The sequence below is a fragment of the Curtobacterium sp. MWU13-2055 genome (genome assembly GCF_023242305.1).
In the GTDB taxonomy this organism is placed as follows: Bacteria; Actinomycetota; Actinomycetes; order Actinomycetales; family Microbacteriaceae; genus Curtobacterium.
In genome coordinates, this window is sequence record NZ_JALLIO010000009.1 from 1 (window position 1) to 56,852 (window position 56,852).

53 protein-coding genes (1 of these 53 running past the window's edge) are annotated in these 56,852 nt (G+C 70.2%); 21 read left to right on the forward strand and 32 right to left on the reverse strand.

What is annotated here, in order from left to right:
* Positions 1–344 precede the first annotated feature (344 nt).
* Complete coding sequence (locus M4960_RS16040; protein WP_248704801.1) at positions 345–1,256, forward strand: phosphotransferase family protein; 912 nt, start codon at positions 345–347, stop codon at positions 1,254–1,256.
* Between the two features lie 35 nt (positions 1,257–1,291).
* On the opposite strand, the gene M4960_RS16045 is transcribed toward M4960_RS16040, so the two are convergent.
* Complete coding sequence (locus tag M4960_RS16045; RefSeq protein ID WP_248704802.1) at positions 1,292–1,891, reverse strand: hypothetical protein; 600 nt, start codon at positions 1,889–1,891, stop codon at positions 1,292–1,294.
* Between the two features lie 123 nt (positions 1,892–2,014).
* Between M4960_RS16045 and M4960_RS16050 the strand changes: the two genes are divergently transcribed.
* The 3 genes from M4960_RS16050 (at position 2,015) to M4960_RS16060 (ending at position 3,858) form a co-directional block, all read left to right on the forward strand.
* On the forward strand, positions 2,015–2,416 hold the full coding sequence (locus tag M4960_RS16050; protein ID WP_248704803.1) for an NUDIX domain-containing protein: 402 nt from the start codon (positions 2,015–2,017) through the stop codon (positions 2,414–2,416).
* 109 nt (positions 2,417–2,525) lie between these two features.
* Entirely contained in the window at positions 2,526–3,062 is a 537-nt protein-coding gene (locus tag M4960_RS16055; protein WP_123937190.1) for a VOC family protein, read from the forward strand.
* Positions 3,055–3,858, forward strand: a complete 804-nt coding sequence (locus M4960_RS16060; protein WP_185094124.1) for a MerR family transcriptional regulator — start codon at positions 3,055–3,057, stop codon at positions 3,856–3,858. The genes M4960_RS16055 and M4960_RS16060 overlap by 8 nt, the downstream gene beginning before the upstream one ends.
* A 100-nt stretch (positions 3,859–3,958) precedes the next feature.
* Here M4960_RS16060 and M4960_RS16065 read toward each other — a convergent pair whose 3' ends face one another.
* Entirely contained in the window at positions 3,959–4,615 is a 657-nt protein-coding gene (locus M4960_RS16065; protein ID WP_123294478.1) for a hypothetical protein, read from the reverse strand.
* Positions 4,612–6,351: a CocE/NonD family hydrolase gene (locus M4960_RS16070; protein ID WP_159573584.1), complete on the reverse strand. Its 1,740-nt coding sequence runs from the start codon at positions 6,349–6,351 to the stop codon at positions 4,612–4,614. The genes M4960_RS16065 and M4960_RS16070 overlap by 4 nt, the downstream gene beginning before the upstream one ends.
* A gap of 116 nt (positions 6,352–6,467) precedes the next feature.
* Here M4960_RS16070 and M4960_RS16075 point away from each other — a divergent pair, with 116 nt between their 5' ends.
* Entirely contained in the window at positions 6,468–7,106 is a 639-nt protein-coding gene (locus M4960_RS16075) for a TetR family transcriptional regulator (RefSeq protein WP_123294477.1), read from the forward strand.
* Here the strand turns inward: M4960_RS16075 and M4960_RS16080 are convergent.
* The gene (locus M4960_RS16080) at positions 7,072–8,010 is read right to left on the reverse strand and encodes an amidohydrolase family protein (RefSeq protein WP_248704804.1); all 939 of its coding nucleotides are present in this window, start codon (positions 8,008–8,010) and stop codon (positions 7,072–7,074) included. The two genes, M4960_RS16075 and M4960_RS16080, sit on opposite strands and share 35 nt — an antisense overlap.
* A 48-nt stretch (positions 8,011–8,058) precedes the next feature.
* Between M4960_RS16080 and M4960_RS16085 the strand changes: the two genes are divergently transcribed.
* Together M4960_RS16085 and M4960_RS16090 are read left to right on the forward strand one after the other, a co-directional pair.
* A complete protein-coding gene (locus M4960_RS16085) occupies positions 8,059–9,150 on the forward strand; it encodes an amidohydrolase family protein (RefSeq protein ID WP_248704805.1) in 1,092 nt (363 codons plus the stop codon).
* Positions 9,147–9,743: a TetR-like C-terminal domain-containing protein gene (locus M4960_RS16090; RefSeq protein ID WP_123294474.1), complete on the forward strand. Its 597-nt coding sequence runs from the start codon at positions 9,147–9,149 to the stop codon at positions 9,741–9,743. The genes M4960_RS16085 and M4960_RS16090 overlap by 4 nt, the downstream gene beginning before the upstream one ends.
* 59 nt (positions 9,744–9,802) lie before the next feature.
* Here the strand turns inward: M4960_RS16090 and M4960_RS16095 are convergent, their stop codons facing one another.
* Complete coding sequence (locus M4960_RS16095; RefSeq protein ID WP_248704806.1) at positions 9,803–10,930, reverse strand: LacI family DNA-binding transcriptional regulator; 1,128 nt, start codon at positions 10,928–10,930, stop codon at positions 9,803–9,805.
* A 118-nt stretch (positions 10,931–11,048) separates the two neighbouring features.
* Between M4960_RS16095 and M4960_RS16100 the strand changes: the two genes are divergently transcribed.
* The 4 genes from M4960_RS16100 to M4960_RS16115 all read left to right on the forward strand — a co-directional run bounded on the left by M4960_RS16100 (position 11,049) and on the right by M4960_RS16115 (position 15,363).
* Positions 11,049–12,380: an MFS transporter gene (locus M4960_RS16100; protein WP_248704807.1), complete on the forward strand. Its 1,332-nt coding sequence runs from the start codon at positions 11,049–11,051 to the stop codon at positions 12,378–12,380.
* A 9-nt stretch (positions 12,381–12,389) separates the two neighbouring features.
* A complete protein-coding gene (gene nucS, locus M4960_RS16105; RefSeq protein WP_111083752.1) occupies positions 12,390–13,085 on the forward strand; it encodes an endonuclease NucS in 696 nt (231 codons plus the stop codon).
* A 257-nt stretch (positions 13,086–13,342) separates the two neighbouring features.
* Entirely contained in the window at positions 13,343–13,999 is a 657-nt protein-coding gene (locus M4960_RS16110) for an HAD hydrolase-like protein (protein WP_133938039.1), read from the forward strand.
* Complete coding sequence (locus M4960_RS16115) at positions 13,996–15,363, forward strand: MFS transporter (protein WP_308222023.1); 1,368 nt, start codon at positions 13,996–13,998, stop codon at positions 15,361–15,363. Before M4960_RS16110 ends, M4960_RS16115 begins: the two co-directional genes overlap by 4 nt.
* 116 nt (positions 15,364–15,479) lie before the next feature.
* On the opposite strand, the gene M4960_RS16120 is transcribed toward M4960_RS16115, so the two are convergent.
* Positions 15,480–16,313: an SDR family oxidoreductase gene (locus M4960_RS16120; RefSeq protein WP_248704808.1), complete on the reverse strand. Its 834-nt coding sequence runs from the start codon at positions 16,311–16,313 to the stop codon at positions 15,480–15,482.
* A gap of 37 nt (positions 16,314–16,350) precedes the next feature.
* The gene (locus M4960_RS16125; RefSeq protein ID WP_248704809.1) at positions 16,351–16,989 is read right to left on the reverse strand and encodes a nucleoside/nucleotide kinase family protein; all 639 of its coding nucleotides are present in this window, start codon (positions 16,987–16,989) and stop codon (positions 16,351–16,353) included.
* Positions 16,990–17,043: 54 nt separating this feature from the next.
* On the opposite strand from M4960_RS16125, the gene M4960_RS16130 reads away from it, so the two are divergent.
* Both M4960_RS16130 and M4960_RS16135 read left to right on the forward strand, forming a co-directional pair.
* On the forward strand, positions 17,044–17,412 hold the full coding sequence (locus M4960_RS16130; protein ID WP_248704810.1) for a VOC family protein: 369 nt from the start codon (positions 17,044–17,046) through the stop codon (positions 17,410–17,412).
* 76 nt (positions 17,413–17,488) lie between these two features.
* A complete protein-coding gene (locus M4960_RS16135) occupies positions 17,489–17,677 on the forward strand; it encodes a hypothetical protein (RefSeq protein WP_123937181.1) in 189 nt (62 codons plus the stop codon).
* 69 nt (positions 17,678–17,746) lie between these two features.
* Here M4960_RS16135 and M4960_RS16140 read toward each other — a convergent pair whose 3' ends face one another.
* The 5 genes from M4960_RS16140 to M4960_RS16160 form a co-directional block, all read right to left on the reverse strand.
* Entirely contained in the window at positions 17,747–18,187 is a 441-nt protein-coding gene (locus M4960_RS16140; RefSeq protein ID WP_123294468.1) for an NUDIX hydrolase, read from the reverse strand.
* 78 nt (positions 18,188–18,265) lie between these two features.
* Entirely contained in the window at positions 18,266–18,856 is a 591-nt protein-coding gene (locus tag M4960_RS16145) for a TetR/AcrR family transcriptional regulator (protein WP_248704811.1), read from the reverse strand.
* Positions 18,857–18,936: 80 nt separating this feature from the next.
* Complete coding sequence (locus tag M4960_RS16150; protein ID WP_248704812.1) at positions 18,937–20,259, reverse strand: carboxylesterase family protein; 1,323 nt, start codon at positions 20,257–20,259, stop codon at positions 18,937–18,939.
* A 10-nt stretch (positions 20,260–20,269) separates the two neighbouring features.
* A complete protein-coding gene (locus M4960_RS16155) occupies positions 20,270–21,502 on the reverse strand; it encodes an MFS transporter (RefSeq protein ID WP_248704813.1) in 1,233 nt (410 codons plus the stop codon).
* Between the two features lie 4 nt (positions 21,503–21,506).
* Positions 21,507–22,805 carry an MFS transporter gene (locus M4960_RS16160; RefSeq protein WP_123294465.1) on the reverse strand — a complete coding sequence of 433 codons (1,299 nt, stop codon included), beginning with the start codon at positions 22,803–22,805 and terminating at the stop codon, positions 21,507–21,509.
* 255 nt (positions 22,806–23,060) lie between these two features.
* Between M4960_RS16160 and M4960_RS16165 the strand changes: the two genes are divergently transcribed.
* Positions 23,061–23,861: a sugar phosphate isomerase/epimerase gene (locus tag M4960_RS16165; protein ID WP_173169103.1), complete on the forward strand. Its 801-nt coding sequence runs from the start codon at positions 23,061–23,063 to the stop codon at positions 23,859–23,861.
* Entirely contained in the window at positions 23,837–24,973 is a 1,137-nt protein-coding gene (locus M4960_RS16170) for a Gfo/Idh/MocA family protein (protein ID WP_248704814.1), read from the forward strand. The genes M4960_RS16165 and M4960_RS16170 overlap by 25 nt, the downstream gene beginning before the upstream one ends.
* A 133-nt stretch (positions 24,974–25,106) precedes the next feature.
* Here M4960_RS16170 and M4960_RS16175 read toward each other — a convergent pair whose 3' ends face one another.
* The 6 genes from M4960_RS16175 to M4960_RS16200 form a co-directional block, all read right to left on the reverse strand.
* Entirely contained in the window at positions 25,107–25,721 is a 615-nt protein-coding gene (locus tag M4960_RS16175) for a TetR/AcrR family transcriptional regulator (protein WP_131844991.1), read from the reverse strand.
* Positions 25,722–25,872: 151 nt separating this feature from the next.
* Positions 25,873–26,409, reverse strand: a complete 537-nt coding sequence (locus tag M4960_RS16180) for a MarR family winged helix-turn-helix transcriptional regulator (protein WP_123292878.1) — start codon at positions 26,407–26,409, stop codon at positions 25,873–25,875.
* Between the two features lie 18 nt (positions 26,410–26,427).
* Positions 26,428–26,610 (reverse strand): hypothetical protein, encoded by a 183-nt coding sequence (locus M4960_RS16185; RefSeq protein WP_123292879.1) that lies wholly within the window; start codon positions 26,608–26,610, stop codon positions 26,428–26,430.
* 563 nt (positions 26,611–27,173) lie between these two features.
* Positions 27,174–27,773, reverse strand: coding sequence for a hypothetical protein (locus M4960_RS16190; protein WP_248704815.1), 600 nt, complete (start codon positions 27,771–27,773; stop codon positions 27,174–27,176).
* A 1-nt stretch (position 27,774) separates the two neighbouring features.
* On the reverse strand, positions 27,775–29,808 hold the full coding sequence (locus M4960_RS16195) for a primary-amine oxidase (protein ID WP_248704816.1): 2,034 nt from the start codon (positions 29,806–29,808) through the stop codon (positions 27,775–27,777).
* Positions 29,809–29,888: 80 nt separating this feature from the next.
* Complete coding sequence (locus tag M4960_RS16200; RefSeq protein WP_123292882.1) at positions 29,889–31,382, reverse strand: APC family permease; 1,494 nt, start codon at positions 31,380–31,382, stop codon at positions 29,889–29,891.
* A gap of 220 nt (positions 31,383–31,602) precedes the next feature.
* Here M4960_RS16200 and M4960_RS16205 point away from each other — a divergent pair, with 220 nt between their 5' ends.
* A complete protein-coding gene (locus tag M4960_RS16205; protein WP_248704817.1) occupies positions 31,603–33,120 on the forward strand; it encodes an APC family permease in 1,518 nt (505 codons plus the stop codon).
* Positions 33,117–33,767, forward strand: coding sequence for a helix-turn-helix domain-containing protein (locus M4960_RS16210; protein ID WP_235035995.1), 651 nt, complete (start codon positions 33,117–33,119; stop codon positions 33,765–33,767). Before M4960_RS16205 ends, M4960_RS16210 begins: the two co-directional genes overlap by 4 nt.
* 13 nt (positions 33,768–33,780) lie before the next feature.
* On the opposite strand, the gene M4960_RS16215 is transcribed toward M4960_RS16210, so the two are convergent.
* Positions 33,781–34,623 (reverse strand): hypothetical protein, encoded by an 843-nt coding sequence (locus M4960_RS16215; protein ID WP_248704818.1) that lies wholly within the window; start codon positions 34,621–34,623, stop codon positions 33,781–33,783.
* Positions 34,620–35,372: a helix-turn-helix transcriptional regulator gene (locus M4960_RS16220; protein ID WP_248704819.1), complete on the reverse strand. Its 753-nt coding sequence runs from the start codon at positions 35,370–35,372 to the stop codon at positions 34,620–34,622. Before M4960_RS16220 ends, M4960_RS16215 begins: the two co-directional genes overlap by 4 nt.
* A gap of 108 nt (positions 35,373–35,480) precedes the next feature.
* Here M4960_RS16220 and M4960_RS16225 point away from each other — a divergent pair, with 108 nt between their 5' ends.
* The 3 genes from M4960_RS16225 (at position 35,481) to M4960_RS16235 (ending at position 38,299) form a co-directional block, all read left to right on the forward strand.
* Positions 35,481–36,167: an SDR family NAD(P)-dependent oxidoreductase gene (locus tag M4960_RS16225; RefSeq protein ID WP_248704820.1), complete on the forward strand. Its 687-nt coding sequence runs from the start codon at positions 35,481–35,483 to the stop codon at positions 36,165–36,167.
* Between the two features lie 249 nt (positions 36,168–36,416).
* Positions 36,417–37,628, forward strand: a complete 1,212-nt coding sequence (locus M4960_RS19825) for a sensor histidine kinase (protein ID WP_123937167.1) — start codon at positions 36,417–36,419, stop codon at positions 37,626–37,628.
* Positions 37,625–38,299 (forward strand): response regulator transcription factor, encoded by a 675-nt coding sequence (locus M4960_RS16235; RefSeq protein WP_248704821.1) that lies wholly within the window; start codon positions 37,625–37,627, stop codon positions 38,297–38,299. Before M4960_RS19825 ends, M4960_RS16235 begins: the two co-directional genes overlap by 4 nt.
* Here M4960_RS16235 and M4960_RS16240 read toward each other — a convergent pair.
* The 10 genes from M4960_RS16240 to M4960_RS19830 form a co-directional block, all read right to left on the reverse strand.
* Complete coding sequence (locus M4960_RS16240; protein WP_248704822.1) at positions 38,296–39,060, reverse strand: triose-phosphate isomerase family protein; 765 nt, start codon at positions 39,058–39,060, stop codon at positions 38,296–38,298. The genes M4960_RS16235 and M4960_RS16240 overlap by 4 nt on opposite strands.
* Complete coding sequence (locus M4960_RS16245) at positions 39,057–40,763, reverse strand: dihydroxyacetone kinase family protein (RefSeq protein WP_248704823.1); 1,707 nt, start codon at positions 40,761–40,763, stop codon at positions 39,057–39,059. The genes M4960_RS16240 and M4960_RS16245 overlap by 4 nt, the downstream gene beginning before the upstream one ends.
* Positions 40,760–42,151, reverse strand: coding sequence for an MFS transporter (locus tag M4960_RS16250; protein WP_123339283.1), 1,392 nt, complete (start codon positions 42,149–42,151; stop codon positions 40,760–40,762). Before M4960_RS16250 ends, M4960_RS16245 begins: the two co-directional genes overlap by 4 nt.
* A 147-nt stretch (positions 42,152–42,298) precedes the next feature.
* Positions 42,299–43,060 carry an SDR family NAD(P)-dependent oxidoreductase gene (locus M4960_RS16255; RefSeq protein WP_248704824.1) on the reverse strand — a complete coding sequence of 254 codons (762 nt, stop codon included), beginning with the start codon at positions 43,058–43,060 and terminating at the stop codon, positions 42,299–42,301.
* Positions 43,061–43,071: 11 nt separating this feature from the next.
* Positions 43,072–44,025: a 3-hydroxyacyl-CoA dehydrogenase family protein gene (locus M4960_RS16260; protein ID WP_131878002.1), complete on the reverse strand. Its 954-nt coding sequence runs from the start codon at positions 44,023–44,025 to the stop codon at positions 43,072–43,074.
* Entirely contained in the window at positions 44,022–45,044 is a 1,023-nt protein-coding gene (locus tag M4960_RS16265) for a sugar phosphate isomerase/epimerase (RefSeq protein WP_123292893.1), read from the reverse strand. Before M4960_RS16265 ends, M4960_RS16260 begins: the two co-directional genes overlap by 4 nt.
* A gap of 91 nt (positions 45,045–45,135) precedes the next feature.
* Positions 45,136–45,852, reverse strand: a complete 717-nt coding sequence (locus M4960_RS16270; protein ID WP_111083725.1) for a GntR family transcriptional regulator — start codon at positions 45,850–45,852, stop codon at positions 45,136–45,138.
* Positions 45,853–46,400: 548 nt separating this feature from the next.
* Positions 46,401–46,925, reverse strand: coding sequence for a hypothetical protein (locus M4960_RS16275; protein ID WP_146249658.1), 525 nt, complete (start codon positions 46,923–46,925; stop codon positions 46,401–46,403).
* Positions 46,926–47,178: 253 nt separating this feature from the next.
* Positions 47,179–51,624, reverse strand: a complete 4,446-nt coding sequence (locus tag M4960_RS16280; RefSeq protein WP_248704825.1) for an RHS repeat-associated core domain-containing protein — start codon at positions 51,622–51,624, stop codon at positions 47,179–47,181.
* A gap of 215 nt (positions 51,625–51,839) precedes the next feature.
* Positions 51,840–52,817, reverse strand: coding sequence for a matrixin family metalloprotease (locus M4960_RS19830; protein ID WP_248704826.1), 978 nt, complete (start codon positions 52,815–52,817; stop codon positions 51,840–51,842).
* Between the two features lie 131 nt (positions 52,818–52,948).
* On the opposite strand from M4960_RS19830, the gene M4960_RS16290 reads away from it, so the two are divergent.
* On the forward strand, positions 52,949–53,803 hold the full coding sequence (locus M4960_RS16290; protein WP_248704827.1) for an aminoglycoside phosphotransferase family protein: 855 nt from the start codon (positions 52,949–52,951) through the stop codon (positions 53,801–53,803).
* A gap of 21 nt (positions 53,804–53,824) precedes the next feature.
* Here M4960_RS16290 and M4960_RS16295 read toward each other — a convergent pair whose 3' ends face one another.
* Complete coding sequence (locus M4960_RS16295) at positions 53,825–54,742, reverse strand: GNAT family N-acetyltransferase (RefSeq protein WP_248704828.1); 918 nt, start codon at positions 54,740–54,742, stop codon at positions 53,825–53,827.
* Positions 54,743–54,918: 176 nt separating this feature from the next.
* A protein-coding gene (locus M4960_RS16300) for a prolyl oligopeptidase family serine peptidase (RefSeq protein ID WP_248704829.1) crosses the window boundary here: on the reverse strand, positions 54,919–56,852 show its 3' portion. It continues 16 nt past the right edge of the window; 1,934 of the gene's 1,950 nt are visible here — the last part of the coding sequence; its start codon lies off the right edge, out of view — the gene reads right to left on this strand; it ends in the stop codon at positions 54,919–54,921.

Consider the following 56,852-nt stretch of genomic DNA (forward strand, 5'->3'; position numbering starts at 1 on the left):
TGTTTCCGAGGAGGGGAAGCAGGCGACGTCCGACGTGCCGCCAGTTACCTCGGCAATCGAGTTCGTTCACGGAGCGCGTGACCTGTGGCCCGCTCGTTCCAACGCACCCGCTCGCTCCCGTAGACACACTCGTGCTCTCCAGAGTGACCAAGGATCAGGTCACATCTCCACCTATCGAAGGTGCTCGGGCAGATCGTCGACATCGTGCAGCAGCATAGACACCACCACCGGCGCCCTCGTCTCACTGAACGATCCCCTATTGGGAGGTGCTTTGGGAAGGGCCCTCACCCTGCAAGACGGTGCCGTCGGTTGCTCGGAGTCGCATGAGGGTTCATCCTCGGGGAATGACCGGTCAGCGTTGTGGCGTTCTGGGCGGCGTTGAGCGAGAACGCGCCGAACGAGTCTTGGACACGATCAACGCTGACGAGCGGTGGCTTTGGGTCATCGCGGGTCGGCCGGATGGCGGCGAGCAGGGTGGAGCCTGGTACGTCGAAGGGGTCGATGGCCGGACCGCGGTGCTCAAGATCTCTGATCCGAGCTGGGCGGAGCAGATGCTCTTAGCTGAGGAGGCCGTTGGGATGGTTCGACGCGCTGGGTACCCGACGCCTGCTTGGATTCGGTGCGGACGGACCGCTGACGGCATCGGGTACCAATTACAGGAGCGGGTGCCCGGCGCTCGGCTCACATCGGTTGACGTCGGTGGCGCGAGGGCGTTGATCTCCACGATCGACTTGCAGGCTGGGCTCAACCCCGCGCCTGGACGCAACTGGAACGACTTCGTCGTCGACCAGCTCACGCGGGACATGGGCAATCTTTGTTCCGCGTCAGCAACCGCGGGTGCCAGCGGTATGGCTCTGGTCGAAATGTGTCGACGGCTCGCGGACGATGTGGACGCTCGTGACTGGCCCTGTTCCGACATGGTCCATGGAGATTTCCGGCCGGCAAACGTTCTGCTGATGAACGGCGAGGTCACGGGCGTGGTCGACGTCGAGGCAATTGGGAGCGGCACCCGCGCGTTCGATTTCGCCACGCTGCTCAGCTACGGGCCGATCGACGGGGACGCCGTTGAGCTGATCGTCAACGCTGGTTCGCTCGCAGGCGGCGAGCAAGCACTACGCGCTTGCGTTGCGCTGGTCTTTCTCGACCTCGTCCGTTTCGCAGCGGCACGGCCAGATGCAACCCCGGAGACCACGGCATTCGAAGGGGCACGCCTCGTCGAGCGAGCAGCCATGGTGGAGGCGCTGACGAATCGGTGACGCTCGGAAGTCCAGCCCCGTTCGTGAAGCGCAGATCAGGTACTTGCGCTGCCGAGGGCGCGCACTTCTGCATGGACACGTTGTGCCAGACCTGTCTGAGCTGAGTCGGCGGCGACCGCGGCGTCGATGAGGACGGACAACCGGTCCGTCAACGCCCCGCCAGGGTCAGTGGCCTGCACGCGCTCCAGCCCTCGCTGGACCAGCCCGTCGATGTCACCGCGCTCTCGATATGACGCTCTCACGGCAGCGACCGCGTTCATCAAGGCGCTCTCTGCCCGAGACCATCCCCGATCCCAGGGCGCGCGCCCGCCGTGGAACAAACCGACCACGTCGAGGTCCACCCGCTGGAACAGAGACCAGTTTCTGAACCGTACGAACACCAGACGACGATCCGGATCGAGTTCGGGGTCGAGCCGAAGTGACTCGACCTGCCCCGCCGCTTTGAGTGCGTGCGGCAGAACTCTGAGCGCGTCGTCGCCGTCGCTCACCCACCACGAAAGGTCGATGTCGCTCCAGGCGTCCGCTGTCCCCTCAGCGAGGGAACCTCTGAGGCTCGCGACCGATCCGGGCTGAGCTGCTTGGAGCCCGCGGCGAAGTTGCACGACGCGGTTGGCGCGCTCGACATCGCAGTCCATGCCGTCATCCTCACGTATCGCCGCCGAGAAAGCTGGAAGCCGCTCCAGTAGAGAATCGTCGATTGAGGCACCTTGATGCCGGGCTGTGGCACATGGCCAGGCGTTTCGTGGTGAGCTAGCTGGATGCGCATCAGGTCAGCGGCCGTCGTCGTCCGAGACGAGAGCCTGCTCGTCATCGATCGGCTGAAGAACGGTCGTCACTACTGTGTGCTCCCTGGCGGCGGGGTCGAGGAAGGCGAGAGCCTCCGCGAAGCGTGTCAGCGCGAGTTGCGTGAGGAGACGGGCCTTGATGCGAGCATCGGCGACCTGCTCGACGTACCAGTGGATAGCGCCGTTCCCACGGCTTACTTCGTGGCGCGAGTAAGTCCTGGTCCGTTGCAACTCGGGGGTCCAGAGATCGACCGTGCCTCGGAACTGAACCAGTACGAGCCGAGGTGGGTGGAACTGGGCCTGCTCGCGCACATCCCGTTGGTGCCGGAAGTGGCGAGGGAAGCGGTCAAGCTGGTCCTCGAAGCGCGCCGCTGAAGGATCGTTCTCCGGACGCGGGCCGCCAACTCGGTGAACCGGGCCAACAGGTTGGTCCCAGAGTTCCCCGATTTGACCCTCACGCCGCGTGAGGGCAGAACGTGGACCCATGAGCAGCTACTACAACGCCTTTGAGATGAGCCCGGTCCCCGCCCCCGGCCCTGACGTGGTCGCGCCTGAGCCGTTCCACGGGATCTACGGGATGCCGTCGTTCGTGACGATCCCGACAACCGACCTGGCCGCTTCCGTCGACTTCTGGACCCGCGGCCTGGGCTTCTTCGACCTGTTCAGCGTGCCGGGCCAGCTCGTGCACCTGCGCCGGTGGGCCTTTCAGGACGTCCTGCTGGTCCCAACCGCGTCCGCTCCGGATCAGGCGCCGGCGGTGAGCTTCAGCTTCGCGTGCGTCCTGAACCAGATCGACGCCCTCGTCACCGCGTGCCGAGCCCACGACGCGGGCGTGGTGAGCGAGCCGCGGGACACGCCCTGGGGCACCCGCGATGTCGAGGTGATCACGCCGGAGAAGGTGCGAGTCGTCTTCACTGCCGCGAAACCCTTCGAGCCGACCAGCCAGACCGCCAAGAACCTCGAAGCGATCGGCATCACCGCACCTGACGCCGACGGCGAGAAGAATGGAGCGCATGCCTGATGACAGCGACGCCGTGGACCTGACTGTTGGTCAGGCCGCGGCGCGCCTGGGCGTGACGGTCCGGACGTTGCATCACTGGGACGAGATCGCCCTTGCGAGGCCGTCGTCACGGTCAGCTGCCGGGTACCGGCTCTATGCCGAAGACGACCTCGAGCGGCTGCGGCGCATCGTCGTCTACCGCGAGCTGGGGCTCGACCTGGAAGCCATTCGGAACGTTCTCGACGATCCGAGTGCGGCTGTTGTCATTGCGCTGCGCGCCCAGCAGTCCCAGCTTGCGGCGCGGATCGAGCATCTCAGCGCGCTGGGCGATGACCTGGCCCGGATGGCCGACGCCCACGAGCACGGGCTGCTCATGACCAATGAGGAGCAGACCGCGACGTTCGGGCCTGGATGGAATCCGCAGTGGCCGGCTGAGGCGCGGCAACTCTACGGCGATACGCCGGAGTGGCGGCACTACGCCGAACGCTCCGCCTCACGCACCGTGGACGACTGGCAGGCCGTCGCCGATGCGTCTGCGGCGCTTGATCAGGCCCTTGCCGACGCCATGGATGCTGGTGTCGAACCCGGCAGCCCGGCCGCGGACGCTCTCGTTGAACAGCACCGCGAGGTGTTCTCCGCCTACTTCCCGATCACCCGGCAGATGCAGGTCGTCCTCGGCCGCATGTACGAAGCCGATCCGGGGTACGCCGCACACTACGACGGCATCCGAGCCGGGCTCGCCTCATGGTTGCGTCGCATCATCGACGCCGGCGCACGCGCCCGCGGCATCGACCCCGACACCGCCACCTGGCAGTAGGACTCGCAGCTCACGGTCGCGCGCGGAGCGGCCGACGTCGACGTGGGAGCGAACGCTGCCCTGAGCCAACGTCTCGTGCGGATCGCCGGCCTTCGAGTGGTCACCGCTCGTTGGCGGCTCGGCGGATCCAGGTGCGGAACTCGACGGCGAAGTGCTCGAGGTGCTGCTCGATCACCGCCGGGGCGCAGGTCGCCGGCAAGGTGACGGACAGACGTGCGGTGAAGCCGTCCTGCTCCTCGTCGAAGGAGTTCGCGATCGAGCCGATCACCGTCCCGTCCGCCAACAGCATGTGCGACCGGCGACCGGCAGTCGCTTCTGCGGCGGGCAGCTCCTGCTCGACGACGGCACTGTCGTCCCAGGGGCGCATGAAGAACGAGCAGACGTACTCGTCGAGGGTCTCGACGATGTTCACGTTGCGCCCCGGCTCGGCGTGGATCCCGTAGTGCTCCGGGTGTCCGGCGAGCATGACGTCCTCGCGGGCGAACGCGGCGCCGAGCCACGCACCGAACTGCGCGGCACTGATGCCCCGTGCACGGAGCGTGGTCGTGCCGGTTGCCTGCTCGCCGCCGGAGCGTCCGAGGTGGGCGCGGAGGAACGCGTCACCCGCAGCGATCTCGTCCTCGAGCAGCTCGAGCAGCTGGACCCGGCCGAGCTTCCGTTTCAGGAGCGCGAGCGCCCGGCGGGCGGAGAACAGCTCGAACCCGTCGATGGTCGAGTCGGTGTCCTCGCCGGCCAGGCGGACGGTCGCGCCGGTCACCGTGCGGCCCGGACGGGGAGCTGGAGGTACGAGGCCTGGTCGCCGCCGGTGTGCACGACGTGCCGCCCGGTGTTCGCGCCGACGTACTCGCGGATCGCCGGCATGAGCGTGCCGAGCAGGTTGCGGGAGCTCACGATGAACCGCAGCTGCTCGCCCGCGTGGAAGCGCAGTCCGACCGGGAACAGGTCGATCTCGATCTCGGCGACCTGCCCGGCAGCGAGCTTCTCGACGCGGTCGAACGAGTGCGCGGGGACGTCGTCGGTCGACAGCGCCTCGTCGAGGTGCCGGGCGGACACGCGGAGGCGTCCGTCGGAGCCCTTGTAACGCAGGATCGTCGCGCCGTGGTCGGTGAGGTCGTGCGCCATCGCCGACTGGTTCGGCACGGTGAACGCCTGCAGCGGCGTTCCCCAGCGGTCGAGCTTCTGGACGAGGACGAACAGGTCCATGTCGTCGGCGCCCCGGGCCTCGACGAACAGGTGCGCCTTCGGGTACCCGACCAGGACGGTCTCCTCGTCGAAGCGGGTCAGGAACGAGACGGCGTCCGGGTTCGCGTCGACGGCGTAGGACGCTTCCGCAGGTGCCTCGGGCGCGGCCGTGGTCAGCGTTCGCGTCCGGGCGTCGAGGTGGTACTTCGTCGAGATGGCGTCCTGCGGCGGGAACGACTCAGCCGGCACGGCGACCTCGTCTCCGCCCTGCAGGTCGAGGACCGAGTACCGGACGGTCGGAGTGGTCTCCCACCCGTTGTCGGCGCCCTTGAGGAAGTGGTCGAAGAACCGGCGGAGGTCCTCGACGTTCGCCGGGTCGTAGTAGTCCGGCCACTCCTGGGTGTTGTGGATCCGGAGCCACTTCTCGTCGCTGGCGATCCGACGCCAGGCGCGGAAGGTCCCGGCGGTGTGCAGGGTGTTCGAGTAGCTCGCGACGACGTACGCCGGGACCTCGATCTGCGAGAAGTCAGGGATCTTCTGCTCCCACAGGTCGGTCATCAGCGGGTAGGCGTCGACCTCGGCGAGGATGTCCTCCTTCTGGCCCTTCCCGAAGAAGCTGCCGTCCTGCAGCTGCTGCGCGAACCCGGTGTCGGGCATGCCGCCGCGCATCACGAGGTCGCGGTAGACGTCGCTGACGCCCTCCCACGGGTTGATCGCGACGAGGTGCGGGGGCTGCTCGGCGGCGGTGAACCACTGCGACACGGCGAGGTAGCTCGTGCCGCTCATGCCGACCTTGCCGTCGCACCACTCTTGCTCGGCCAGCCACTCGATGACGTCGTACGCGTCGCGGCCCTCCTGCCGGTCCCAGAGCACGCTGTCGCCCTCGGAGTCGACCACGCCGCGGATGTCGACGTTGCAGATCGCGTAGCCGTGCTCGACCCAGTACGCGGGGTCCGGTGCCTCGAACTTCTCGAGTCCGGACACCGTGCTGTTCGGCAGCCCGACGAGCCCGAACACCCCCATCACGCTGAGCGACGTGCCCTGCGCCTTGCCGTACGGGCTCCATGCCACGATCACCGGCACCGGCTCGGTACCGACCGGGCGGAACACGTCGACGTGGATGGTCGTGCCGTCGCGCAGCTGCATCGCGACGTCCTTGTCGAACACCGTGTCGACGGGCAGCGGCTTGAACTGCGGCGCGATCCGGAACCCGGTCTCGAGGGTTCGGGTGCCGGGCTCGAAGGGGGTGAGCACACCCGTGCGCGGCGCGGGCAGCGGGGTGGAGGGGACGGTCATCCTCTGGTCGGTCATCGTGTTCTCCTTCGTGCGGGAGTCCTCCGTGGGCTCGTCGTCGAGGCGAGCGTACGTCCGATCCGGCAAGAACTCAACGCGTGTTGAGAAACCCGTCAGCGGAGTAGATTGCGGGCATGGACGGAACGACGGAAGCAGCGACGACCTCCCGCGTGGGTCGCCGTCCCGGGGCGGCCAGCACCCGCACGACGGTCCTCGCGGCGGCGAGTGCGCGGTTCGCCAGCGACGGTTTCGCCGGCACGACGATCCGGGCCGTGGCGGCGGACGCCGGCGTCGACCCTTCGCAGGTGATGCAGTTCTTCGGGTCGAAGGCTGACCTGTTCGCAGCGGTGATGGCCGTTTCCCCGTCCGCGCTCCGGCGCTTCGACACGGCCTTCGAGGGTCCGGACGAGCATCTCGGCGAGCGTGTCGTCCGGGCGTTCCTACAGGCCTGGGAAGGCGCCCCGGAGGAGTCGGAACCGCTGATGGCGATGCTCCGAGGTGCGATGGTCAACGAGGACGCGACGGCGCAGCTGCGGGACTTCATCCAGGCCCGCCTCGTACACGGAGCCTCCGGCGCCGATCACGAGGACCGTGCGCTCCGGGCCGGGCTCGCCGCGGCCATGCTCGTCGGGATCATCACGAGCCGGCAGGTCTTCGGGGTCCCTGCCGTGCTCGCAGCCGACCACGACACCGTCGTCGCGATCGCCGGACCCGCGATCCAGAGCGTCCTCGCCGGAGTCAGTCGAGCAGACGCCGAGCGTTCCGGGTCGTGAGTTCCCGCCAACTCGTCGCGTCGCGCGGTGGCTCGGCATCGTCGAGCGCGGCGATCTGCGCGTCCACGCCCTGCGTCGGCGTCCAGCACGAGTCGCTGCCGTAGAGCAGCCGATCCGTCCCGGCGACCTCGGCGAGGACTGGCACGTCGAGTGGGAACGGCGTGCCTGCCGTGTCGAACCAGAGCCGCCGCATCGCGTCCTTCCAAGGCATCGTGCCGGCGGCGGCGCCGAACAACTGCTGGAACAGGGCGATCCGGTCGGAGAGGACCGGCAGGGTCGCACCCGAGTGCGGCACGATGACGCGCAGGTCCGGGTACCGGTCCAGGACGCCGGCGAACACCAGGTCGACGATGCTCCTGGTGCTGTCGAACATGAACTCCAGCATCGGGCGAGGACGCCCGAGGGCGGTGTGCTCCCACCCGACGGGCGAGGTCGGGTGCACGAAGACGGCCGCGCCGCGGGCGTCGAGCTCGGCCCAGAGCGGCTCCAACGCGGGATCTCCCAGGTACTGGCCGTGCGCGTTGGACTCGAGGACGACGCCGACCGCACCCGGTCCCTGCAACGTGCGCCGGGCCTCCAGGACCGCACTGTCGACATCCGGCACCGGGAGGGACGCGAAGTACGAGAACCGGTCCGGGTGCGCGGCCGCGATCGCGGCGGCTTCGTCGTTGAGTGTCCGCGCGAGCTCCGCGGCTCGGTCGTCGTCCCCGAAGTGCACTCCGGGCGACGAGATGGACAGGACCGCTCGGGCGATCCCGCGGCGGTCCATGTCACCGAGCTGGCCGGCGAGCGACCAGCTCGGCCAGGCGGGCATGCCGTCCGGCTGTTCGTACCCGGCTGCTCGGGCCGCTGCGACGTAGTCCGCGGTGACGAAGTGTGCGTGGACGTCGATCAGTTCGGACATCGATGGCTCCTCGTTGCGTGTAGTGAACGATTCTGTATCGTAGACCGCATGACCACGACCATTCGCAACGTCCGCACCAGCTCCGGCGGGGTGACCACAACCGAGGCTGTCGACGTCGAGTTCGACGAACACATCACCACGGTCCGTCCCGCGGGGACCGTCGCTCCAGCGGGCGGTCCGGTCGTCGACGGAACGGGGCAGTTCCTCGTCCCGGGCCTGATCGACACGCACGTCCACCTGGGCTCCCCGGCGGCGCTGTCGTCCGCAGTCCGAGCCGGCGTCACGACGATGGTCGACCTCGGGACACACCCGGACTCCCTCGTCGACGAGCAGCGACGAGCACCGGGGGCACCGGGGCTCCTCAGCGCGGGCTCGGCCGCCTCGGCGCCGGGCAGCACCCAGATCGCTCGGATGGGCTTCCCGGACGCGAGCGGCGTGAGCAGCGCAGCCGATGCCGAGCGGTACCTGGACTGGCGGGCCGCGAACGGGTCGGACCTGGTGAAGATCATCATCGAGGACCCCGACGCCACCGACGTCCCCGCGCTCGACGTCGCAACGATCACGGCCCTGGTCGACGGCGCACGCCGCCGGGGGCTCCGGACCGTGGCCCACGTCGTGACCGCCGCGTCGTTCGTCCGCGGGCTCGACGCCGGGGTCGACATCCTCACGCACGCGCCGCTCGACCGGCCGCTGCCGGACGCGACCGTCCGGCGGATGGCGGACCAGGGCACCATCGCGTCACCGACCCTCGTGATGATGCGCGCGATGGCCCGCGCGCGACTCGGGGACCGTGCCGACGCCGCGTTCGAGAACGCCGTCGAGAGTGTGCGCCGGATGCACACCGCCGGTGTGCCAGTCGTCGCCGGCACGGACGCGAACGAGACCCCGTTCGCGCCGGTTCGCCACGGCGAGGCCCTCCACGAGGAGATGCTCCTCTTGCGGGACACCGGGATGACGAACGGCGCGGTACTGACCGCTGCCATGGACGGGGCAGCGGCGGCATTCGGTCTGCACGACCGCGGGCGCGTGGAAGTGGGGCTGCGTGCGGACCTCCTGCTCACGACCGGCGATCCCCTCGTCGACCCAGCCGTCCTCGCTCAGCCGGGCGCTGTGTGGGTCGGTGGGACACTCATCTCGTGAACGCTCCCGTCCGGCGGCGCGGTGCTGACCTCGAGCACGCGATCTTCGCCGCCACACTCGAACAGCTGGCTGACCACGGCATGGCGGGCCTCACCTTCGAGAACGTCGCCGCGGCAGCCGGTGCGGGCAAGGCCTCGCTCTACCGGCGCTGGACCGATCCGGAGCAGCTCGTCCTCGCTGCCCTCGCCTGGACCGAAGACACCGCGGAGCGGAGCGATCACCCCGGGGGGACCCGACTCCAGCCGGTCGGTGACCTCCGCGACGAACTCATCGCGTTCCTGTCCGATCTCGCGGACGGGCTCACCACCCCCGTCGGACGGGTCCTCGCACCACTTCTCCTGGAGCGAGAGCGACGACCCGAGATGTGGCAGCGCATCGTCGCACTGCTCATCGAGCCGCGCCAACGCCTCGTGACCGAAGCATTCGGACGCGCCGCGGCCCGTGGCGAGATCCCCTCGAGCGCTGTCAGCCCATCACGCGTCAGCGCTGGCGCCGCACTCGTGCTCGCCCGTCACCTCACCACTGGTCCGCTGTCCCGCGACGACATCGTCGAGGTCGTCGATGACGTCGTGCTTCCCGCCCTGTCGCGGTGATCCTCGCGAAGTCGCGCTGACCGACTCGTAGGGGTCTGGCGGAATGCGGACGGGTGGGATCAGCGCACAGCCGGCGGCGGCCCCGTCGTGTCCCCCACCCGCAACTCCGAGACGAACGACGCCGGCTGCGGCTCCGCCCCCTCGAGCATCGCCAGCGCAGCACGAGCGGCAGCTTGGCCCTTCTGCACGAAGGGCTGCACCAGGGTGGTCAGGTGCCGGATCGGGGTCCGGTGCAACAGGCTGTCGTCCACCGTGATGCCGTCGAACCCGACGACGCTGACGTCCTCGGGCACCCGCAGCCCGGCGTCGAGGGCAGCCGAGATCACCCCGACGGCGATCAGGTCACTCTGCGCAATGACCGCGGTCGGCCGTGGCCCGTCCGCAGCGAACAGCTCGACACCAGCCAGACGTCCTTCTTCCACCGAGCTGCCAGCAGTTTCGATCGCCACGGCGGAGGGGTAGACCTCGCGCACGCCCCGGAGCCGTTCGAGCGTGGTGAACGCGATGCCCGAGGCGAAGCGGTCATCGTCGATCGGCCCCCGCCGACGAGCAGCGTCGAGCGGCAGCGTCACCACCGTGACGTCGGCGTGCCCGAGGTCCTGCAGGTACGCAGCAGCACGGCGCGAGGCATCCCGGTTGTCGAGCTGGACGGGCACGGCACCCTCGATCTCGTCCGCCTCGATCGCGACGACGGGGATCTGTCGACGCCGCAGCACCGCCACGGCGGGGTCGATCCGGACGTTGCACCCGACGAGCACCACGGCGTCCATCGGGGCATCGACGAGTGGGCCGGCCCCCTGTTCGTCATCGAGCGGACTCCGGACCAGCAAGAGCGAAGCGCCCGCAGCCCCGGCGACCTCGGCGATGCCGTCGAGCGTCAGGACATTGACGGGGTCCCGGAAGGCATCGCTCAAGCGTTCGTCCATCACGACGCCGATGACGCCGGAACGGCCTCGGCGGAGCGAACGCGCACGGGGGTCGGGGCCGCCGTAGCCGAGCTCGGCAGCGGCGGCGAGGACTCGGGCCTTGGCGTCCTCGGACACCGGGCCGCTGCCGCTGAACGCGAGCGAGGCCGTCGACGGCGCGACACCGGCGGCACGGGCGACCGCGGCCAGCGTCGGGCGCGACGGACGGGTGCCGCCGCCGCGGGAAGGCGACGCGCCGAGTGCTGTTGCCGGTTCGTCCATCGCCGGTTAGCGTAGCGGGAACAAGCGGTCGAATCGATTCGATAGCGGCCGACCCAGAACAAAACGCGCAGCGCGACCCGCACCACGACCACCAGCAACGAAGCACGATGGGACCACCATGACGACGCCGTCCACCCGCACCGTTCCGACCACCAGGGCCTGGATCATCGCGGTGTTCGTGGTGTTCACCCTGTCCGGGCTCGACATCGCGACGTGGCTCGGCCGGATCCCGAGCGTCCGCGACTCCCTCGGCGCGAGCACGTTCGAGATGGGCCTGCTCGTCCTGGGCATGGCCGTCGGTTCGATCGGTGGCCTGACCTTCGCCGGCCACATCGTCGCCAAGCTCGGCGCGCGGCGCGGGATCCAGATCGCCGCCGCCTGCCTGGCGCTCGGCATGGTCTTCGCTGGCATCGCGGTCACGCTCGGCTGGGGCTTCGCCGCCATCTGGATCGCCCTGATCGCCTTCGGGTTCGGCAACGGCCTGTGCGACGTGTCGATGAACGTCTCCGGCGCCGCTGCCGAGAAGGCCGGCGGGCGCACGATCATGCCGCTGTTCCACGCAGCGTTCTCCCTCGGCACACTGGCCGGCGCCGGGCTCGGTGCCCTGGCCGAGCGGCTCGAGATCCCGGTCTCCGTGCACTTCATCGTGCTGGTCGTCATCACGAGCGCCGTGATGCTCGTCGCCGTCACGAAGTTCCAGGACGAGCACCGCTTCGCCGAGCAGGTCTCCACCGACACCAGCCCGGTGGCGACGCCACTCACCCGCATGCAGGTCTGGGCGCAGCCCTCCACGATCCTCATCGGTGTGATCGTGCTCGGCATGGCCTTGGCCGAGGGCTCCGCGAACGACTGGCTGCCGCTCGCGATGATCGACGGCCACGGGCTCGACAACGCCGCCGGCGCCGGCGTGCTCACGGTGTTCCTCGCCGCGATGACCGTCGGTCGCGTCGCCGGCAGCCCCCTCATCGACAAGTTCGGGCGCGTCCCGATCCTGCGGATCAGCGCCGCCGTCGCGGTGGTCGGCCTCGGCATGCTCATCTTCATCGACAACGTGCCGCTCGCGATCGTGGGCGTCGTGCTCTGGGGCCTCGGTGCCAGCCTCGGCTTCCCGATGGGCATGTCGGCCGCCGCCGACGACCCCCGCACGGCCGCCGCCAAGGTCAGCGCCGTCGCGACCATCGGGTACGTGGCGTTCCTGGCCGGTCCTCCGCTCATCGGGTTCCTCGGCGAGCACGTCGGACTGCTCGGTGCGCTCCTGGTCGTCTTCGTGTTCATCATCGCGGCGGGACTCGCGTCGGGTGCCGCCCGTGAGACCGGCGCCGCCGCCCGGCCGACCCGCGGGGGCGGCGACGGACACGGCGGGGGCGAGCCGCGCCTCCCGGCCGGCAGCGCCGGCAACGCCGACAACGCGACGAGCGCGCCGTCCGGGTCGGGACGCGACGCCCGTTAGGCTTCCCGGGTGCGTCTCGTCATCGCCCGGTGCTCCGTCGACTACGCGGGCCGGCTCTCCGCCCACCTGCCGCTCGCGACCCGTCTGCTCATGCTCAAGGCGGACGGCTCACTGCTCGTGCACTCCGACGGTGGCAGCTACAAGCCGCTGAACTGGATGAGCCCGCCGTGCTCGATCGAGATGAGCGAGCCGGACGAGGAGCAGACCGTCGGTGGCATCACCGAGGTCTGGACGGTGACGCAGAAGAAGACCCAGGACCGCCTGATCGTGTCCATCCACGAGGTCATCGCGGACCAGACCCACGACCTCGGCGTCGACCCGGGGCTGGTGAAGGACGGGGTCGAGGCGCACCTGCAGCAGCTCCTCGCGGAGCAGATCGAACTGCTCGGCGACGGCCACACGCTGGTCCGCCGCGAGTACATGACCGCCATCGGGCCGGTCGACATCCTGGCGCGTGACGACGCCGGGGCGAGCGTCGCGGTCGAGATGAAGCGCAACGCCAACATCGACGCGGTCGAGCAGCTCACGCGCTACCTCGAGCTCATGAACCGCGATCCGCACCTGCGTCCGGTGCAGGGCGTGCTGGCGGCGCAGACGGTGGCGCCGCAGGCGCGCACCCTCGCCGAGGACCGCGGCATCCGCGTCCTCGTGCTCGACTACGACGCGATGCGCGGCATCGAGGGCGGGCACACCCGCCTGTTCTGAGTGCGGAGCGGCGCGTGCGTGTTGGTGCGGCGTCGCGTTGGTGGGTTGGTGCGTTGCCCGCCGGAACCAGGTTCCGGACACGGAACCGCGGAATCGCGTGGTGCTGTGTCCGGAACCTGGTTCCGACCGACGGCCCGACCGCCCGCGCCCGCCCGCCCGACCGCCGCCGCCCGACCGGGAGGCCCGGCGCACGTCCGCCCCGTCGCGCGCGGCACCAGGGTGGTCCCGTCGACCGCCGCCGGTAGGGTGGGCAGGACATGACCAGCCCGTTCTCCGCCATCCTGTTCGACCTCGACGGCACCATCAGCGACTCCGCGCCGGGCATCCTCGAGAGCCTGACGCACACCTTCCGCACCGTGGGCGTCCCGGTGCCCGACCACGACACCCTGATGTCGTTCGTCGGCCCGCCGATCATGGACACGTTCCGGGTCGCGATGGGCATGGACGAGGCGCAGGCGGAGCACACCCTCGCCGTGTACCGCGAGCACTACTTCTCGCACGGCGCCCTCGACTCGACGATGTTCCCCGGCATCGACGTCGTGCTCCGGACGCTGCACGACGCGGGGCTGCCGATCTCGACCGCGACGAGCAAGCCCGAGACGCCGGCGACGTACATCCTCGAGCACTACGGGCTCACCGGGGACATCGACATCATCACGGGTGCCAGCGACGACGAGGTCCGGTCGAGCAAGGCCGACGTCGTCGAGGAAGCCCTGCGCCGCCTCGACGCCCGCGGGTTCGACGTCAGCCGCCCGGTGCTCATCGGCGACCGGGTGCACGACGTCGAGGGCGCCACGGTGCACGGCGTCCCGGTGGTCTTCGCCGAGTGGGGGTACGGCTCCCCCGCCGAGGCCGAGGGCACCATCGCCACGGCCGCCACCCCGCTGGACCTGCTCCCGATCCTGCTGCCGTGACGGACGGGACCGACGCGACCGGCGGGACCGACGCGACCGACGCGACCGGCGGGACCGACGCGACGAGCGGGCGCGGCCGGACCGACGCGACGCGGCAGGGGCTGCGTGCCGCCGCGTGGGTACTGCCCGCCGCCATCGTCCTCATCGCACTGAACTTCCGCGGGCCGATCGTCGCGACGGCCCCGGTCATCGGCGACGTCCGGCTCGACCTCGGCCTGACGTCCACGATCGCCGGGCTGCTGACGACGATCCCCGTGCTCTGCTTCGCCCTGGCGACGCCGTTCGCCAGCTGGGTCATCGCGAAGGCCGACCCCGAGCGTGCGGTGTCCCTGTCGCTCGTCATCGTGCTCGCCGGCACCGTGGTGCGCTCGATGCCGTCGTCCGCCGCACTGCTCATCGGCACCGCGGTGATCGGCATCGGCATCACGATCGGCAACGTGGTGATTCCCGTCGTCATCCGGCGGGACACCTCGCCGGAGCGTGTCGGCCTGGTCACCGGCGTCTACACGTCGGCGCTCAACGTCGGGTCGATGATCACCTCACTCGCGACCGCTCCCCTGGCGGCGCTGTGGGGTTGGCCCGTCGCGATCGCCGTGTGGGCGGTCTTCGCGGTCATCGCCGGGTTCGCCTGGACGTACGCAGTGGGTGCCCGGGCCGCGTGGCGCCGCCCCGTGCGCTCCGACGACGACGAGCCCCTGCCGATCACCGGTCCGATCGACCAGGTGCTCGACACCGGGGCGATCCGGACGATCCGCGCCGACCGGGCCGCGGCGGCCGCTGCTGCCACCGCCGCCGAGCCGGTCCGTCCCGCACGACGACTCATCACGTGGGGGCTCACGCTGGCCTTCGGTGGCCAGGCGTTCTCGTACTACGCCCTGACCGCCTGGATCCCGACCCTGCTGCACGACGAGATCGGGTTCTCGAAGGCGTCGTCCGGGGCGAGCTCGTCGGTGTTCCAGATCCTGGCCGTGGTCGGTGCGCTCGGGGTCCCGCTGCTCGCGGCGAAGTGGCGGCCGCGGGCGATCATCGCGCTCGTCGCGTTCCTGTGGCTGGCGATGCCCCTCGGGCTGCTGTTCGCCCCGCAGCTCTGGTTGCTGTGGTCGGTGCTCGGCGGCGCGGCCCAGGGCGGCGGCATCACCGTGATCTTCATCGTGATCGTGCGGATCGTGTCGAGCGACGCCGATGCCCGTCGGATGTCCGCGTTCGTGCAGGGCGGCGGGTACCTGATCGGCTCGGCCGGGCCGCTCGTCGCCGGGGCGCTGCACGGTGCGACCGGGGACTGGACGGCACCGCTGCTCGTCGTGCTCGTGTCGGTGCTGACGCTCGGGGTCGTCGGCACGATCGCCGCGCGCCGCGTGTCCTGAGCGGCGCTGCTTGTTCGCCCGCTGCGCTGCGCTTCGTGAGCAGAAATGGTCGGGTCGCCGCACCTGACCCGACCATTTCTGCTCACGAAGTCTCGCCCGCGCCCCGCCCGCGCCCACTACCGCGCGGCGAGCACCTCGCGCAGCGACATCGGGCGCCGGCCCGTGATCCGCTCGACGTCGCCGGACACGTGCGCGAGAGCTCCCTCGGCGATCGCCGTGTAGGTGCTCACCCACGCATCGGCCTGCCACGGCTCGGGGTTCCACTGCGCACGAGACGCGTACGCCTCGTCCAGCGTCTCCGGGTGGTACGTCACCGTGCGGCCACGCACCTCGGTCACCACCGCGGCGGCTTCGGCGAGCGTGAACGCCGCCGGCCCGGTCAGCTCGTACGAGCGGTCCACGTGCGCACCCGGGTCCTGCAGCACGGTGGTCGCGACCCGTGCGACGTCCGCACGGGCGACCGCCGCCATGGCGCCGTCGCCTGCTGGCCCGCGGATCACGCCGTCCTCGCCGACCAGGTCCTCGACGAAGTCCAGGTAGAAGCTGTCCCGCAGGAACGTGTACGCCGTGTCGGTCGCGCGGATCGCCTGCTCGGTCGCCCAGTGGTCGCGCCCGAGGGTGAAGGTCGCGTCCTCGGCCGCGCCGAGGAACGACGTGTAGACGACGTGCCGCACACCGGCTTCGGCAGCTGCTGCGACGAAGGTGCGGTGCTGGTCGAGCCGGTCCTCGGCCTCGGCCGCTGACACCATCAGGAGCACGTCGACCCCCTCGAGCGCCGCCCGGCTGGCGTCGGCGTCGGCGAACGTCGCGACCGCGACCTCGGCGCCGGGCAGCTCCGGCGCGCGCGCTGCGTCGCGCACGATCATCCGGAACGGCACGCCGTCCGCGGCGAGCGCGCGTGCGACGGCGCCCCCGATGTTGCCGGTCGCTCCGGTGATGGCGATGGTCATGGTCGCTCCTTCGATCGGTGTCGCGTCGGTCTGCTGGTCACGTCCGCACCGTCCTGGAGGCACGGATCACCGTGGGCGCGACCCTCGCCGCGTTCACGCCGTCGACCTCCACCGCCCATGCGCGCGCGGCGTCGTGGTCGCGTCCGTGACGCATGTGCCGACCGACCAGGCGGTCGACGCGAACCCCGTCGTCGACGGCGCAGAACCAGGTCTCGGTGAACAGGTCCCCGAGCGCTGCCCACGGTTCGGCATCGTCGAGCAGGTAGTTCCCCTCGGAGACCACGAGCCGGGCGGTCGGCGGGACGGCGATGCTGCCGGCGACGGGCTCGTCGATGCGGCGGTCGAAGTCCGGCGCCCACACGGTGGTGTCGGCAGCGACGAGTCGTCGGACCAGGGCGACGTAGCCGTCGGCGTCGAACGTGTCGACGGCGCCCTTGCGGTCGTGCCGGCCGAGGGCGTCGAGCGCCGCGTTCGACAGGTGGAAGCCGTCCATCGGCACCTGCACCGCCGTGCCGGCCCCGAGTCGCTCGTCGACGGCGGCGACCACGCGGCGGGCCAGCGTCGACTTGCCGGCACCGGGAGCACCCGCGATGCCGAGCACTGCCCGGGGCCCCGCCGAGGCCAGCTCGACCGCGCGCTCGACGGCGTCGGCGACGCTGCTGTCCGGGTGGCTCACGGTCCCATCCTGGCAGAGCGCGCCGACACCGGACCGGGGTGGTTCACTGGCCGCATGGTCGATGCGACGAAGGCGTTCAGCGGGTTCTCGGTACGGGACGTCCCGGAGGCGAAGGCGTTCTACCAGGACGTCCTGGGGGTCGAGGTCACCGAGGACCACGGCATGCTCTTCCTGCAGCTCGGCGACGGCCACGGTGTCCTCGTGTACCCGAAGGGCCCTGCGCACGAGCCCGCGGCCTTCACGGTGCTGAACTTCCCCGTGCCGGACGTCGACGCCGCGGTGGACGAGCTCACCGCGAAGGGCATCACGTTCCTGCAGTACGAGGGGATGACCGACGAGAAGGGCGTGAACCGCAAGGGCGGGCCGCTCATCGCCTGGTTCACCGACCCGTCGGGCAACGTCCTGAGCGTCGTCGCCGAGTGAACATGTTGTATTCAGAAAGCTCGCGCCGGCCCCACTGACCGCCCTACCGTCGTCCCACACCGACGAGAGGACGGCCATGACCGCTGTAGTGGGACGACACTGGACCCGCGAGGAACTCCTCATCGAACGCGCGCGGGTCCGGGCGCAGTGGGACCTCGATGAACGAGAGTTCGCGCCGACCGAGCAGTGGCGCGATCTCTTCACCGACGAGTACCTGGCTCAGGACTGGCTCGACAGCATCTCCTTCCTGCTGGGCGAGCGATGACCGAGTCAGCCACGCCGGTACCCACTGACGTCCCGGCACAGTTCGCGATGCTGGCCGCCGGCTGAGGGGTCAGCGGGTGAGCGCGCCCGCCCACGCCAGCGCGACGGGTACGAGCAGCCCGTGCCGGTGGTGCGGGAGCTCGGCGATGGGCAGCCAGCGCGACTCGTCGGTCGACCCGTCGATCTCGTCGCGCAGTGTGCCGCCGACGACCGTCGCGCGGAACACGACCTGCACGGCCTTCATCGGGCGACCGTTGGCGTGGATCCGGCGCTCCGCGGGGACGACGTGGTGCCGGACGCCGAGCAGGGCGCCGACCTCGGACTCGTACCCGGTCTCCTCGCGGACCTCGCGCACGACGGCCTGCTCGACGGTCTCGTCGAACTCGACGCCACCGCCCGGCAACGTCCAGGTGCCGGCTTCGGGGAAGCGCAGCTTCGCCAGGAGCACCCGGTCACCGTCCGTGATCACGCCGTACGCGGCGAGCCGGGTGTCGTAGTCGGTGTACTCCATGGGCCGACCATGCCAGGTGGGCGAGCCGACGCATGCAAGCCGCGCCGTGCCTCCCGTCCGTGCTCCCGCTCGGAGTCCTCAGGCGTCGACGCGCGCTGCTGCCCAACCGACGCGCATCCGGGCGACAGCGCGGTCGAAGCCGCTCAGCGGCTCGGCGTCGTCGCGGACCATCGCCTGCAGCTGCAGCCCCTCGAACAGTGCCATGAGCTGCTCGGCGGCGTGCCGGGGTGAGGCGCCGCGTGGCTCTCGTGCAGCGACGACGTCACGGACCAGGGCGAGGGTGAGGTCCTCGAACGCCCGGGTGTACTGGGTGCGGAACCACCCGGCTGCGGGGTGGCCGGGGTTCGACGCGGCGCTGAGCACGGCGATCCGGAGCCGGACGAGGGCCGGGTCCGTGACGCCGGCCTCGAGCCGGGCACGCAGGTACGCGACGGCACCGTCCCGTTCGGCGACGGGCCACAGCGCGAGCCGGCTGCCGTTGTTCCACCGGTCGATGACCGCGACGACGAGGAGTTCCCACATCGGGAACGCTCGGCTGACCTCGGCGACCGGCACCTCGGCGCGCTCGGCGACCTCGTCCGGTCCGACCCGGTGGAAGTCCGTCGCGCGGTACGCCTCGATCGCACCGGACACGATGCGTGCACGGAGATCGGCGTCGGGCGTGGGCATGCAGACGATTGTCCGGTCCCGGGGGCGACCACGCGACCGCCAGTTCAGGGGGCGCGAAGACGGCCAGTGCCAGTCGAACGTCAGTGCCGGTCGAAGGTCAGCGTCTCGTCGTCCGGGGCGGTGACGGCGCCGGTCCGGGCGAACTCGGCCCAGATCGCACGGAAGGCCCGGCCGCGCCGCTCGACCTCGGGCCAGTCGCGCTCGGGGACGAAGCGGGTGCCGGCCCAGGCCTCGCGGCCGCCGAGCAACAGCGGCAGGTCGCTCATGTGGACGGCGCCGGTCGGCGCGGTCGTCACGCCACGGAGGAGCCGGTAGGACGTCGCCCGCCCGCAGGCTCGACGGTGCCGCGCGGTGAAGCGTCGGACGTCGCGGCCGTAGATGACGTCGGAGAGCGGACGGACCACCCACCAGCGGAGCGCCGGGCGCAGGATCCGTGACCGAGCGACCCGCGACAGACCGCGGACCAACGGCACGTACATGCCGGTCTCGTCCGTCGCGGAACCGATCAGGACGTCGACGTCGGGAGCGACTCGGCTCCAGGCGTCGTCGAGGTCGCGTTCGGCGGGCAACGGGGCGAACCCGTACTGGGTGCCGAACGGCATCCCGCCCGCGAGTCCGTACGGCGCGGCCGCCCGGGTGCCGAGGGCCTGCCGTTCGAGCAGGTCGTCGAGCGGGGTGTCGGCGTGCACGGCACCGACGGCTCGGATCATCGCGCGGTTCATCCGGGAACGACCGCGCGACAGCCCGAGCGGTGCGCTCTGGATGATCGCCCGGCGGAACAGCCCGGCCGCGCCGTCGCTGATCATCAGGTGGGCTGCTGCGTCGCCGCCGGCCGACTGCCCGAACACCGTGACGAGGTCAGGGTCGCCACCGAACGCGGCGATGTTCGCCTGCACCCAGCGGAGCGACTCGAGCAGGTCGAGCAGTCCGAGGTTCGCCGGGATCGACGTCCCGTCGCCCAGGAACCCGAGGACCCCGAGCCGGAAGGTCACCGACACCACGATCACGCGCTGCTCGGTCACGAGGTCGCGGGCGTCGTAGATCGGCAGGTCGCCGCCGCCGATGACGTACGAGCCGCCGTGGATCCAGACCATCACGGGCAGGCGCTCGTCGGGCGTCACGTCGGCGGGCAGCGTGATCGACAGGCGCTGGCAGTGCTCGTCGACGGTGATGTCCTCGACCTCGCCGAGCAGCTGGTCGACGAACTGCGCGTGCGGCTGCGGCGCCACGGGGGACCGCGTCGACGCGTGCAGTTCGCTCGCGAAGGGCGGCATCGGCTCCGGCGGCGCGAACCGGTCGGCCCGCGCGTACGGGATCCCGAGCACGCGGACGACGTCGCCGTCCACCGTCCCGACGATCCGGCCGGCCGGGGTGTCGAACGGGGCAGGCGTCGCGTCGAGCATGGGCTCCACGCTACCGAGGGTCGCTGACCCGCTCGTGGGTCGGTTCGGCGACCGGACGCAGTGACCCGGATGCGGCGAAGGCGGCCACGAAGAGCACGGCGATCAACCAGAGCGCGCTGAGCGCGCCGACCTGCTCGGCGATCGCGCCGATGACGGGCGGGCCGGCGAAGTTCGCGAAGTACCCGATCGACGCGACGACGCTGACCCGGGCAGCCGGGTTCGGGCCGCTCTGCGCCGCTGCCGACATGCCGAGCGGGAACCCCATCGAGACGCCGACCGCCCAGAGGACCACGCCGATGAGCGTGAGCCACCAGGTCGTGCCGACGATGAACAGGACGGCGCCGAGGATGCCGAGCGCGGTCGTCCAGCGGACCGTCCGGACCCGTCCGAGCCGGTCGACCACGGGGCCGGCGAAGACGCGCGTCGCGGCCTCGGAGACGGCGAACACGGTGAAGAAGAGTGCGCCGACCGTCGCTGTCTGGCCGTGTCCGTCGGTGGTCGCCAGGGCGAGCCAGTTGTTCGCCGACCCCTCGCCGAGTTCGACGCCGAGCATCACGACACCGATCAGCAGCAAGCGGACGTCCGCCCAGCCACGCGCCCACTGCCGCAGGCGCTGCCGCGGGGTGAGCGTCGTGTCGTGTTCCTCGGCGCGCGTGCCGTCCGGGATCGCGCGCATCGCGATCACGCCGATCACCAGGATGACGACGGCCTCACCGATCAACTGGGCTGAGGGGGTGATGCCCAGCCATGCGCAGAGGGCGGCGATCCCGGCACCGAGGGCCGCGCCTCCCGACCAGGCGGCGTGCATCAACGGGAGCAGCGTGCGACCGGCGAGCGCCTCGATCGCCGTGCCCTCGACGTTCGCCATGACGTCGAGCGCGCCGATCCCGGCACCGGCGACGACGAACCCGACGCTCGCGAGCGGCACGGAGTGCAGCGCAGCGGCGACGCCGATGAGTGCCAGTGCGGCGGGGACCAGGACGGCGACCGCCGTCAGGGCACGTCGGCCGCCCAGGCGCCGGAGCAGCGGGGCGGCGCTGAGCAGGCCCCCGATCGAGCCGATTGTGACACCGCCGAGCATGAGGCCGATGGTGCCGATGTCGACACCGAGTTCGACGCGGAGCTCCGGGAGCCGGGGACCCCAGCCGGCCAGGCTGATCCCGCCGATGGCGAACGCGACGATGATCGCGTTCCGCCACCCGGCGAGCTGGCTGCGGTCCACGTCGACCCCGGAGGTGTGCATCCGGCTATCGAACCCGCTTGATGGGGATCACCACAAGGGCACCGATGATGGCGATCGCACCGGCGGCCCAGCACATGAGCGTGTAGTTGTCGGCGGCGTCGCCCGACCCGATCTTCAGGAAGAAGAGTGCGACGGCCGGGGCGAGCGACTGCGGCAACGCGTTGGCGATGTTGATGACGCCGAGGTCCTTGCCGGGCCGGTCGGCGTTCGGCAGCACGTCGACGACGAGCGCGGTGTCGATGGCCGAGTAGATGCCGTAGGCGAAGCCCATGATGACCTCGGCCACGTAGAAGCCGTTCACGGTGTCGGCGTGCGCGAGCACGACCAGGCCGACGGCGAACATCGCCGTCGAACCGCCGACGAAGACCTTGCGACGGCCGATCTTGTCGGACGCCCAGCCGGACAGCGCCGCGCTGACCAGGAGCGCGATCGTGTAGAGCAGCACACCGAAGGCGACGGCCGCGGTGGCCTCCTTCGCGTCCTCGATGCCGAGGTGCTTCTCCATGTAGAGCAGGCGGTAGGTCGTGAACATGAAGGTGGCGAAGATGATCAGGAAGCGCGACCACCAGGCGAACGCGAAGTCCGGGTTCTTGATCGGGTTCGTCCAGAACGAGGCGATGAGGTTCAGGAACGTGAACTTCTTCAGCTTGTACGTCGGCAGGTCGTCACGGGCGACCACGGCGTACACCGCGACGAGGATGATCGCCAGGATGCCGGGTGCGATGAACAGCACCGGCAGGTTCGCGACGAAGAACACCGACAGGTAGGTGCCGGCGAGCACGGCGATGTTCTGCGCGAGGGCGATGATGCTCGACGAACGGCCGCGCTGCAGCTGGGGGACGTTGTCGGCGAAGCTCGCGAGCAGGGTGGCCAGCGTCGCGTTGGCGGCGAGCTGGGCGAGGAGCCAGGCCAGCGTCAGGTTCAGGACGTCGGGCGAGTAGGCGATCCAGGCGAGGGCGATCGCGAAGACGACGACACCGCTCAGCAGCCAGGGCCGACGACGACCCCAACGGGTGCGGGTGCGGTCGGACAGCGCGCCGGCGAGGGGGTTCATGATGAGCGCACCGAACGCGCCGATCGGCAGCACCGAGCCGATGACGTTCGCCGCGTCGTCGCCGACCAGGGCCTGCGCCTTGAGCTGCATGCTGACGTAGACCGGTGCCATGAGTGCGACGAAGAGGCCGAACTGCCCGAGGAACAGGGCGATCTGGTAGCCGATGCCCACCTTCACGGTGCTGATCGGCTGGGTGATGCCCTCTTCGGGGTGCAACAGTGCCGGGCTGCCGGGTTCGGGTGTGCTCATGACGCCTCCTCGAGTCGATGCTGGTGGCCAAAACCGTCTCGTGCACGGTTTTGACTGGCTGAGCATACATCGACAGGTGTCGTTCATGTAATGACGTGCGACACGGGGGGACGCAAAAACTACACACCGGGTGGTTTTTGGGGTAGCGTCGTCATCGATCTCGCCGTGGAGCATCGCTCCTCGACGGACTGCGACACCCGGTGCTTCGACACCTGGGAGTCGCGACACCCAGACAGGACCGAAGGAGCCTCTGCAATGCCCACCACTTCTGTGCAGCTGTACTCGCTGCGAGACGCCATCGCCGAAGACCTCGACAAGGCCATCGCCCGCGTCGCCGAGATCGGGTACGAGAACGTCGAACCCTACGCGTTCGTCGAGCGTGCCACGGACCTCGAGCGTGCCTTCGCCGCGACCGGCCTCAAGGCGCCGTCCGGCCACGTCGCCGTGATCGACGCCGAGGACACCGCGCCGATCTGGGACGCCGCCGAGCGCCTCGGCATCCAGACGGTCATCGACCCGTTCATCCCGACCGACCGCTGGCAGACCGCCGACGACGTCGCGAAGATCGCAGAGCGCGTCAACGTCCTGACCGCTGAGGCAGCCTCGCGCGGCCTGCAGTTCGGCTACCACAACCACCAGTGGGAGTTCACGAACAAGGTCGACGGCCGCACGGTCTACGACCACTTCGTCGAGCAGATCAGCCCGGAGACGGTGCTCGAGCTCGACACCTTCTGGGCCACCGTCGGTGGCGCCGACGCCCCCGCCGTCCTGAAGGCACTCGGCGACCGCGTCGTCGCCATCCACGTCAAGGACGGCAAGGTCGACGGTGACATCCTCACCGCACTGCCCTCGTCGGAGAGCGCGCTCGTCGTGCCCGAGGCGCTGCAGCGTGCGTTCGAGAACCAGACCCCCGCGGGCCAGGGCGACGTGAACGTGGCGGGCATCCTCGCCGCGGCGCCGCAGGCCATCCGCGTCGTCGAGTTCGACGCCTACTCCGGCGACGTCTTCCAGGGCATCACCGAGTCCCTCGCATGGCTGAAGGACAACGACAAGTGAGCCGCATCGGAGTCGGCATCATCGGTGCGGGGAACATCTCGGACCAGTACCTGACGAACCTGACCCAATTCGCCGACGTCGAGGTCCTGATGGTCGCCGACCTCATCCTCGAGCGCGCCGCGTCCCAGGCCGAGAAGTACGGCGTGCCCGCGTCCGGCACGGTCGAGGAGCTCCTCGCCCGCGACGACATCCAGATCGTGGTGAACATCACGATCCCCGCCGAGCACGCCAAGGTCGGCCAGCAGATCATCGCTGCCGGCAAGCACACCTGGAGCGAGAAGCCGGTCGCGACGAACGCCTCGGACGCGCAGAAGCTGCTCGCAGCCGCTGCCGCCGCCGGTGTCCGCTACGCCTGCGCCCCCGACACCGTCCTCGGTGCCGGCATCCAGACCGCCATCCGCGCCATCGCCCGCGGCGACATCGGCACGCCGCTCACCGCGACGACGATGTTCCACGTGCCCGGACCGGACCAGTGGCACCCGGACCCCGAGTTCCTGTACGCCCAGGGCGCCGGTCCGCTGTTCGACATCGGCCCGTACTACGTCACGACGCTCCTGCACGCCTTCGGCGCCGCCTCGCGCGTGCAGGCCGTGTCGTCGAAGTCCCGCGAGACGCGTGTGATCGGTTCCGGCCCCCGCGCCGGCACCGAGTTCGCCGTCGAGGTGCCCACGCACCACGCAGCGCTCATCTCGTTCGAGGGTGGCCAGTCGGCGCAGACGACCCTGTCGTTCCAGCACGCACTGCCCCGCAACGGCTTCGTCGAGATCAACGGCTCCGAGGGCACCATCGTGCTGCCGGACCCGAACGTCTTCGACGGTGACAGCACGCTGTGGACGCTCGGCAAGGACGAGCCGACCACGCTGACGCACAAGGGCTCCACCTGGGGCCGCGGCACGGGCGTCGTCGAGCTGGCCCGCGCGATCGCCGAGGGCCGCCCGGAGCGCGCCTCCGGTGCCGTCGCGTCGCACGCGCTGGACGTCATGCTCGGCATCCGCGATGCCGCCGAGTCGGGTCAGTCCGTCGAGATCACCTCGTCGATCGACCCGATCCAGCCGCTCCCCGAGGACTTCGACCCCGCCGCCGCGGTCCTCGCCGAGGCCGCGAACGCGTAGTCACGTCGTGCGTCGCGCACCGCGCCGCACTTGGTGAGCAGGAATGGTCGGGTCCCGAACGGGGACCCGACCATTTCTGCTCACGAAACGCACGCCGCGAAGCGCGGGCCGCGCAAGCGCGCCCGAGCAGCGCTCACTCCGGCGGCGCTGGCACGATCTGCTCGAGCAACCGCAGCACCTTCTCGCCGTCGACGGCCTCGGGGTCGAGCAACCACTGCACCTGCAGCCCGTCGGACGCCGCGATGCTCAGCGAAGCGAGGTCGACCGGGTCCAGGTCGCCGCGGATCCGTCCCGCCGCCTGGTCCGCCGCGATCAACGCGGCCAGGTCGGCCCGGAGCCGCGTGAACCGCTCCCGCATGAAGTCACGGGTCGCCGGGTGCCCCTCCTGCACCGCGTCGGCCGCGAGCGTCGTGTAGAGCTGCACCAGGCCCGGCACCGCACGGTTGCGCGAGGCACTGTCGCGCATGTCCCCGATCGCCGACTTCAACCGGTCGGGCGCCCCCTGCTCGCGCACCTCGTGCTCGCGGTAGACGGCGAGCAGCAGTTCGTCACGGCTGGGGAAGTAGTGGCGGAGCGCCGCGTGGGTGATCCCGAGGGCCTCGGCCACGGACCGCAACGACGATGCGTCGACGCCCTGTTCCGCGACCATGCGGATCATCTCGTCGAGGATCTGGGTCCGGCGCTCGGCTCCCTTGCGGTACCCGCCGCGTCGCGGCGGGGCCGCGTCGTCGTCGGCGGGGTGCGTCATGCACCCAACTTACCGCTGGAAGGTTTTTCCGCCACCGTCTGGAGGCCCGCAGCGATCCGGTACCGCGCCTCCCGTCGACGGGTGGTCGCGTCGACCGCCTCGGTCGCGTCGGTCCGGTCGCGTCGGCCCGGCTCGCTTCAGCCCGGGCTCCTCAGTCCTGGTCGTCGACGGTGTACTCGTCGACCGGTGCCGGCTCACCGTCGGCGAGCGCGTCGACGATCCTGGTCAGCGACTCCGCGAGGACGGCGTTGTCGGCGTCGGACAGGTGGTCGAGGACCCCGACCACGGCCTCGTGGAAGCGGGCGTACGAGGCATCGATCTTCTCGGCGGCGAGGTCGGTGGGTTCGAGGACCTGCGCGCGACGGTCGGTGGGGTGCGCGGTGCGGACGAGGAGTTCCTTGTCGACGAGCGCGTCCACGAGCTTCGTGACCGAGGCGTTCGACACGGTGAGCATGACGGCGAGGTCCTTGGGGCCCATGGTGCGGCCGTCGCGGTGGGCCTGGAGCATGTACCGGATCGCCAGGGACTCGTTCTTGCTCAGCCCGCTCTCGATGCGTGCGGACTCGATCTGCTGCTCTTCGGCGTGCTGGAGGCGCAGCAGCGCGTCGACGGCGGTCTTCGCGGCCTCGGATCGGGGCTCGTGGGCGTAGAGGTGGACGTGCTCTCGACGGACGACGGTCAACGGCATGTGATCATGCGCTCCTTGCTACGCGGCGGGGACGGTGAAGAAGTCGGCGTACGCCGGCTCGGCGCGACCGGCAAGGAGCGACGGGTCCTCGATGCGGCGCTCGACGTAGGCGTCGATGACGGCCGGGTCGGTCAGACCGATGCGGGTGTGGCTGCCACCGATCCGTGCCGCCCGAGGCATCCCGGAGTACGTGCTGTGCATGTCTGATCCCGCCCTTCTGCGGCCGTTCGTCCCGTGCGGACGCTCGAACTCTTTCACGACGTGAACGTTTTCCGCAACGAACGGTTCGCAAACTGTACGTTTCGCGCGCCGAACAGTTCGCGTCGCACATCAGCGCGCGGCGGCGGCCTGCGGTCGAAGACCCGCCGATACGCTGCACATCAGATGCCACTCTCGCCGGGGAGTGCATCCGGGCAAAGTTGAAGCCCACCACCGCAGCAACGGTGGTGGGCTTCGATCAGCTCTCCGAGTGGAAAGCCAGGGAAACAAGTCTTCCCGAGCTGAGCGCTCGGGAGCAAGCGTACGCGGGCACGCTCGCGTACGCATCCCTGGCTCTCCGCTCTTTCGTGTCGGCCGGCTGACACCGAGAGGAGGACTCGATGTCGAAGGACAACGAGTCCGACCGCAGGCGTCAGGTTCCGTGGTTGGGGATCGCGAGCTTGCTCGTGACCGTGGCGCGGTTCTTGTACGACCTGGGGCGGAAGGGCTAGGTGCTCGAGGCATCCCGCGGCGGTTCCATCCTCGCGGGATGCCTTCCGGAGCCGTCAGACCATCGCTGCGGCCATCACCGCCACCGCGATCCCCATGGCGAGCGTCTCGACGACGGGGAGCGCGCGGGTCCGACGCCGGATGCCGTCCCGCACCATGTGGGCGGTGAGCAGCAGGTAGCCGGTGGTCAGGCCGCCGAGGACGACCTGCCACGTGACCGCGACCGCACCGCCGTGTCCGTGCATGCCGACACCCGCCATGCCGGTCATGCCGGGGTCGTGCGCCATGCCGACGCCCAGCGCGCCCATCACCAGCAGACCGAGCGCCGCGTGCAGTCGCCCGAACCGACCGTGCGCCGACGCGACCCGGACCGACGGAGCCGACCCGGGCCTCCCGTCCGAACCGGACGCACCAGACGCGCCAGACGCACTCTGTACCCGGTGCACCGCGGCGACCACCACGGCGAGCAGCGCGAGCACCACGAACCAGAGCACCCCGGGCAGCACGCGCGGCCCGAAGGCCCCGTCCACCATCGCGGCCACCATCACCACTGCCGCCACCACGTCGACCGCACGGCCGGGGCGCCACGCCCCGACCGTGCAGCAGGCTCCGGCGGACGCCGGCACGATCGCGGCGAGCCCGAGCAGGTCGGTCACGTCAGTGTCCGTGCCCGTGGTCGTGGGCGACGGCGTCGTGCGCCGCCTCGACGCCACCGGACGCGTGGTGCGAGCAGTGCGACGCCGCCGTCGCGCCGATGGCCGCCGGCGCGTTCAGCGCCGGGTTCCGCGGGAAGAACCCGTACGGCTTGAGCGTGAACTTGGCGTAGTCGACCGGCATGACGGGCCAGTCCTCGGGCCGCGGGAAGTGCGTCGGGCCGAAGGTGTGCCAGAGCACGATGTCCTCGCCGTCGAGCGGACGGTCCCCCTCGACGTACCGGGCGACCCCGTCGCCACCGGGGTTCTGGTGCACGAAGTCGCCGGCGGCGAAGCGCTCCGCCGGGTCGTACTGCGTGACGTACAGGTGCTTGCGGGCGAACTCGGCACGGGCGGCGACGGAGGACGAGTCGTCGGCGAGCAGCACCGGGGCGTCCTGCGGGTACAGCACGTAGCCGGTGGGGCGGTCGAGGTGGTTGCGCTCCTGGGTGTTCGAGACGAACCACGTGCGCGCCTTCGAGGCGTCGGCGAGACGACCCGACGACGACTCCGACGCGATCCGGGTCACCGACTTCGTGAACGCGTTGCCGTGCTCGTTGCCCGGTCCGACCGGCACCCGCACGGCGTCGACCTCGTCCACGGCGTTCGACAGCCCGTCGACCATCATGTCGAGCCGCGCCGAGAACAGGTGCTGGTGGTACGGGGCACCGAGGCCGGGGGCGACCTCGGAGGCGTAGGGGTAGTCGTCGCCGGACTCCGAGCGCCCCGGGTACGAGCTGGTGAAGAGCACGCCGGTGAGCTTCGCCTCGCACTCGATCGTGCCGTCCAGGTACAGGTACCAGTAGAAGCCGTAGTCGTAGTTGCCGACGGTGGTGAAGAACGAGATCACCAGGCGCCGGGATCGACGGACCTCCTGCGAGCCGGTGTAGATGTCGCCGTGCTTCCAGAGCGTGCCGAAGTCCTCCTCGTGCATGCAGATGCCGTTGCGGATGGTCTGCGGGTTGCCGAGCTCGTCGGCCAGGACGGCGTCGAAGTACTGGATCTCGCCGACGCAGTCGCAGCCGAGCTCGAGCGAGTTCGTGAACCGACCGAACAGGTACTCGCCGGTGTCGAAGTAGTTCTGCCAGAACCGCACCGGAGACGGGTCACCGTACGGCACGAGCATCTCGTCGATCGACGCCCGGTACACGATCGGGCGCAGCCGCTCGCCGTCCTGCCACGAGAGCTGGCGGAGCACGAGCCCCTCGCGGGCGTCGAAACCGACCTGGAACCGCCAGTTCGCCCACTCGACGAACTCGCCGTCGACGCGGAACGACGGCCCCTCGGGCTGGGTGATGACGATCGGCTTGAGGTCGAGCGGTTCGCCCTGCATCGCGGGGTCGTCGAAGTTCCCCGAGGTGGTCGGAACGGGCATGTCCGCCACGTCCACGATCCGCGTGACGGCCCGGTTCGCCGCGTCGACGTACGCCGACAGGCCGTCGACGGGGTGCGCCCACACGTGGTCGGCCGGGTGGTCCTGCTTGAAGGCGAGCACGCGCAGGATGCGCCGACCGACCTCTTCCGGGTAGTCGTAGTACCCGGCGGACAGCGGCACGCACTTGACCTCGTCGGCGGACAGTCCGCGCTTCGCCAGGGCAGCGACCCAGCGCTCGTCCGCGTTCGCGATCTCGCCGACGGCGTCGAACTCCTCGATCAGCACGGGCAGCTGGCCACGGGACCCGTCGAGCACGTCGGTCCGCAGCACCGCGCCGGTGGTGATCGACACGACGCGGTCGGTGGAGCGACCGGTCGCCATGTCGAGCAGCATCACCCGCGCCGCGCGGTCCGGCAGGGGGCCGTCGCCGGCCTGCCACGCCAGGACCTCCTGCTTGTGCGGCTCCTCCAGGCCGACGTAGGCGAAGCGGGTGGTGTCGGTCCAGTCCGGCTGCGCCGTGACGAGGTCGCGGACGGCGGTGAACTCGTCGGGCGTCAGGCTGCCGAGCGGGTGCGCGGTGGTGGCTGCGTCGGTGGTCACGGTGGTCGGGTCGGTGATCGTCATGTGCGTGGTGCTCCTTGCGCGTTGCGTCGTGCGTGGGGTCAGGTCGGTTCGGCCGGGAGGCGCGTGGTGCGCCCGGCGGGTCAGCTCTCGGTGGCGAGACGGTCGAGCATCAGCTCGTAGCGGCTCCGACTGCGGCGTCGCAGCACCACGGCCTGCACCACGCCGATGACGGGGACGACCACGACCAGGCCGGTGAGCACGATGCTCACGACGCCGAAGACGCTCGCGCCCGAGGCGTCGACGTCGCCGACGAGCGTCGGGAAGTTCACCCAGATCAGGACGGCGGCGGCGACGAGCCCGAGGAACCCGAGGACGGGGGCCACGATGGTGTTCCAGACCCGCCGGTCCCCGGGGTTGCGGCGGAAGTACACGATGACGGCGAGGCTCGTCGCGGCCATCAGGATCGCGACGCCCAGGGTGGCGACGCCGGCGAACCAGCTGAACACCTGCAGCACCGGGTCGAGGCCGAGCACCGCGAACAGCACCATCAGCACGGCTGCGGTGACGGTCTGCACCAGGCTCGAGGTGTGCGGCGACGCGTGCTTCCGGTGCACGTCGCCGAGCCGGCCGGGCAGCAGCGACGCGTTCGCCATCGAGTGCTGGTACCGGGTGATGACGTTGTGGAACGACAGGACGCAGGCGAACATGCTCGTCAGCAGCAGCACGTTGAGCACGGCTTCCCCGGCGCTGCCGATGTACTGCGCGGCGGTGGTGAGGATGAGCGATCCGGGGTCCTTCGCGACCTCGGCGAGGATGCCGTCGGGGCCCCACGCCATCACGAGCCCCCACGACGCGAGTGTGTAGAAGACGCCGATGCCGATCACGGCCGTGTAGGTCGCACGCGGGATGGTCCGCTCCGGGTCCTTCGCCTCGTCGCGGAAGATCGCGGTGGCCTCGAACCCGATGAACGCGGCGATGGCGAACATCAGCCCGACGCCGGGCGACCCGGACATGATCTGCGTCGGCTCGAACGGGGCGAGGGACAGGCCGTCCGCCCCGCCGCGGAACACGATCGCCGCGACCAGGACGAGCACGATGCCGACCTCGCCGACGAGCATCACGCCGAGCACCTTGCTCGACAGGTCGATGTGCCGGTAGCCGAGCATCCCGACCAGGGCCACGACGACCAGGGACCAGACGTACCAGGGGATGTCCGGTCCGCCGAGACCCGTGACGGTGACGCCGAGCAGGTACCCGATGTACCCGTGCACGCTGACCTGGATGGTCGTGTACGTCAGGAGCGCCAGCGTGGCGGCTCCCGCGCCGGCCGGACGACCGAGCCCGTGCCCGACGAACGTGAAGAACGCGCCGGGCCGCGGCACGTGCCGGGTCATCGCCGCCAGGCCCACCGAGAAGAGCAGCAGCACGACGGCCGACGCGGCGTACAGCGACGGGAACCCGACGCCGTTGCCGAGTAGCATGCCGAGCGGGGCGGCGCCGCCGACGACGGTGAGCGGTGCGGCGGCCGCGACGACCATGAACACGATCGCGGTGACGCCGAGCGAGCCGCGCATGGTCCGCTGCGGCGCGGGTGCGGCTCCGAGTGACGCGGGGTCCTTCGTGATGCTGGACATCGTGGCCTTCCAGTTCGGGTGGGACGGGGTGGGCGGGGATCGCTGGTGGTGGTGCGGGGTGTGACCACGGTCCCGCGCCGCCGTTGCGGTGCCGTTCCACCGGCGTGAAGCCCTGTCGCCGCCGAATGGGACGTGCTCGTCGGAGGCGTCTCATTTACGTGAGACGCGGCCGAAACACCACCGAGACACGGGCGCAACGGCGCAGCCCTACGGTTGCCGCATGACCGCGCTCGACCGAGCCATCGCCGACCCGCCACGGGTGCCCGGCGTCGGCACGCGCTCCCCCGTCGACGGACTGTCGCGGCGGAGCATCGGCCCGGTCGACGTCCTCGCCCAGTCGGTGTCGGCCGTGGCACCGTCCGCCGCCGCGACGACGATCCCGGTCCTCGTCGCGACGGTCGCCGGCCAGGGGGCCACGTGGTCGCTCCTGGCAGCGATGGCGCTGTCGTTCCTGGTCGGGCGGACGGTGAACCAGTTCGTCCGACGCGTCGCCGGCACGGGGTCGCTCTACACCTACGTCTCGCTCGGGCTCGGCCCGGTCGCCGGGGTCGTCGCGGGCGCAGCACTCCTGCTCGGGTACGGCTTCATCGCGATGTTCTCGCTCACCGGCAGCGGCTACTACCTCGACTACCTGCTGTCCCGCTTCGTGCCGGCCGCCGGCGACGACGCCCTGGTCACGATCGTCGTCGTGCTGGTGATGGGCGCGGCCGTCTTCGCGGTGATCGCGCTCGGGGTCCGGTTGTCGACCCGGCTGACCCTGCTCGTGGAGTCGCTGTCGGTCGCGGTCATCGTGGTCCTGATCGTCGCACTGGTCGCGCGCCTGCACCCGGCAGACGCCTCCGCCGTCGCCCTCGGGCCGACGCAGCCGGCGTCGTTCGCGGTCGGCACCGCCCTCGCCGTGACCGCGTTCGTCGGGTTCGAGAGCGCGTCGGTGCTCGGTGTGGAGGCCCGGCGCCCGTTCCAGGCGATCCCCCGCGCGATCTCGTGGACCGTCCTGGTCGCCGGGGTGCTCTACGTGGTCAGCGCTGCGGCCCAGCAGATGGGGTTCGCCGCCGTGGGCGCCGACCTGGCGTCGAGCGCCTCACCCGTCAACGAGCTGGCGAACGCCTTCGGCATGCAGTGGATCGGGTGGGCGCTCGACCTCGGGATCGCGGCGTCGTTCGCGGCGTGCGCGATCGCCTCGACCACGGCGCTCGTGCGGGTCCTGTTCGCGATGGGCCGCGAGGGAGTCCTGCCCCGGGTGCTCGGTCGGGCGTCGCCGCGCTTCCGGACCCCGTTCGTGGCCGGCGCGGTCGCGTGCGGCGTGCTCACGGTGCTGCCGGTCCTGGGCCTGGCGAGCGGGATCCCGACGTGGACGCTGATGGAGACCGAGCTCGTCGTCGCCGCCCTCGGGTACATCGCCGCGTACGCCCTGACGTGCTTCGCGGCCCCGGTGTTCCTGCGGCGCATCGGCGAGCTGACGACGGGGGTCGCGGTGGTCGCCGTCACGACCGGGGTCCTGCTGACCGCCGTCCTGCTCACCTACCTCGGGGTCGAGGCCGCGTCGTCCCGTTGGCCGGCCGTCGCCCTCGCCGTCGGGACGGTCGCCGCGGTGGTGGTCGCGTTCCTGGTGGCCACGCGTCGGCGACCCTGGCGGCGGGGTCGGAGCCGCGCCGTGTACGACGTGCCGGTCGAGGCGGACCTGCTGGGGGCCTCCCGTCCGTCCGCCGGAACCGGCCACCAGGCGGAGGTGCGGTGAGCGAACCCGGACTCCGCGCGCGGCAGCCGAAGGCGATCCAGAACGCCCTCGCGGTGCTGGAGGCCGCCGCGCACGCGGGACCGGGCGTCACCGCCCAGCAGATCTCGGAGGCCCTCGGGATGCCGCGGGCCACCACCTACCGGCTCATCACGCTGCTCGTCGAGGACGAGTACCTCGTCCGGTTGCCGGACCTGCGCGGTTTCGCCCTCGGCCACAAGGTCGCCGACCTGGCCGGGGTGTCGCCGGCTCCGGCACTCGCACCGCTGCCCCGAGCCGTGCGGTCGGTGCTCGCCGACGTCCGCTCCGCCGTCCGAGCGGGCGTGCACCTGGCGCGCTACGACGCCGCCGGTGTGCGCGACATCGACGTCGACCCGGACTTCCCGCTGCTCGACGAAGCCGCGCTGCGGGCCACGCCCGGGTCGAGTGCGATGGGGCGGTTGCACGCCGAAGGGGGCCTCGGACCGGTCCACCAGGTGGGGGCGTTCACGGCGGGGTTCGGGTGCCTGGCGCTGCCCGTCCGCGGCGAGCGCGGCGAACTCGTGGCAGGGCTGACCCTGTCGGCGCCGGCCGCCCGGGTGTCGTCGCCGGGGGACGCACTGGTGCACCTGCGCCGGGCGGTGACGCGGCTCGAGCCGCTGCTCGGGTGAGGAAGGACCTCGCTCAGGACGCAGCGCAGTCGGCGACGAACGCCATCAGCGGAGTCGCATCGTCCCGCGTGAAGAGGACGTCCAACGCCTGGTTGAACTCGAACTGGCGCACGAACGGGATGCTCACCGCGTCGTACCCCTCCGACATGAGCAGACCCGTCATCATCAGGCGAGCCGTGCGCTTGTTGCCGTCGAAGTAGAACTGCGAGCGCGTCGCCGCCGCGAAGTAGGCGAGCGCACGTTCCCGGGGGTCCTCCAGCGCTCCGACGAACGCACAGATCGATGCGAACCGCTCTTCGAGCTCGTCCTGCGGCACACCGTCGACCACGCCGCCTGACGCCAACCGGACGGCTCCACCGCCACCGACGTCGCCCTCCCCGCGGAAGGCCCCGGACTCGATGGCCTCGTGCACCGCGACGCGGCCGTGCAGGTCGTCCGAGACGACCTTCGACAGCACGAATCCCTGTGCCGCGACGAGCGCATCGAGATGCGTGTAGCCGTCGACGAGCGCGAACACCTGGCGCTCGTCCTCGATGGGGTGCCCGCCGACGGTGACACCGTCCAGGAGCGTCCGGACCTCGGGCAGGGTGAAGGTGTTCCCCTCGAGCGCTGCGGCGTTCCACACGAGGTCGGGGAGCACGGCGCTGAAGCGGTGGCGCGCACGCGAGGACGACGACCGTCCGATGCGACCGAGGTCGATCCGGGCTGCGTCCCACGACACCCCGGTCGCGGCGAGGGCCTCGTCCGGTGCCGTCCGGACCGATCCGGCGCGCTCCTCGGGTGGGACGGGCGTCGGCCGCGCCGGCCGCTTGACGTACGAGCCAGGGCCGAGGTCCCACGGCTGCTGCGGACTCATCGGCCACCCCGCGCGTACTGCGCCACTGCGCTCCGGGCGGACTCCCCGAGGCCGGCGGCGTCGATGAGGCCCTGGAGTGGGTCGACGAGGTGGACCGCCTCGATCTCGGTCGCGCCGATGAACACGGACGGGTGCGCGGGCACGACGGCGACGTCCACGGCCTCACCTCGTCCGCGGCGGAACGTGTCACCGAGGAGCTGGGCGAACGCGCGGGGGTCCTCGGTCCAGACGATCGTCGGCGCGACGATGCCGTCACCGATGCCGAGCGCGTCGAGCGCCGCCCAGCCGGACAGCGCCCACGGCGCGTTCGACGCACGCCCGGCGGACACGAGGCGATCGATGTCCCACGCGTCGGCGGTGAGCAGGACGGTTCCGTCCCGGTTGAGCGGACCGGCCGCAACTCCGGCCTCCGCGATCACGGCAGCAGCGTCCGCGTGCTCCGCAGTCCCGACGAACCGCTCGAGACGTGCGACCCACTCGGACGCGGGGTCGGCCCAGTCGGCCAGGCGGTCATCGCCGAGCCGTGACCGCGCCGCCACCGCTGCGAGGGGATCGCTGAGGACGGAGAGGGTGACGTCGAGGTCGAAGCCCGCCGCGATGGCGAGCTCGCGGAGGTCGTCGATCCGCGGCGACGCGCCACCGAGCATGCGGTAGACCGTCGGCCGGCTCACTCCGGAACGGGCAGCGATCCGGGTCGCACCGAAGCCAGCGGTGCCGCGGAGTTCGGGGATGACCTGGTCGATCTGCACCCCGCGATCGTATCAAGGATGAGACAGTTGCGGTGAGTCGTCTCGAATTCGAGAACACGCGCACTGCGCCCCATGACCTCGGCCCGGTGATCGGCATAGCGTGGGCGCGTGGACCTCGAACTCAAGAACCGTGTCGCACTCGTCGTCGGAGGCAAGGGGTACATCGGTGCCGCCGTCGCCGACCGCCTCCGGGCCGAGGGGGCGACCGTCGTCGTCGCGTCCCGCAGCGCCGACGACTCCGACGGCAGCGCGTCGATCGACACCGCCTCGCAGGAGTCGGTGGACGCCGGCATCGCCACCGTCCTCGAGCGGCACGGGCGCATCGACGTGCTGGTCGTGACCGCTGCCCCGAGCGCGAGCACCCTCGACCCGGCCCGGAAGTCCGATCCCGAGCAGGTCCTCGACGCGATCGACGGCAAGGCGCTCGGGTTCCTGCGCGTCGCGAACGCCGTGCTCCCCGCCCAGCGCGAGGCCGGGTTCGGCCGCGTGGTCGTCGTGAGCGGGCAGAACGCCTACTTCTCCGGCAACATCACGGCGTCGCTCCGGAACACGGCGGTGAGCGTCATCGCGAAGAACCTGGCCGACGACGTGGCGGGTACCGGGGTCACGGTGAACGTCGTCAACCCCGGGACCGTGACGGACACCCCGTCCGCCGAGGTCCGTCCAGGTGGCCCCGGCGACTCGACCCCGCAGCAGATCGCCGACCTGATCGCGTTCCTGTCGTCGCCGCTCAACGCGGTGTCCGGCGAGTCCGTCTCGATCGCGCACCGCCAGCGGGGATCCGTCGTCGTCTGAGCCCGAGTACCGGGTGCTCGCCCCTCGCTTCACCCGCAGGGACGAAGCGCTTCGCCCCTGCGCCCGATGCCCCGGCGACTCCGGACCGCGAGTCTGGTGACATGGAGTCCTCGACGAAACACACGATCGCCACGCTGCTGCTCTGCGCCGCGATCGTCGCCACCACCGTCATCGCCCTCGCCGCCATGACCCCGGGCGCGTGACGTCGGTCCGCGCTGCCCGGCGTGGGCGGCATGCGATGATCGAGCCGTGACGGACCGGCGCACGTTCATCCGGCCGCTCGCCACCCGTTCGATCGTCGTCGACGTGGCGTGGGCGGTCCTCGCGGCGTTCGTCTTCCTGCTACCGCTTGAGGTCGAGCTCGAGCACGCGAGCTTCTTCGCCGTGCTCGCCGCCGCCGGCGCGATCGCCCTCCGTCGGGTCTCCCCGTCGGCGGCGATGCTCATGGTGGTCGTCCTCGGGATCATCCAGGTCGGCGGCGGCGAGCGCCCGTCACTCGTCGACCTCGCCATCTTCGTCGTCATCGGCACCGCGGCGGTCGTCGGGACCCGGACCGAGGTCATCCTCTCCGGGGTGCTCGCGCTCGTCGCGGGTGTCGGCGCGACGTTCTACCTCGCCGTCACCGGCTTCCGGTACCTGGTGCTGCTCAACGGTCCCCGCGACCAGGCGTTCCTCGCGATGGCCGCACCGGTCGCCGCCCTCCTCGGGGTGTGGGCGGGCGGGGTCGCCGTCCGGGCCTTCCGGTCGCGCGACCGCGAATCCGTCCGTCGAGCCGATGCCGAGGCTGCCGCGTCGCGCGCCGAGGCCGTCGCCAGCGAAGCCGAGGCGACCGCCACCCGTGCCATCGACGTCGCGGAGTCGGAGCGCATCCGCGCCGACATCGCCCGTGACGTGCACGACGTCGTCGGCCACTCGCTCGCGGTGATCATCGCGCAGGCCGACTCGGTGCCGTTCCTGGCCGACGAGGCCCGCATCCGCGAAGTCAGTGCCACCATCGCCAGCACCGCCCGCAGCTCCCTGCTCGAGGTCCGGCAGGTCCTCGGGCACATCGACGGCTCCGGGGAGACGACCGATCCCGGCTCGCTCGAGGAGATCGTGCAGGGCATCCGCGACGCCGGAGTCGACGTCGACCGCACGGTGCGCGGCGTCCCGGTCCCGCTCCGCCCGGACACCGGCACGGCAGCACGGCGCGTGCTGCAGGAGATGCTGACGAACGCGCTCCGACACGGCGCCCCGGGGCTGCCCGTCGTGGTCCGTGAGACCTGGCGCAGCGCCGACGTCGTGCTCGAGGTCGAGAACGTCGTGGGTGACGGCACCACTGGGGGCTCCGGCCGGGGGATCGACGGCATGCACACCCGCCTCACCGCACTCGGCGGGTCGTTCGACGCCGCCGCGCTGGACGACGTGTTCGCCGCACGCGCCCGGATCCCGTTCGACGTCCAAGGGGGACCCGTCCGATGACCGAACCCATCAAGATCTTGCTCACCGACGACCAGGCGCTGTTCCGCGCCGGTCTGCGCGTGGTGCTCGACGCGCAGGACGACATGCAGGTGGTGGGCGAGGCCGCGGACGGTGCCGAGGCCCTCGCCCGCATCCAGGAACTCCGACCCGACGTGATGCTGCTCGACATGCGGATGGCCGGCATGGACGGCGTCGAGACCGTCCGGCAGCTGTTCTCCGGCGCCGTCGAGGGTCCGCTCCCCCGCGTCGTCGTGCTCACCACGTTCGGCCTCGACCCCGCCGCCGCGACCGCGATCCGGCTCGGTGCGAGCGGGTTCCTGCTCAAGGACGCCACCCCGACGTTCCTGTTCGCGGCGGTCCGGGCAGTGCACGAGGGCAGCTCCGTCATCGCCCCGAACGACCTCGCGCAGCTGTTCGGCACCGACGTCGCGAGGGCACCGGCGCCGCAGCCGCCCGAGTTCCAGGCGCTGACCGAGCGGGAGCGGGTGGTGTTCGGCTGGGCGTCCCGCGGGCTCTCGAACGCCGAGATCGCGACGAAGGAGTACGTCACTGAGTCGACCGTGAAGACGCAGATCTCGAGCATCCTCGGCAAGCTCTCGCTGCGGGACCGCGTGCAGCTCGTGGTCTACGCGCACGACCACGGACTGGCGGGCAACCGCGACGGGTCCTAGGCCGCTGCGACCTCGTCGAGGATCGCCTCGACCGCAGCCGGGTCGTGCGCGAACCGACCGAGGAACAACCCGCCGATCCGCCCCTGCCCACGGGTGAGCAGACCGGGCCCGGCGCTGCCCCCGTACAGGACCGTGCTCCCGCGCAGCTCGGGTCGCGTGGCAAGGTGCTGCTCGATCCCCCCGAGTACCGCCACGATGTGGTCGTCCGGCGCCGGCGCGGGCGCACCGATCGCCCACACCGGCTCGTAGGCGACGGTCAGCGCCCCGGCCAGTCCGTCAGCGATGGCCGTCGAGACACCACGGTCGAGCTGCGCGGTCACCTCCGCCACCGCTTCCGCTGCACCCGGATGGGAGGCCCGGGTCGTCTCCCCGACACAGAGGAGCGGACGCAGGTGGTTGCGGAAGGCCGCGTGCACCTTCGCGGTGACGGTCGCGTCGTCCTCGTGGAACAGGGAACGTCGTTCGGCGTGCCCGATCTCGACGAGGTCGACCCCGATCTCCCGCAGTTCGGTGCCGGAGACCTCGCCGGTGAACGCTCCTTCGTCGGCCCACGACAGGTCCTGCGCGGCGAGGAGCACCCCCGACCCGGAGAGCACGTCGCGGACGGGCACGAGCGCCGGGAACGTCGGCGCCACGAACAGCGTCGCCGCTTCCGACCGCGTCGCGGGGTGCCTCCGGGCGATCTCGGCGACGGCCCCGGACCACTCCAGGGTCCGGGCGTGCGAGAAGTACGTCTTCAGCGACACCCCGATGGTGATCACGGTGCGAGGGTCTCCACGATGAGCGCGAACGACACCGCTCCGGGGTCCGGTGTGCCGACGGCCTGCTCGGCGTGGGTGCGTGCGCGGCCCATCTTCGGCACGAGCGACGCGGTGGCGTCGGCGGCCTCGCGGGTGGCGCTGACGGCGTCGGCCCAGGCGTCCGCGAGCGACGCTCCCGCGTCGATCCGGGTGCGGAGCACCTCGTCGAACGGCACGAGCGCGTCGACCATGGTCTTGTCGCCGACGGTCGCACCGAACGCGAGGACCGCCTCGGTGGCGGCGTGCACCGCGCTCTGGACCGTGGCGGTTGTCGGACGCTCGTCGTCCCCGAGGACGCGACCCAGTGCCTCCAGGGCGGCTCCCCAGATCGCACCGGACGTGCCGCCGGCCTTGTCGGACCAGGCGTCTGCAGCGATCCGCAAGACGGAACCGACACCTGCGCCGGCGGTTACTGCATCCGCGGCTGCGGCCTCTGCGGCGTGCGCCCCGCGCTGCATGCCGATGCCGTGGTCGCCGTCACCCGCGACGGCGTCGATCCGGCCGAGCTCGTCGGCGTGCTCGTCGAGGAGCGCGCGGACTGCGGCGAAGCCGGCCGCAGCCTGCTCGCCGACTGCGCGCGAGTCGTCGCTCGCAGCGCCGATGGCGACGCCCTCGGCGTCCGCCTCCACGGTGGAGGGGTCGACGCGTTCCTGCGGGACGGCGCCGCCCTTGCGGTACGCGGGGGTGTCCGCGGCTGCTGCCCAGAGTTCCTCGAGTTCGGCGTCCAGCCAGAAGAGGGTGAGCGAGACGCCGGCCATGTCGAAGCTCGTGACGAGTTCGCCGACCTCGGGCTCGACGATGACGACCCCTGCGTCGGCCAGTCGCTGCTGCACCGAGCGGTAGACGACGAAGAGCTCCTCGTACTTGACGCTGCCCAGCCCGTTGAGGATCGGGACGACGCGCGCGCCGTCGGGGGTCACGCTCGCCGGCAGCTCGTCGAGCAGTCGGGTCACCAGCAGCGACGCCAGCTCGGACGCCGTCGGCACGTCGGTCTCGTCGATTCCACGTTCGCCGTGGATGCCCATGCCGATGGCCATCCGCCCCTCGGGCACCGTGAACAGGGGTTCGTCGGCGCCGGGTAGCGAGCAGCCGGAGAACGCGACGCCGAACGACCGCGTGCGGTCGTTGGCGCGCTCGGCGACGGCCGTGACCTCGTCGAGGCTGCGGCCCTGCTCGGCGGCGGCACCGGCGACCTTGAAGACGCAGAGGTCGCCCGCGATGCCACGCCGTTCCTGCGCGCGGTCCGCGGCCGCACTCACCACGTCGTCCGTCACCCGGACCGTGCGGACCGGGATGCCGTCGGCCTCGAGTGTGCGGGCCGCGGCGTCGAAGTTCAGGACGTCACCGGCGTAGTTGCCGTAACTCAGCAGCACCCCGCCGCCGTGCTCGGACGCCCGCGCGACGCCGGCGACCTGCTGAGCGCTGGGACTGGCGAACAGGTTGCCCATCGCGGCACCGGCTGCCAGGCCCGGCCCCACGAGTCCACCGAACGCCGGGTAGTGGCCGGAACCGCCCCCGATCACGACGGCGACCGTGCCGTCTGGGCTGGTGGTGGCGCGGGCCACGCCGCCGTGCACCTTCCGCACCCACCGCTCGTTCGCGGCGACGAAGCCGTCGGTCGCCTCGTCGGCGAAGTCCGCCGGGTCGTTGAACAGTCTGGTCACGCGTTCGTCTCCTTCGACGTCGTGGTGCGGACATGCGAGGTGTCGAGGAGATCATCCGCCTTCGACCCCCGGAAGAACTTCGTGCAGAAGATCATCACGGCCGCGACGAACGCCAGGACCCCGAGCGAGACGATCCCGAACGCACCGCTGTCGGTCGGCACCACCTCGTTGATCGCCGTGCGCATGATCGGGGCGACGAACCCGCCGAGGTTGCCGAGCGAGTTGATCAGGCCGATGCCCGCCGCGGCGGCTGCCCCGGTGAGGAACGCCGTCGGGTACGCCCACGTGATCGGGCCGACGGCCAGGAAGCTCGCGACCGCCAGCGTGATGAAGACGATGCCCAGGATCGGTTGCCCGTTCGCACCGGCCCACGCCGAGCCGAGGATCGACAGCCCGGTCGTGATGTAGAACATGGTGCCCCAGCGACGGCGGCGACCGACGGAGTCCGCCTTCGAGCCGACCAGGTAGCAGGCGACGAGTCCGACGAGCCACGGGATCGCGGTCACGAGGCCGACCTGCCACCCGACGTCCTGCCCGAGCAGCGAGGAGACCTGCTGCGGCAGGTAGAACGTCGTGCCGTACACGGCGACCTGCAGGCAGAAGTAGATGATCGTGAAGTACCAGACCCGGCCGCTCGCCATGGCCTTCCAGATGCCGGTCGGGCCGTCCGCGCTGCGGGCGGTGTCCTCGCGCGCCATCGCCGCCGTGAGCGACTGCTTCTCGCCCGGCTCGAGCCACTTCGCCTGCTGCGGACTGTTCGTCAGGAACACCAGGGCCGCGATGCCGGCGAGCACCGCGAGGATCCCCTCGCCGAAGAACATGACCTGCCAGCCGTGGAACGGGGTCGCCTGGTCGCCGAAGCTCAGCAGCCCGCCGGACAACGGGGCACCGATCATCTGCGAGAACGGCTGCGCCAGGTAGAAGATCGCGAACATCCGCACGCGCACCTTGTTCGGGAACCACTCCGACAGGTACATGATCACGCCCGGGAACAGCCCCGCCTCGGTCACACCGAGGATGAACCGCAGGACGATGAACATCGTGTCGTTCGTCGTGAAGGCGAACAGCGCGGCGACGATGCCCCACGTGACCGCGATGCGGGCGAGCCAGAACCGAGCGCCGAAGCGCTTGAGCAGCAGGTTCGACGGGATCTCGAAGATCGCGTAACCGATGAAGAAGATGCCGGCGCCGAGTGCGAAGGCCGCGTCGGAGATGCCGCGGTCGACGCTCAGGGCCTCTTCGGCGAACCCGACGTTGGTGCGGTCGAGGAACGCGACGAAGTACAGGATGACGAGCATCGGCATGAGGTGCTTCGTCGCCTTGCCGATGGCGGACTTGAGGCCGGGGTCGTTCGTCGACCCGAGCGCGGGGGCAGGGGGTAGTGACACGGGTTCGCTCCTTTGCGAGCACGGTGCGGTTTCGGGGCGTCCGGCGGTCGGGCCTGGTGGCCGTCTGGCCGTCTGGCCGTTCGGCCTGTCGGACGGGAGGCACGGATCGCGTCGCGCGGTCGGCGCGCGTTCCGTGGACGGCTGGCCCTAGTGCATGTACAGGCCGCCGTCGACGTTGAGCGTCTGGCCCGTGACGAACCCGGCGTCCTCGCTGATCAGGTACGCGATCGCCGCGGCGATGTCCCGCGGCGTACCGATGCGCGGCAGCACGCCGTCCGCGGCCATCTCGGTCTTGCGCTCCTCGGTCAGGGTGCCGCCCATGATGTCGGTGTCGATCGGGCCGGGAGCGATCGCGTTGACGGTGACGCCGCGCGGGCCGAGCTCGCGGGCCAGGCCACGGGTCAGGCCGATCACGCCGGCCTTCGCCACCGTGTACGGGGTCTTGCTGAAGGTGCCGCCACCGCGCTGGGCCGAGACCGACGACAGGTTCACGATGCGGCCGTAGCCGTGCTGCACCATCGACTCCGCTGCTCGCAGGCTGGCGAAGTGCACGCCGTCGAGGTTGATCGACAGCACGCGGTGCCACTCCCCCTCGGGCAGGTCGAGGTAGGCGTGCGCGGACGAGACGCCGGCCAGGTTGACGAGGGCGACGACGGGGTCGAGCTCGGCCTCGATCGTGTCGAACGCCGCCCGGACCGCGGTCTCGTCGGCGACGTTCGCGCCGACGCCGACCGCACGGACGCCGTGCTGCTCGCGGATCTCGGTGGCGACTTGTTCGCTCGCGGTCTGGTCGAGGTCGATGATGCCGATGTCCCATCCGGCCTCGGCCAGGTGGTGGGCGGTGGCGCGACCGATGCCACGCGGTGATGCCGCTCCGGTGAGGACGGCGGTTTGCTGTTCGTTGCGCATCGTCGTGCCGCTCAGTGGATCGGGGCCGGGCCGAGGTCGTCGAGCAGCTTCTGCATCGCGACGTAGGCCTTGTTGCGGTAGGCGACGAGTTCCGGCGTCCGGTCGGCCGGCACCTCGAGGTACCCGGCGCCGGACTTCGTGCCGAGCTCGCCCGCGTCGACGTGCTGCTGCAGCGACGGCGGGGTGGCGAAGCGCTCGGGCCAGCGGGTCTGCAGCGACTCGAAGCAGAACGCGTAGACGTCGAGACCGGCCATGTCGGCGATCGCGAACGGGCCGAAGAACGGCAGGCGGAACCCGAACGTGGTCCGCACGATGGTGTCGATGTCGTCGGGGGTGGCGATGCCCTCGTCGGCGATCTTCGTGGCTTCCTCGAACAACGCGTACTGCAGGCGGTTCAGGACGAAGCCCGTCGAGTCCTTCACCCGCGCCGACTGCTTGCCGGTCGCGGCGACGACGGTCTCGCCGACCGCGATCGCGTGCTCGTTCGTGGTCGGGTGCGGGATGAGCTCGACGCCGGGGATGAACGGCGCCGGGTTCGAGAAGTGCACGCCGAGGAACCGCTCCGGGCCGACGACCGCCTCGGCCAGCGACTCGATCAGGATCGTCGAGGTGTTCGAGCCGATGATCGCGTCGGGGCGGGCGGCTTCGCTGATGCGGCGGAGGGTCGCGTGCTTGATCTCGATCTTCTCGGGGACGGCCTCCTCGATGAAGTCGGCCTCCGCGACTGCTTCCTCGATGGAGGCGGCTGCGCTGAGGTGGGCGTCGACGCGTGCCACGGCGTCCGCGGGGAACAGGCCGTCCGCGACGAACTGCTCGGTCTCTGCGATGAGCCGGGCTCGGTTGGACGCGGCGATCTCGGCCGAGACGTCGGCGATCCGGACGGTGTGGCCAGCGAGGGCGAGGACCTGGGCGATCCCGCCGCCCATGTAGCCGGATCCGACGACGGCGATGTCGAGGGTGCTCATCGGGTTGCTCCTTCGGTGCTGGTTGCTGCAGTCGGGGTCGCCGTCGCGTCGAGCTTCGTCGTCGCGAGGACGGATCGGATGTACTGCTGGTTCGTTGCGCAGACGCCGAGGCTGTCCCCGCCGTACTGCTCGGTCATGACGATCCCGCGGAACCCGTCGGCGACAGCGTCGCGCAGGACCTGGCGGTAGTTGATGAGGCCCGTCTCCATGGTGCTCGGCGCGCTCGTCGCCCAGCTGCCGTCGCCGGCCTCGTCACGCGTGTAGTTCTTCACGTGCAGGTAGTTCGTGTGCGGCATGGTCTTCGCGAAGAGCTCCCGCCAGTCCTCGATCGGCCGGTGGAGGCGGATGAGGTTGGCGACGTCCGCGTTCAGGCCGACGTTGTCGAGCCCGATGTCCTCGACCAGTCGCACGGCGCTGTCGGCGGTGCCGAGGTAGGTGTCCTCGTACAGCTCGAGGGCCATCGGCAGTCCGACGGAGGCAGCGTGCTCACCGAGCTCCCGCAGGCGCTTGACCGCCGCGTTCCAGACCTCGGGGTCGTCCGGGTCCTTCGGGCCCTGCGCGGTCCAGAACCACAGCGCGCGCTTCTGGGCCTCGTTGAACGGCTGGTGCAGGCCCGTCGAGAACACCTGCATGCCCCACTCGGCCGCCGCGTCGATGGTGCGGTGGGCGTAGGCGAGGTTGTCCTCCTCGTGCCCGGGCTGGATGACGCTCTTGCGCTGCAGGTGCACCGAGGGGATCCCGATGCCGTGCGCCTTCGCGACGGCGAACAGCTCGTCGCGGCGGGAGCGCTCGAGGTCCGCGGGGCGGATGTGGCTGTCGGCGAGTTCGGCGAGCGAGAACCCGGCGGCTGCGATCTGTGCGAACACGTCGTCCCACACCTCGGCCGGGGCATCGTGGAACGCGGTGCCGTCTCGAGTGACCTGGGCGAAGCCGTGCAGACAGGCGGCGATCGGCCAGGTGTCCGACGTCCAGGTGGTGGGGTCCCAATCCTGTTCGACCCAGTCCTGCGGTGTGCTCACGGAATGCTCCTTCGCATGTCGGGGTTCGGCGGTGAACCTCTTTCCTATAGGAAAGATACTCGCACCTCGACAGAGCGCAACCCCTGCGGGATCAGCTCGTGTGCGAAGCGTCCTCGCGCGACCGGAGCCGGACGGCGTCGATGTGGTGCCGCATCGCCGCGACCGCTTCAGCCGGCCCGACCGCGAGGGCATCGACCACCGCTCGGTGCTCGTGCACGGCGCGGTCGGTGTCGTCCCCGCCACCCTCGACGATCTGCCGCATACGGTGCACCCGCGTCGTGATGATCTCGGACATCTCCTCGAGGAACGGGTTCCGCGTGGCATCGAAGATCAGCTGGTGGAACTGCCAGTCGCTGCGGAAGAAGCGGGCCATGAGTTCCTCCGAAGCCTCAGCCGCACCGACCGCCGCGACCTCGTCGGCCACCGCAGCCTGCTCGTCGAGCGCCGTGCCGAGCCGCTCCCGCAGGGCGTCGACGTCACCGCGCGCAGCGAGCTCGACGGCACCGCTCTCCACGATGAGCCGGGCGTCGAACAGCGCCTCGAGTTGGTCGCCAGCCAGGGGTGGGGAGACCCGGTACCCCTTGTTCGCCTCTCGGGTGACGAGGCCGGTGCGTTCGAGCTGCACGAGGGCTTCGCGCACCGGGGTCGGGGAGACGCCGAGGGTGCGGGCGAGCCCGTCGATCGACAGTCGCATGCCGGGTTCGACGTCGTGGCCCATCAGGACCTCGAGCACCCGGTCGTAGACGCGGTCACGCAGGCCGAGCTGCGTGATGCGCTCCGTCCCGAAGCCGGGCATGGTCGTGGACATGGGTCGATCCTAGAGAATCCACGACTCGGGCTCGGTGCGGAGGCCCCGAGCCAGGCCGCGCCGTCACGAGGTGTCGCCTAATTGACGTCGCCTTCACCTTGCGCTCTGCCGCCGATGGGCTTGCTCGACCGCCCCTCCCCAGGCGCGTAACTAGTTGCGATGCCGCCGGTGATCGCGGCGGCGTGGTGCCTTTTCGAGGAGTGAGCCAGCTTCGTCGAGGGCGGTGGCACGTGAGGATTGCGCGCTTCAGAACAGGCCTTGCGCTGTGCTGATATCGAGCTGGCCATATTGCACGACGGGAAGAGCGGGATTGTTCTTAAAGCGTCGGTCGGGCCGCCCCGGACGTTGACGTACTGCCAGGTATGGCCCATCAGCTGTGTGCCTTTGGGCACATGTCCCGCAGTTCAACAAAGCGGGTCGCTGACCCCAGTACGGTCAGGTGCCGGTAAGCGGCGTCCGTGTAGCAGCGCCGACGAAGTGCGTGCTCAATCCGCTCATGATGGGGCCCTGCGTTTCGGCCGAGAAATGAGCGGTGAATCAGCTTTTCATCAGCGCTTTGTAGCATTGGCGTCATCGGGTTGATCCCGGATGCGCATCACCCAACCACGCAGAAGGAGAAGACCGATGACGACGACCATGCTGATCAAATACACGAGAGCCACGGGACTATTGTCCTCGGATGCGTAATTCGACCACCGAACACCCAAGAGCATCTGGAATAGAGGGCCCAGAGTACCAACAAGTCCGCCCGGGATCAGGATCACGAGCCATTTTTTGGGCCAGGCAAGATCACGTTGATTTATTGTCAAGATCACGCCAGTGATCGCAGCAATTGAAATGCCGCTCCAAAACCACGAGGACCCGGACATTCTCCAACCGGCATGGTTCAACCATGCGTTAATCAACGACAAGGTGCGTTCCCATGCGTCGTTCTGTACGTATCGCCCCGAAACAATGGGGAGCGGCCATCCAATGATGGCGAGGATTCCAGTGAATGCACCTATCACTCCAGCTACCCAGCGGACGAGTGGCCGGTGATCGATCTTTTCAACATCGAACGAGCTGATACTCACGCTGATCACTCATTCAACTAGCCCGGACATGTGTGAGGATTGCGGATTTCAGCCTTCCCCGTTATCTGCGTCTTCCCCACCCCGAAACGATGACCCCACAGATCACGTAAATGCCGAACAAGCCCGCGATTGCACCCCAGATTCCAATGCCCGCGTCGGCGCGATTAGGCGAAATTAGCGCGACGACACCGAGAGCTATGGCAAATATGCCGATGATGGTGGGAAGTAGCAGGTTGCCCTTCATTCTGAACACTTAAAACACCTTCCCAGTCGTTACGTTTGACACGGCAGTACCGACCGCGTAGCAGCCAGCTGTTGCAATAACCCCGACACCGCCAGTAGCGGCTGCTATGCCGAGTTCGCAGGCGGCTCCGGCAAGAGTGCCGGTGATCAAGCCGACAGTCTCTGTCGCTGCCGCCTTACTATTCCCTGTAGCAGCGTAGTAGCCAATATTGGCGAGGTTGCCAACCAAACCGGCTTTCCCGAAAGCGTCAGTGGCTGAGTCGAAAACGTCTCGCCCACGGGGGTCAGACTTGTTGATTGGGTCAGCACCCGCGTAGGCATATCGGTTCGCGTTACTAGGACTGAGAGGCGCGTCGAGTGTGTCGCGTTCGATCCAGCTGCCGGTGGCGGCGGACTGCCAGCGGTAGCCGAATTTCGTGAGTCCGGTGTCAGTGTTGCTGGCGCGGATGCCGGCCTTGTACCCGTACGGGTTCTGCTGCCACTGCGCACTGCTGCCACCGTCGGCGTTGACCTGCTCCTTGCCGTACGCGTCGTACGTCACCTTGTAGGCAACAGCGCCCGTGTCCTTGAGGGATGCAACCGGGTTCCCGATCCCGTCGAGGACGTACATGCTCGTCGTGCCGTCCGTAGTCCGCAGATCCAGCAGCTGACCAGTGGTGGGGTCGCTGATCACCGCGGCCGTGCCCGTACCAACGAGCTCACGGCTGGCGATCACGGGGACACCATTCGAGTCGGATGTGCCATAGGTGTAGCCGTACTCCGCTCCCCCGTCGGTTGCCTGGTAGAGCAGCTTGTTCATGTCCGCGCCCGCGTACTCGTACGTGGTCGTCTTGCCATCCTTCGTGGAAGACGTCATCTGCTGCGCACCGTTGTACGTGTACGTCGCACCCGGCGATGCGGTCATGTTGCCGGTCTTGTCGTACGCGTACCCGGTGGTGGTGATCTGGCCAAGCGCGTTGTAGCTCAGCTGCTGATCGCTGACCGTCGCTTCGATGGTGGCGTTGGTTGCGGTGGCGCGGGTGCGATTGCCGGCCTTGTCGTAGGTGAACGCCCAGTTGGTGGGAGTGTCCCCACCGGACTGGGTGATCTTCGTCAGTCGACCGGAGGTGTACCCGTACTTCGTCGCCTGACCAGAGCCGTCGCGGGTCCACTGCAGCTTGCTGCGGTCCTTGGACTTGTCGCTGTCGTCGCAGGTGCCGTCAGAGGGCGCCTCGAACTGGTAGCAGTACTTCGTGTTCACCTCGAGCGCGGCGTCCTTCCCGGTCCACGCCTTGATGTGGGTGATCTTGCCGGAGGCGTCGTACTCGACCTGCTGATGCCCCGTCCACGACGCCGGCTCCGCACCGGGAGTCGCGTTGCTGGGCGCGCCGAGCCACGTGTCGGTGCGGCGGCCGTGGTCGTCGGTCAGGTACACCTGCTTCGCCGTGCCCGTATTGGTCGGGTACGTCGTCGCAGTGAGCACGTTCGACGGGTCGTACTCGTGCGTCACCTGCCCCTGCGCATCGGTCACCGTGACGGTGTTCCCGGCGAGGTCGTAACCGTAGGAGACCGTTCCGCCACCGGCGGTGTTCACCGTGGAGGTGAGGCGGTTCCGCTGGTCGTACGTGTTGGTGATGGTGCCGGTGGCGGAAGTCTCGGTGAGGAGGTTGCCGTTGCCGTCGTACGACCTGGTCACCGTCGCGGTGCCGTCACTGAAGGCGATCGAGGTGGTCCGGTCGTCGTTGTCGTACCCGTAGGTCGTCGTGTTGCCGCGCCCGTCGGTCTCGGTCCGCATCCGCCCGAATCCGTCGTACGTGTACTCCTTCGCGCCGACGATGTCGGTATTGCTCGAGGGGTTGTTCGGGGCGGTGACCTTCTTGAGCTGCTTGTTCTCGTACTCGTACTTCGTCGGGTTCCCGCCGTTGCCGGGTGCGGTCGCGGTCTTGACGGTGCCGTCGGAGTTGTAGTCGAGCTCCGCCTTCGCCGCGTCCGCGGTACCTCCGGTGCTGGTGGAGGTCGGGTTGCCGACACCGCTGTACTCATACGACGTGCTGTCACCCGCGGAGTCAGTGGTTGAGGACGGCAGATACTTGTTCGCAGCCCCCGGCGCGTCATAGGTCGCAGACGACGACGATCCGGAGCTGCTCGTGCTCTTCGTCAGCGACTGGCTCTCGTTCTTGCCGTAGTCGTTCGTCGACGTGGACGTGGTGTCACCGGTACCGGTCGTCGCCGTCGTGACACCGTTGTTCGCCGGGTTGTACTCACGGCCCCGCTCCCGATCCGCCGGATCAACGGCCTTCGTCACCAGGTCGTTGCCGTCGAGCGTGTACGTGGTGCGCTTGGCATCCGCCACCGCAACCGACTGGTCGGACCGCGGGTCTGCGACCAGTGTCGTGGTGTCGTCCTTGAACGAGAACCGCGTCACAGCGGTGCCCGGGGAGCCCGCGGTGGTGTTGCGCTGCTCGACCTTGGTGATCCGGTCGGAGGAGTCGTACGTGAACGCCGTAACGCCGCCCTCGGGCGCGGTGATCGTGGTGAGGTCACCGCTGGTGTAACCGAACGTGGTCTTCTTGCCGAGCGCGTCCGTGTACGTGGTGATGTCGCCGGTGCTGTTCTTGGTCCACGACACCGAACGCGAGCTCGAGCCGGAGGTCTGCGAGAACGTCTGCACACCGCTCGCGTACGACGAGTTCGCCGTCCGCGCCCCCGTCACACCAGCGGTCGAGACGAGGCTGGTCAGCTTGTACCGGTCGGACGTCGCGAAGGTGAAGTCGATGATGTTGCCGTTGCGGTCCGTCACCTTGGTGGGCTGCCCCGCAAGGTTGAACACCGTCGTCTGGTTCGTCGTCCAGCCCTTCAGCTGGTACTGCGTGTCCTGCCCCGACGGCGTCACGCGGGTGAGGGTTTGCTGCAAACCGGCCGGGCTGATGAACGCGCCCTGCGCCCCCGACGGACGGAACTGCCACGCCGTACCGACAGCGTCGGTGTAGATGACGCCCTGTGCGTTCGCGGTGAGATCGCCGGCGCCGGCGAGGGCGAACTGCCACCGGTTCGCATCCATCGTGTTCGCGTCACCGACGGTGGTGCTGCGCGAGTTGTACGCGGCGCCGATCGTGGTGTTCTGCGTCACACCCGGCAGGCTCATCGCCGTCGTGGTCACCAGCAGGTTGCCGGTTCCGACGTCGACGGAAGCGTTGGTCTGGTCCGTGATCGGGAACGGCAACGTCGTCGCCGACGTCCGCTGACCGGTGCGGTTCGTGTTGCCCGGGCCGCCGGGGAGCGAGTTGTACGCACCCTGCAGGTCGACGAGGTAGTTCATCGCCGCCGTGCCCATGTTCTTGATGCGGATCTTGCCGTTCGCACCGACCGGCGCGACCACGGTGTTCGTCATCTTCGACGTCCGGTCGGAGCTGATCGCAGACGACTCCGGCTCCGCCGCACCATCGGCCCACATCTTCGCGTACGAGTCAGCACCACTGTCGTTCACCGCGGTGAACGTCACCGCGGCAGCCGACAAGCCGCCCTCGACCGTCGGAGCTCCCTGGACACCGCCGACCTGCACCGTGAACGATGCACCCGGAGCGATGCTCGCGCCGTTGCGGGTGTCGATGAGCCGACCGTTCAGCGGGGTGAAGCCGCCACCCGGGTTCGACTGCAGGAAGTAGCCCTGGATGTCGACGACGAGGTCGATCTTCCCGCCACCCTCGGCGGTGTCGATGCTGAACTTCCCGTCGGCGTTCAACGCGACCTGCGCGTTCATCGCGGTCGACTGGCCCTCGACGGAGTTGTAGTTCAGGACACCCGTGCTGCGGGTCTCACCGGTCGGGGTGGGACGGACGTAGCCGGCCTTGGCTTCGCGGTTGATCACGATGATGTTCACCGCGACCGCCGCAGCGCCAGTCGGAATGCCGTTCGAGCCGGTTGCCTGGATGGTGCGCTGCGAACCTGCTGGGATCTGCCCCTGCGCGGCACCGATGCCGCCACGGGAATCGAGCACTCGGGACGGCGACATCGCGACGAACCCGCCGGCAGACACGCCGTTCTTCGTCGATGTGTAGTAGCCGGTGATGTCGATGACGACCTTCGACTGCGCCGTCTCGGTCCGCGCCTGGATCGTGCCGTCGTCCGCGACCGCGAGCAGACCCGTGTTCGACGTGTTCCCGCCGACACCAGAGTTGTAGATCATCATCAGCGTCGTCGTGTCGGCATCGTCGGCGCGCATCTGCAACTGACCCGACCCCGACGGATCGGCGATGGTGACCATCATCGTCACCGCGCCGATCCCGGACGATGGCAGCCCGGCGACTCCGGCGACCTTCACCGTGCGGAACACGCCCTTCTCGGTCGCACCGCCCAACACGCGGGCGTTGGAGGGCATCGGCACGTACTGCCCGCCCGTACCGGTCACCACAGCCTGCGCCGGTGCCGGCTGCGACACCACCACCAACAACGAACCCAGCAAGGCGACCAACGTCACCACTGCCAGCATCACTCCACGAACACGACCAGACAACGACGCAGCAAACACGCGAAAAGAACCCCTCAGCACGTCGCACCAGCGCACAGCCCCCATGGCTGCACTGTGCAACTTCACAGCACGTTACGGAGCATCGCTCACCACCGCACCCCGACATGTGGGGGTCGAAACGACGAGGGGCGCGACGATACGGGCGGTTGCACGGAAAGCAGCGCTCAGTACACCGCCGTGATCCCCCGCACATCCCCGAGCCCGAGCGTCCGCTGCGCCGTGTCACACACCGTGGACGACGGCTTCATCACGAGCCCGGACTTCTGCGCCGTGTGCCCGAGCCCGTACGAGTGCCCCCACTCGTGCGTCGCGATGCCGCGCAGGTCGAAACGGTTGCCCGAACAGGTGCTGGTCGACCCCCACCGGTGGCTCGTCGAGTAGCGCTGGTCGGTCTCGAAGGCGACCCCGTCCGTGAAGGACCAGATGCACGTCAGCGCCAGGGTCTTCGACGGCAGCTTGCCCCACCCGATGACGCTCGTCCGGTTCGAGGTCCCGCAGCCACCATCGGCGGTGACCGCAGGCTTCTGCGTCGCGGTGCCGAGGTACTCCTGCGCCGCCGTCGACTGGACCGTCTGACCGCACGCCGAGATCGTGCCGGTCCAGGCCTCGGCACCGCGCTGGATCGCTGCGACCTTCGACACCTTCGCCCCGGTCGGGTTGTACCGCCACCGGATCGGCGACTCCCAGTGCGCGCCGGTCAGCACGTACGCCCTGCTCCCGCAGCTCGCGGACGTCGTGGCGCCGCCGTGCGAGGCAGTCCCGCGGATCGTCGGCCCGAGGGTTCGCCGTTGCTGGGCTGCGCGTTCCTGCCGGACGGCGGTGGGCGATCCGGCCCACACCTCGTCGACCTGCACGGCGATGCCGGCGGTACCACGGTTCGCGATCACGACGTCACCGGGGTCGGTGTCCCCTTCGGCGACGGGCGCGGCAGTGAGCGTGACACCGGCTGCGGGCACCACGAAGGTCCGGCCGTCCTCGAGCGCCACCACGCCGGAGTCGACGTGACACCCGGACGCGAGGTCGTTGACCGAGATGCTGTCGCCTCGGCAGCTCACCGCATCCGCGATCCCTGGTGCGGCGATGACCGCCGTCAGGACGAACCCGAGTGCGACCGCGGCTGCGGCCTTCGATGACGTGCGCACTGCGCCCTCCTTGATCACACCGCACCCGAACCACGGTGGCGGACGGCTGCATCAGTGTCCGAGGGAGCGGAAGGGTCGACAAGCCCCCAGAACGGCCGCGGTGCGCAGACCGGACCGGGTAACGTGCCGCCATGCAGTGGGGCGACACCGGACTCGACGACCACCAGATCGCGTTCGTGCTCCGCACGCTCCCCGGCGCGGTCTTGGTGGCGGATGACTCGTGGGGGCTTCTCGACACGAGGGTCCTGCACGTCGTCAACGGCAACGTCAGCTACACCGTGAAGGCGTCCGGCCAGGACAACACCCACTTCCCCCGGGAACTCGAGGCCCACCGGACCGTGACCGACGCCCTGCGCACTGCCGGGGACACCGGTGCCCTCGTGGCCGCGGACGAACAGCACCGCGTCCTCGTCCTCGAACGCGTCCCTGGTCACCTCGCGCTCGGCACCGCGGACGAGCACGCCCCTGACGTCCACCGGCAGGCCGGCGCAGTCCTCCGGCGTCTGCACGACCACGGCACCCGGCACGACCCGACGTTCCTGCTGCACGAACAGGCGAAGGCCCTCCGCGCGCTCGATGCCCCGCACCGGATCTCGCCCGACGTCGTCGCTCGGATCCGCGCGGCGCTCGAGATGCTCCCCACCGACCACCCGGACGAGCCCCTGGTGCCGACCCACGGCGACTTCCACCCACGCAACTGGATCGTGGACGACGGCAGGCTCCGCGTCATCGACTTCGGCCGCTTCGGCTGGCGCCCCGCCTCCTTCGACCTCACCCGACTCGCAGTGCTCCACTGGCAGCACGATCCGGCCCTCGAAGCGGCGTTCTTCGACGGGTACGGCGACGACCCGCGCACTCCGGACGCCTGGCGCTGGCTGCAACTCCGCGAGGCCGTCGGCACCGCGACGTGGGCCTACGCAGTCGGCGACGAGGGCTTCGAGGCCCAGGGCCACGACATGCTCCGCCGCGCCCTCGCCGCGTTCTGACCCGTCAGACCGGAACCCAGCTCACGGCACCCGCACGAACCGCGGGGCCCCGCGATCCCGCAGCCGGAACCCGAGGTGCTGGTACAGCCCGATCGCCCCGGTGTTCCCCGCGGCCGCGTGCATCAAGGGTGTCTCCCCACGCTCCCGGATCCCGTGCGCGACGGCGAGCACCAACCGGCGCCCGAACCCCTGCCCCCGGTACGCCTCGTCCGTGCACACCGCGCTGATCTCGGTCCACCCCGGCGGGTGCAACCGCTCCCCCGCCATGGCGACGAGCCGTCCGTCCCGCCGGATGCCCAGGTACGTGCCGAGCTCGATGGTGCGCGGCAGGAACGGCCCCGGCTTCGTCCGCTCCACCAGGGCGGTCATCTCCGGCACGTCGTCGGGTGTCAGCACGACGGCTTCGTCGTCGGGCGCCCCCTCGATCGCCTCGCCGGTGAGCTGCACGCCGCCGGCACCCTCGACGAGCTCCCACCCCGACGGCAGGACGGCAGCCGCACCGACGCCGAGCATCCCGCCCGATCCGAGCAGTGCCCGGACGTCCTCCCAGTCCTGCGCAGTGGGTTGCGCGGGGATCCCTGTCCACACCGACACGTCGGTCTGGTACCGGACGATCTCGCCACGCCGCTCGGCGAACCGTGCGTGGTGGCTGTTCAGCGCGGCCATGGCGGGCGCTTCGAGCATCCGCGTCGGGGTGCCGTCGTCGGCGATCGTCAGGTCGAGGGTCCGGAGCGCTTCGCCGCGGGCATCACCAGCACGGAACCCGAGGTCCTCGATCCGCCGACGGTCGCCGTCCGCCCATCCGGCGGTGTCCGCGACGACCCCGGAGGCGTAGTGGTTCGTGGCGCGTTGGACGACCTGCTCGACGTCCGCTGCCGAGGTCACGAGGACCTCTCCCGGTCGGGGCAGCGCGGTCGAGGTCGGCGCAGTCGTCGTCATCCGACCATTCTCTGCCCGCGGCGAGCGCCGCCGGCGCATCGTTGCACCCGGTGACACCGTGGTGCGGCTCGCACGGTGCGAGAGGGCTCACGGCCCCGTGCGAGGTTCCGTGCTCGGTGCGAGCGCACGTGCACCGCACGGAGTACGGAACCTCGCACCAGACCGAGCGCCCCGCCTCACGCCAAGCGCGACGCCACGAACTCCACCATCCGCCGCACCAGCAGCGCCCGCGACGACGCCCGTCGGTACTCGTGCCCCTCACCCGCGAGCTCCAGGTACTCGACGTCGTGCGCCCGCTCCCGCAACGCCGCGACCACCTGGTGCGCCTCGCCGATGGGCACGTTCGTGTCGAGCTCGCCGTGCACGACGAGCAACGGCGCCGTGACGTCGTCGATCGCCCGCATCGGCGACAGGGCCGCGAGCAGCGCTTCGTCGTCGACGGGGTGTCCGTACTTCGTCGCAGCGGCAGAGGCGATCCACGGTTCGGTGTCGCGGTAGAACGTGGCGAAGTCGCTCATCCCGCACACGGCGACACCTGCTGCGAACACGTCGTGCGTGAACGCCAGGGATGCGAGGGTCGCGTACCCGCCGTAGGAGCGGCCCTCGACGGCCACCCGGGAGCGGTCGGCGTACCCGTTCGACACCAGGAACCGTGCGCAGTCCACGACGTCGGCGAGTGCGTTCCAGCGCAGGGCCAGGTCGTCGGCGTGCACGAACTCGTGTCCGTACCCGGACGATCCGCGGATGTTCGGGGCGAGGACGGTCACGCCCGCTGCGGCGAGCGCCTGGTGCTGCGGCGAGAACGTGGGTCGTTCCTGCGACTCCGGTCCGCCGTGCAGGTGGACGAGCGCTGCGCGCGGGCCGGGAGGCGCGGCAGCAGCAGCACGAGCGCCGACGGCCGACGACGTGGCCGGCTCCACCGCCCGGTACAGCCAGCCGGTCAGCTCCAGTCCGTCACGGGCGGCGAACCGCTCGAGCGTCGGCTCGACCAGCGGCACATCGGGCAGTGCAGGCACGTCGGTGACCCGGCTCCAGGTGAGCGCGTTCGTGTCGAGCCGCCAGAGTTCTCGCGGTCGGGTCGGTCCCTCGACGGCGAGCAGCACGCTCCGGCCGTCGCGGCTGAGCACCGGGTCGGTGACGACGTACCCGGGCAGGTCCGGCACCGGGGTGCGCGAGGCGTCGTGGGTGTTGATGAGGTCGAGTTCGCTGCGCCCGTCGACGTTCCAGACGAGCAGCAGCGTGCGGCCGGCGTCGTCGGCGTCGAGGTACTCGAGTTCGGCGTCGGCGCGCTCGATGATCCGTCGGGGCGTGCCACGCCAGCCGTGGGGTCCGACCGGCTGGGCGACGAGTCCGCGGCGGGGCAGTCCGGCCTCGGTGGCGACGTAGGCGACGAGGGGGCTGGTCTCGCTCGCGGGCGAGGGCCGCAGGAACGCGATCTCCGCGGACCCGTCGGGGTCGTCGGCGAACAGGGCGTGGCTCTCGTCGGTCAGCCGGTCGACGACGACGACGAACTCCTGCCCACGCTGCCCGTCACTGAGCACGACGAGGCGTTCCTCCACCGACAGGTCGAGGATGTGGATGAGTTCGCCGACGGCCAGGTCGTCGCGGTCGCCGGAGACCGGGTCGACCAGGTACGAGCGGGCCGGCTGGTCGGCTTCGGTCGAGGGCAGCGTGATGACGACCCGGTGCCCGCTGCGGCTCCACGGGCCGAGTTCGGCGTGCTGGTACCGCGAACCGGCGATCTGCGCGGCGTCGGTGCCGTCCGGCCGGACCACCCAGACCTGCTGCTTCACGCCGCCGTCGGTCGCGATCGCCACGGCGAGCCACTCCCCGTCGGACGACCACGACACCCGGATCACTGGGTCGTCGGACAGCGCGATCCGGACCGGTTCGGGCAGTTCGCCGTCGACGACGACGTCCTGCACGAACACCTCGGGGGTGCCGTGCCGGTCGGACACGAACGCCACGCGCCGGGCGTTCCGGGTCATGGTGGGGCCCCACGACCCCCAGGCGGCGGCGAGCCGCTCACCCAGGTCGGCCGCGGCCCTGGTCGTGACCGAGGGACGGACGTCGGCCGACGACGCGACGCTCGCCGAGCCTCCAGTCCGGG

Bases quoted from the DNA above. Each gene is read 5' to 3' on its own strand.
- M4960_RS16040 (WP_248704801.1), top strand. From the start codon at position 345: ATGACCGGTCAGCGTTGTGGCGTTCTGGGCGGCGTTGAGCGAGAACGC.
- M4960_RS16045 (WP_248704802.1), bottom strand. From the start codon at position 1,891: ATGGACTGCGATGTCGAGCGCGCCAACCGCGTCGTGCAACTTCGCCGC.
- M4960_RS16050 (WP_248704803.1), top strand. From the start codon at position 2,015: ATGCGCATCAGGTCAGCGGCCGTCGTCGTCCGAGACGAGAGCCTGCTC.
- M4960_RS16055 (WP_123937190.1), top strand. From the start codon at position 2,526: ATGAGCAGCTACTACAACGCCTTTGAGATGAGCCCGGTCCCCGCCCCC.
- M4960_RS16060 (WP_185094124.1), top strand. From the start codon at position 3,055: ATGCCTGATGACAGCGACGCCGTGGACCTGACTGTTGGTCAGGCCGCG.
- M4960_RS16070 (WP_159573584.1), bottom strand. From the start codon at position 6,351: ATGACCGACCAGAGGATGACCGTCCCCTCCACCCCGCTGCCCGCGCCG.
- M4960_RS16075 (WP_123294477.1), top strand. From the start codon at position 6,468: ATGGACGGAACGACGGAAGCAGCGACGACCTCCCGCGTGGGTCGCCGT.
- M4960_RS16080 (WP_248704804.1), bottom strand. From the start codon at position 8,010: ATGTCCGAACTGATCGACGTCCACGCACACTTCGTCACCGCGGACTAC.
- M4960_RS16085 (WP_248704805.1), top strand. From the start codon at position 8,059: ATGACCACGACCATTCGCAACGTCCGCACCAGCTCCGGCGGGGTGACC.
- M4960_RS16095 (WP_248704806.1), bottom strand. From the start codon at position 10,930: ATGGACGAACCGGCAACAGCACTCGGCGCGTCGCCTTCCCGCGGCGGC.
- M4960_RS16100 (WP_248704807.1), top strand. From the start codon at position 11,049: ATGACGACGCCGTCCACCCGCACCGTTCCGACCACCAGGGCCTGGATC.
- M4960_RS16110 (WP_133938039.1), top strand. From the start codon at position 13,343: ATGACCAGCCCGTTCTCCGCCATCCTGTTCGACCTCGACGGCACCATC.
- M4960_RS16120 (WP_248704808.1), bottom strand. From the start codon at position 16,313: ATGACCATCGCCATCACCGGAGCGACCGGCAACATCGGGGGCGCCGTC.
- M4960_RS16130 (WP_248704810.1), top strand. From the start codon at position 17,044: ATGGTCGATGCGACGAAGGCGTTCAGCGGGTTCTCGGTACGGGACGTC.
- M4960_RS16135 (WP_123937181.1), top strand. From the start codon at position 17,489: ATGACCGCTGTAGTGGGACGACACTGGACCCGCGAGGAACTCCTCATC.
- M4960_RS16140 (WP_123294468.1), bottom strand. From the start codon at position 18,187: ATGGAGTACACCGACTACGACACCCGGCTCGCCGCGTACGGCGTGATC.
- M4960_RS16145 (WP_248704811.1), bottom strand. From the start codon at position 18,856: ATGCCCACGCCCGACGCCGATCTCCGTGCACGCATCGTGTCCGGTGCG.
- M4960_RS16150 (WP_248704812.1), bottom strand. From the start codon at position 20,259: ATGCTCGACGCGACGCCTGCCCCGTTCGACACCCCGGCCGGCCGGATC.
- M4960_RS16155 (WP_248704813.1), bottom strand. From the start codon at position 21,502: ATGCACACCTCCGGGGTCGACGTGGACCGCAGCCAGCTCGCCGGGTGG.
- M4960_RS16160 (WP_123294465.1), bottom strand. From the start codon at position 22,805: ATGAGCACACCCGAACCCGGCAGCCCGGCACTGTTGCACCCCGAAGAG.
- M4960_RS16165 (WP_173169103.1), top strand. From the start codon at position 23,061: ATGCCCACCACTTCTGTGCAGCTGTACTCGCTGCGAGACGCCATCGCC.
- M4960_RS16170 (WP_248704814.1), top strand. From the start codon at position 23,837: ATGGCTGAAGGACAACGACAAGTGAGCCGCATCGGAGTCGGCATCATC.
- M4960_RS16175 (WP_131844991.1), bottom strand. From the start codon at position 25,721: ATGACGCACCCCGCCGACGACGACGCGGCCCCGCCGCGACGCGGCGGG.
- M4960_RS16180 (WP_123292878.1), bottom strand. From the start codon at position 26,409: ATGCCGTTGACCGTCGTCCGTCGAGAGCACGTCCACCTCTACGCCCAC.
- M4960_RS16185 (WP_123292879.1), bottom strand. From the start codon at position 26,610: ATGCACAGCACGTACTCCGGGATGCCTCGGGCGGCACGGATCGGTGGC.
- M4960_RS16195 (WP_248704816.1), bottom strand. From the start codon at position 29,808: ATGACGATCACCGACCCGACCACCGTGACCACCGACGCAGCCACCACC.
- M4960_RS16200 (WP_123292882.1), bottom strand. From the start codon at position 31,382: ATGTCCAGCATCACGAAGGACCCCGCGTCACTCGGAGCCGCACCCGCG.
- M4960_RS16205 (WP_248704817.1), top strand. From the start codon at position 31,603: ATGACCGCGCTCGACCGAGCCATCGCCGACCCGCCACGGGTGCCCGGC.
- M4960_RS16215 (WP_248704818.1), bottom strand. From the start codon at position 34,623: ATGAGTCCGCAGCAGCCGTGGGACCTCGGCCCTGGCTCGTACGTCAAG.
- M4960_RS16235 (WP_248704821.1), top strand. From the start codon at position 37,625: ATGACCGAACCCATCAAGATCTTGCTCACCGACGACCAGGCGCTGTTC.
- M4960_RS16255 (WP_248704824.1), bottom strand. From the start codon at position 43,060: ATGCGCAACGAACAGCAAACCGCCGTCCTCACCGGAGCGGCATCACCG.
- M4960_RS16260 (WP_131878002.1), bottom strand. From the start codon at position 44,025: ATGAGCACCCTCGACATCGCCGTCGTCGGATCCGGCTACATGGGCGGC.
- M4960_RS16270 (WP_111083725.1), bottom strand. From the start codon at position 45,852: ATGTCCACGACCATGCCCGGCTTCGGGACGGAGCGCATCACGCAGCTC.
- M4960_RS16290 (WP_248704827.1), top strand. From the start codon at position 52,949: ATGCAGTGGGGCGACACCGGACTCGACGACCACCAGATCGCGTTCGTG.
- M4960_RS16295 (WP_248704828.1), bottom strand. From the start codon at position 54,742: ATGACGACGACTGCGCCGACCTCGACCGCGCTGCCCCGACCGGGAGAG.